This window comes from Microcoleus sp. AT8-B5 (genome assembly GCF_036705565.1).
Lineage (GTDB): Bacteria > Cyanobacteriota > Cyanobacteriia > Cyanobacteriales > Microcoleaceae > Microcoleus.
Genome location: NZ_JAUBUY010000004.1, coordinates 57672 through 115342, shown reverse-complemented (window position 1 = coordinate 115342; position 57671 = coordinate 57672). Strand labels below are relative to the sequence as shown.

Annotated in this window: 39 protein-coding genes (1 of these 39 only partly in view); 20 read left to right on the top strand and 19 right to left on the bottom strand. The window is 46.6% G+C overall.

Annotation, left to right across the window (positions count from 1 at the left end):
* Both QUB39_RS04505 and QUB39_RS04500 read left to right on the top strand, forming a co-directional pair.
* On the top strand, window positions 1-899 hold the 3' portion of the coding sequence (locus tag QUB39_RS04505; RefSeq protein WP_333209225.1) for a serine/threonine-protein kinase. It extends 550 nt beyond the left edge of the window; the window shows 899 of its 1449 coding nt (coding positions 551-1449); its start codon lies beyond the left edge, outside the window; it ends in the stop codon at window positions 897-899.
* A 286-nt stretch (window positions 900-1185) separates the two neighbouring features.
* Window positions 1186-2859 (top strand): asparagine synthase-related protein, encoded by a 1674-nt coding sequence (locus QUB39_RS04500; RefSeq protein WP_333209227.1) that lies wholly within the window; start codon window positions 1186-1188, stop codon window positions 2857-2859.
* 449 nt (window positions 2860-3308) lie between these two features.
* On the opposite strand, the gene QUB39_RS04495 is transcribed toward QUB39_RS04500, so the two are convergent.
* Both QUB39_RS04495 and QUB39_RS30520 read right to left on the bottom strand, forming a co-directional pair.
* Window positions 3309-4325: a zinc-dependent alcohol dehydrogenase family protein gene (locus QUB39_RS04495; RefSeq protein ID WP_333209295.1), complete on the bottom strand. Its 1017-nt coding sequence runs from the start codon at window positions 4323-4325 to the stop codon at window positions 3309-3311.
* Window positions 4326-4462: 137 nt separating this feature from the next.
* Window positions 4463-4594 (bottom strand): ribbon-helix-helix protein, CopG family, encoded by a 132-nt coding sequence (locus tag QUB39_RS30520; RefSeq protein ID WP_445243008.1) that lies wholly within the window; start codon window positions 4592-4594, stop codon window positions 4463-4465.
* Window positions 4595-4631: 37 nt separating this feature from the next.
* On the opposite strand from QUB39_RS30520, the gene QUB39_RS04490 reads away from it, so the two are divergent.
* Both QUB39_RS04490 and QUB39_RS04485 read left to right on the top strand, forming a co-directional pair.
* Entirely contained in the window at window positions 4632-5774 is a 1143-nt protein-coding gene (locus QUB39_RS04490; RefSeq protein WP_333054402.1) for a transposase, read from the top strand.
* Window positions 5775-5897: 123 nt separating this feature from the next.
* Complete coding sequence (locus QUB39_RS04485; protein WP_333337467.1) at window positions 5898-9440, top strand: EAL domain-containing protein; 3543 nt, start codon at window positions 5898-5900, stop codon at window positions 9438-9440.
* A 198-nt stretch (window positions 9441-9638) separates the two neighbouring features.
* On the opposite strand, the gene ilvN is transcribed toward QUB39_RS04485, so the two are convergent.
* The 4 genes from ilvN to QUB39_RS04465 all read right to left on the bottom strand — a co-directional run bounded on the left by ilvN (window position 9639) and on the right by QUB39_RS04465 (window position 12677).
* The gene (gene ilvN, locus QUB39_RS04480) at window positions 9639-10157 is read right to left on the bottom strand and encodes an acetolactate synthase small subunit (RefSeq protein WP_333054405.1); all 519 of its coding nucleotides are present in this window, start codon (window positions 10155-10157) and stop codon (window positions 9639-9641) included.
* Window positions 10158-10875: 718 nt separating this feature from the next.
* Window positions 10876-11688 carry a carbon-nitrogen hydrolase family protein gene (locus QUB39_RS04475; protein ID WP_333054406.1) on the bottom strand — a complete coding sequence of 271 codons (813 nt, stop codon included), beginning with the start codon at window positions 11686-11688 and terminating at the stop codon, window positions 10876-10878.
* Between the two features lie 252 nt (window positions 11689-11940).
* Window positions 11941-12069: a photosystem I reaction center subunit IX gene (gene psaJ, locus QUB39_RS04470; RefSeq protein WP_333037175.1), complete on the bottom strand. Its 129-nt coding sequence runs from the start codon at window positions 12067-12069 to the stop codon at window positions 11941-11943.
* A 119-nt stretch (window positions 12070-12188) separates the two neighbouring features.
* Complete coding sequence (locus tag QUB39_RS04465) at window positions 12189-12677, bottom strand: Photosystem I reaction center subunit III (RefSeq protein ID WP_333037176.1); 489 nt, start codon at window positions 12675-12677, stop codon at window positions 12189-12191.
* 330 nt (window positions 12678-13007) lie between these two features.
* Here QUB39_RS04465 and tsaD point away from each other — a divergent pair, with 330 nt between their 5' ends.
* Together tsaD and QUB39_RS04455 are read left to right on the top strand one after the other, a co-directional pair.
* Window positions 13008-14081: a tRNA (adenosine(37)-N6)-threonylcarbamoyltransferase complex transferase subunit TsaD gene (tsaD, locus tag QUB39_RS04460; RefSeq protein WP_333054408.1), complete on the top strand. Its 1074-nt coding sequence runs from the start codon at window positions 13008-13010 to the stop codon at window positions 14079-14081.
* 232 nt (window positions 14082-14313) lie between these two features.
* The gene (locus QUB39_RS04455) at window positions 14314-14805 is read left to right on the top strand and encodes an N-acetyltransferase family protein (protein ID WP_333054409.1); all 492 of its coding nucleotides are present in this window, start codon (window positions 14314-14316) and stop codon (window positions 14803-14805) included.
* 341 nt (window positions 14806-15146) lie between these two features.
* Here the strand turns inward: QUB39_RS04455 and QUB39_RS04450 are convergent, their stop codons facing one another.
* Window positions 15147-15887 (bottom strand): HAD family hydrolase, encoded by a 741-nt coding sequence (locus tag QUB39_RS04450; protein WP_333054410.1) that lies wholly within the window; start codon window positions 15885-15887, stop codon window positions 15147-15149.
* Window positions 15888-17026: 1139 nt separating this feature from the next.
* Between QUB39_RS04450 and QUB39_RS04445 the strand changes: the two genes are divergently transcribed.
* Entirely contained in the window at window positions 17027-17659 is a 633-nt protein-coding gene (locus tag QUB39_RS04445) for a helix-turn-helix domain-containing protein (protein ID WP_333051457.1), read from the top strand.
* Window positions 17619-18461: a transposase gene (locus QUB39_RS04440; protein ID WP_333051458.1), complete on the top strand. Its 843-nt coding sequence runs from the start codon at window positions 17619-17621 to the stop codon at window positions 18459-18461. Before QUB39_RS04445 ends, QUB39_RS04440 begins: the two co-directional genes overlap by 41 nt.
* 13 nt (window positions 18462-18474) lie before the next feature.
* Here QUB39_RS04440 and QUB39_RS04435 read toward each other — a convergent pair whose 3' ends face one another.
* From QUB39_RS04435 to QUB39_RS04405, 7 genes are all read right to left on the bottom strand, one after another.
* Window positions 18475-22689, bottom strand: a complete 4215-nt coding sequence (locus QUB39_RS04435; RefSeq protein WP_333209231.1) for a chemotaxis protein CheB — start codon at window positions 22687-22689, stop codon at window positions 18475-18477.
* Between the two features lie 233 nt (window positions 22690-22922).
* On the bottom strand, window positions 22923-24332 hold the full coding sequence (locus tag QUB39_RS04430; protein ID WP_333209233.1) for an adenylate/guanylate cyclase domain-containing protein: 1410 nt from the start codon (window positions 24330-24332) through the stop codon (window positions 22923-22925).
* A 715-nt stretch (window positions 24333-25047) separates the two neighbouring features.
* A complete protein-coding gene (locus tag QUB39_RS04425; protein WP_333209235.1) occupies window positions 25048-26163 on the bottom strand; it encodes a 30S ribosomal protein S1 in 1116 nt (371 codons plus the stop codon).
* A gap of 640 nt (window positions 26164-26803) precedes the next feature.
* The gene (nrdR, locus tag QUB39_RS04420; protein ID WP_333051824.1) at window positions 26804-27361 is read right to left on the bottom strand and encodes a transcriptional regulator NrdR; all 558 of its coding nucleotides are present in this window, start codon (window positions 27359-27361) and stop codon (window positions 26804-26806) included.
* 194 nt (window positions 27362-27555) lie between these two features.
* Window positions 27556-27651: a photosystem II reaction center protein T gene (locus QUB39_RS04415; RefSeq protein WP_006635641.1), complete on the bottom strand. Its 96-nt coding sequence runs from the start codon at window positions 27649-27651 to the stop codon at window positions 27556-27558.
* A 418-nt stretch (window positions 27652-28069) separates the two neighbouring features.
* Window positions 28070-29599, bottom strand: a complete 1530-nt coding sequence (gene psbB, locus QUB39_RS04410; RefSeq protein ID WP_333051466.1) for a photosystem II chlorophyll-binding protein CP47 — start codon at window positions 29597-29599, stop codon at window positions 28070-28072.
* A gap of 198 nt (window positions 29600-29797) precedes the next feature.
* Window positions 29798-30127 (bottom strand): hypothetical protein, encoded by a 330-nt coding sequence (locus tag QUB39_RS04405; RefSeq protein WP_039887994.1) that lies wholly within the window; start codon window positions 30125-30127, stop codon window positions 29798-29800.
* 809 nt (window positions 30128-30936) lie between these two features.
* Between QUB39_RS04405 and QUB39_RS04400 the strand changes: the two genes are divergently transcribed.
* From QUB39_RS04400 to mnmG, 3 genes are all read left to right on the top strand, one after another.
* Window positions 30937-31308 carry a type II toxin-antitoxin system RelE/ParE family toxin gene (locus QUB39_RS04400; RefSeq protein WP_333051469.1) on the top strand — a complete coding sequence of 124 codons (372 nt, stop codon included), beginning with the start codon at window positions 30937-30939 and terminating at the stop codon, window positions 31306-31308.
* The gene (locus QUB39_RS04395) at window positions 31298-31651 is read left to right on the top strand and encodes a transcriptional regulator (RefSeq protein ID WP_333051471.1); all 354 of its coding nucleotides are present in this window, start codon (window positions 31298-31300) and stop codon (window positions 31649-31651) included. Before QUB39_RS04400 ends, QUB39_RS04395 begins: the two co-directional genes overlap by 11 nt.
* A gap of 226 nt (window positions 31652-31877) precedes the next feature.
* On the top strand, window positions 31878-33794 hold the full coding sequence (mnmG, locus tag QUB39_RS04390) for a tRNA uridine-5-carboxymethylaminomethyl(34) synthesis enzyme MnmG (protein ID WP_333209238.1): 1917 nt from the start codon (window positions 31878-31880) through the stop codon (window positions 33792-33794).
* A 578-nt stretch (window positions 33795-34372) separates the two neighbouring features.
* Here mnmG and glgP read toward each other — a convergent pair.
* The gene (gene glgP, locus QUB39_RS04385; protein WP_333209297.1) at window positions 34373-36931 is read right to left on the bottom strand and encodes an alpha-glucan family phosphorylase; all 2559 of its coding nucleotides are present in this window, start codon (window positions 36929-36931) and stop codon (window positions 34373-34375) included.
* Between the two features lie 112 nt (window positions 36932-37043).
* A complete protein-coding gene (locus QUB39_RS04380) occupies window positions 37044-37304 on the bottom strand; it encodes a hypothetical protein (protein WP_333209240.1) in 261 nt (86 codons plus the stop codon).
* Window positions 37305-37526: 222 nt separating this feature from the next.
* Here QUB39_RS04380 and QUB39_RS30515 point away from each other — a divergent pair, with 222 nt between their 5' ends.
* Both QUB39_RS30515 and QUB39_RS30510 read left to right on the top strand, forming a co-directional pair.
* Window positions 37527-37721 (top strand): ribbon-helix-helix protein, CopG family, encoded by a 195-nt coding sequence (locus QUB39_RS30515; RefSeq protein WP_445243109.1) that lies wholly within the window; start codon window positions 37527-37529, stop codon window positions 37719-37721.
* A 14-nt stretch (window positions 37722-37735) separates the two neighbouring features.
* A complete protein-coding gene (locus QUB39_RS30510) occupies window positions 37736-37882 on the top strand; it encodes a hypothetical protein (RefSeq protein ID WP_445243110.1) in 147 nt (48 codons plus the stop codon).
* 216 nt (window positions 37883-38098) lie between these two features.
* Here QUB39_RS30510 and QUB39_RS04370 read toward each other — a convergent pair whose 3' ends face one another.
* Window positions 38099-41446: an EAL domain-containing protein gene (locus tag QUB39_RS04370; protein WP_333209243.1), complete on the bottom strand. Its 3348-nt coding sequence runs from the start codon at window positions 41444-41446 to the stop codon at window positions 38099-38101.
* A gap of 341 nt (window positions 41447-41787) precedes the next feature.
* On the opposite strand from QUB39_RS04370, the gene QUB39_RS04365 reads away from it, so the two are divergent.
* From QUB39_RS04365 to QUB39_RS04345, 5 genes are all read left to right on the top strand, one after another.
* A complete protein-coding gene (locus tag QUB39_RS04365) occupies window positions 41788-42366 on the top strand; it encodes a hypothetical protein (RefSeq protein ID WP_333051476.1) in 579 nt (192 codons plus the stop codon).
* 480 nt (window positions 42367-42846) lie between these two features.
* On the top strand, window positions 42847-43884 hold the full coding sequence (locus QUB39_RS04360) for a M28 family peptidase (RefSeq protein ID WP_333209245.1): 1038 nt from the start codon (window positions 42847-42849) through the stop codon (window positions 43882-43884).
* A gap of 275 nt (window positions 43885-44159) precedes the next feature.
* Complete coding sequence (locus QUB39_RS04355; protein WP_333209247.1) at window positions 44160-46040, top strand: ABC-ATPase domain-containing protein; 1881 nt, start codon at window positions 44160-44162, stop codon at window positions 46038-46040.
* Between the two features lie 77 nt (window positions 46041-46117).
* Window positions 46118-48478, top strand: a complete 2361-nt coding sequence (locus QUB39_RS04350; protein WP_333209249.1) for an FHA domain-containing protein — start codon at window positions 46118-46120, stop codon at window positions 48476-48478.
* Window positions 48475-48936 carry an EVE domain-containing protein gene (locus QUB39_RS04345; RefSeq protein WP_333209251.1) on the top strand — a complete coding sequence of 154 codons (462 nt, stop codon included), beginning with the start codon at window positions 48475-48477 and terminating at the stop codon, window positions 48934-48936. The genes QUB39_RS04350 and QUB39_RS04345 overlap by 4 nt, the downstream gene beginning before the upstream one ends.
* A gap of 302 nt (window positions 48937-49238) precedes the next feature.
* Here the strand turns inward: QUB39_RS04345 and QUB39_RS04340 are convergent, their stop codons facing one another.
* Both QUB39_RS04340 and QUB39_RS04335 read right to left on the bottom strand, forming a co-directional pair.
* A complete protein-coding gene (locus QUB39_RS04340; protein WP_333209254.1) occupies window positions 49239-50279 on the bottom strand; it encodes a glucokinase in 1041 nt (346 codons plus the stop codon).
* A 35-nt stretch (window positions 50280-50314) separates the two neighbouring features.
* On the bottom strand, window positions 50315-52375 hold the full coding sequence (locus QUB39_RS04335) for an amylo-alpha-1,6-glucosidase (protein ID WP_333209256.1): 2061 nt from the start codon (window positions 52373-52375) through the stop codon (window positions 50315-50317).
* Window positions 52376-52692: 317 nt separating this feature from the next.
* Here QUB39_RS04335 and treZ point away from each other — a divergent pair, with 317 nt between their 5' ends.
* Window positions 52693-54516: a malto-oligosyltrehalose trehalohydrolase gene (gene treZ, locus QUB39_RS04330; protein WP_333051493.1), complete on the top strand. Its 1824-nt coding sequence runs from the start codon at window positions 52693-52695 to the stop codon at window positions 54514-54516.
* Between the two features lie 233 nt (window positions 54517-54749).
* The gene (treY, locus tag QUB39_RS04325; RefSeq protein ID WP_333209299.1) at window positions 54750-57545 is read left to right on the top strand and encodes a malto-oligosyltrehalose synthase; all 2796 of its coding nucleotides are present in this window, start codon (window positions 54750-54752) and stop codon (window positions 57543-57545) included.
* Window positions 57546-57671 lie beyond the last annotated feature (126 nt).

Genomic DNA, 57671 nt, shown 5'->3' with positions numbered 1-57671 from the left:
CGATTCACCGGGATATTAAACCTGCTAATATTATGCGGGGTAAAAACGGTCGGCTTTATTTATTAGATTTTGGGGCTGTTAAACAAGTAACACAAAGTGTTGGGAGTGCCAAAGCTTCGACTGGTATTTATTCTTTGGGTTACGCTCCCCCAGAACAGATGAGCGGGCAAGAAGTTTATCCGGCAACGGATTTGTATGCTTTGGCTGTGACTTGTATTACTTTGCTGAGTGGTTTGCAGCCGACGGAGCTTTTTGATAGTTATAGAAACGAATGGAATTGGCATTCGCGGGTGCAGGTAAGTTCGCGTTTGGCTCATGTTCTCGATCGAATGTTATTATCAGCTCCCAGCCAGCGGTTTCAATCTGCGAGTGAGGTGGAAGCGGCTCTGATGTCTGGGCCTCAACAACCTTCTCAACCACCTACAGTCGTGGTGGCGCCGCCTCCCATACCTCTTCAACCAACTCTGCCGCCTCATCCTGTACGGGTTCCTGCAACACCTCCCGGAGGGCTGCAACCTTCGCAGAGAGCGACTTTTTCGATTTGGGAGGTTTTGTCGGGGGCGGCGTTTACGGGTTTTGAGGCGGGGGTGCTGGCGATCGCCCTGACGAGTTTGCTGCCCTCTCCTGGCTTGAGTATCGGATTGTTGGGGATGATTGTGGCGGGTTTGATTTACGGCCAGTATCGCAGGGCGATCGAACAAACTGAGATGTTGATTATTGGTGCAGGTACTGTGGCTTTGCTGTGGTTTTTCCCGGTTTTACAGACGGCGGCAGGTGCGATTTATCCGAATTCTCCGATTACTGGCGTGTTGTTTGTGGGATGGTTGGGTGCTTTGGGTGCGATCGCTGGCACAGCTATTTTTAGATTGATTTATAAGCTGCTTTCAAACATTTTTTAATTTAATACCAATTCTCCTTTCCTCTTGCAACTATCATGAGTGTTGAGTTTGTTGACTGTCGCCCTGTATGCACCGGTGCGTCGCTGCGAGATTTTAGCTATGCGAGTAAGGAGTTATATCAAATCCGGTAGCATCGGAATTATTCCTCTCTGTATTCTCTCCCTCTGCGTTCTCTGCGCCCTCTGCGGTTAAATCATTCCGATACAACCGGAAACGATATTAAGGGTGGCGACGCACCCTACCAGCTACTGTTGCATAAAATTTGAGAATTAGTATAACTAAATCGATGCAAAATCAGAAGTTGATTAACCCGAATTGGGTCATTGCTTGGGGCCCAGAAGCCCGATCGCACCCTGCAACTTGGGCAACTTCCGGTTTTGCCATAATCGGAGCTCAACCCACCTTCAGCCCCAATCAGCGATTTGTGCTGGTAGGTGACTGCTGCTTCGATCGCACCCCAATGCTCAAACAACAGATTGATACCGAGGGATTGACCGATTTGGCGATCGTCGCGCGGCTATGGGAACAGTACGGTACTAAAACACTGAGCTTGCTCTCAGGACAATTTGCCCTTGCTGTGTGGGATCGAGACGAGCAAACCTTGTGTCTGGGGCGCGATCGCGTGGGAGCAAAAACCCTCTATTACACCCGTACAGGAACGACTCGCTGGATTGCGCCTCGACTGCGATCGCTCAATCCGTATCACGATCGAGAACTTGATTTAGTTGCTTTGCGCGACTACTTGTGCTGTGCATTTGTACCCGGAGCACAAACGCTGTGGGAAGCCGTGCGAGAGTTGCGGCCCGGTAGCTACCTGTACTTACCGGATATTGAGGCCCAGAGATACTGGCAGCCACAGGAGCAAATTACTAACGCCGATCGCCCTTTGGAATGGCATAGTCAACAAGTGCGATCGCTTTTGGAACAACTGGTGCAGGAAGCGCTACCAGCGGGCGAACCAGTCGCAGCATATCTTTCGGGTGGTATTGATTCAAGTTGCGTCGCGGCGATCGCCACAAGACTGCACGATCGCCCGGTGCACACTTTTTCGATGCACTTTGGCGCTCAATATCCCAGCGAGATTGAATTTGCCAACCTCGTTGCGGCACATTGCGGTACTGAGCACCATATTTTAGAGGTTTCGCCAAAGCAAATTTGGGAGTTGCTACCGGAAACGCTGGCGGCGATGGATGATCCGGTGGGGGAAGGCTTGACGGTTCCCAATTTGCTGTTGGGGCGATCGGCAAAGCAATTTGCAGACGTGGTACTGAATGGCGAAGGTGGCGATCCGTGCTTTGGCGGGCCGAAAAATAAGCCGATGTTACTCAACAGTTTGTATGGTTCGATTCAGGGTAAACCAGATCCGATCGCAGCTTACTTGACTTCGTTTCAAAAATGCTATGTGGATTTGCCGCGTTTGCTGAATCGGGAGGTTTGGGAAAAGGTGAAGAGTGCGCCTTCAGTGTTTGCTGAGGAATTGCAACAGACAGAAACGACGTTTTTGAATCGGCTGATGCGGCTCAACATTGAGTTTAAAGGAGCCGATTACATTTTGACCAAGGTGAATAATCTCACGGCTGCGGCGGGACTAAAAGCTCGATCGCCCCTTTTCGATGCGCGGATGGTGGCACTGAGTTTGCAAATTCCCCCAGAATACAAGCTTTCGGGCGCGCAGGAAAAAGCGGTTCTCAAGGCTGCTGTGGCGGATTTGCTGCCCGATGTGATTGTCAACCGTCCGAAAAGTGGCATGGTGATGTCGATGCAGCAGTGGTTTTTGAGGGATTGGCAGTGGCAAGCGCGATCGTTGTTGCTGAATCGTCATGCGGCGATCGCGCCTTACCTCGATCGAACACTAATCCGCGAGTGGCTAAACTATCGTGGGGAAGTTTTTCCCCGCTATGGGCTGAAGCTGTGGCTGCTGGTGACGCTGGAAATTTGGTTACAAGTTAATCGCCGTTAGTTACCCGAAATTAGGACACGGCGCTGTGCCTTTCGTCGTGTCAACTTCAGCAGTTGACGCCCCAATTTGTCGATCGACAATGGCATTTTCCCTATGCGGTTTTCGCTCTTGTTTATAGAACCGAATTAAACCGCAGAGGGCGCAGAGGATACAGAGAAAAGGAAGAGACAGATGAATCATTCCGATGCCAACGGATTTGATATACAGTGTATTTCATAAACCTGGAATACGCTGTATATAGCCATCCTAAATCATTTGTCAATTTCTTGCTCCCTCCCCTTGGTAAGGGGAGGGTTGGGGTGGGGTAAAAAGTTTACGACTCCTGCAAGAATTGCTTTAGCTCTCCTGCGATGATTATGGGATGTTTGGTTTCAGGCTTTTTAAATTCGCCAACAGTCTATTGAAATCGCCCGCGATTCTTCAACCCACAAATTTAACAATTCGCATTTTTAACCCCCAATTTCAAGCACTATTTTACCGGTTACTGAGCCTGTTTCTAACAGTTCGTGAGCGGCTTGCGCTTCTTCGAGAGGGAAAGTTTTGCTGACGTGAATTTTTAGCAAGTTGCGATCGCACAAACGAGCACACTTCTGCAAAATATGAGCCTGCTGTTCCTGTTCCTCCACCAAACCTTCCAGCATCGGTGTCAACATTAATTCCAGACTAATTCGCAGATTCCGCATTCTCGCTGTTTTCAAATTGCCCAAAGCCGGATCGGGTTCCAAAATTGTTACCAAATCCCCATAAATTTTCACAGTCGGAATAGTTTGGTAAAAAGTTTCTCCCCCGACTGTATCGAAAGCCAAATCAACTCCTTGCCCTTGAGTCCAAGTCAAAACCTCATCGACAACATTGGTATTTTTGTATAAAATAACTGAATCTGCACCTAGGTGCTTGACAAAATTGGCTTTTTCCTCTGAACTAACAGTCGTGCAAACCTCTGCCCCCTGTAACTTCGCCAACTGTATCGCGACGTGGCCGACACCGCCGGCACCAGCTTGAATCAGCACCTTCTTTGATAACACCTGACCGGCTTGCAAGCGCCCTCGATCGTACAGCGATTCCCAAGCTGTAATTAAAACTAACGGTGCCGCCGCCGCCTCGGCAAAACTTAAAGCAGCAGGCTTGAGGGCGAGAAAGCGTTCGTCTACAACGGCAAACTCGGTATAAGTACCGATCGATCCGCCCAAACCGCCATTGCAGAAAAAAACCTCGTCTCCCACTTGGAAACTTTGCACACCAGCACCGACAGCCTCTACGACTCCGGCACCGTCGCACCCCAAAACGTGAGGAGTTTTATCGGGGTAAAAAGTGCCGCGCGATCGCAACTTAGTATCTATCGGATTGATACCCGCCGCTCGCAACCGCACCAAAACTTCAGTTTCTCTTTGTATAGTAGGGGCGGGGATATCTTGCAGTTTCAATACGGACGGGCTTCCGGGCGTTTCAAAAACGATTGCTTTCATCAGGGATATTAACTCTCTTGTCGCTTTCACCTGCAATCCTACCTTGTATGCGTTACTCATTCATGACCAAGAAACTGGGATACAAGCCCCGTCACTTCGGCGGAGTTTATCCGCCGAAGGGCTCAGTACATCGCCTTCTAGGACGGCTTTATCTTTATTTTCCTAATAAGCTCCCTGAATACATCGTTTTGCGTTCTATTCGTAAGCTTGCAATATTCCGCAAGTTTCTCATATTCTTCATCAGAACATCTAATAGTTAACTTTTTCATGCCGTCAATATGCCGTCAGTTATGCTAAGATAATAACATGAAAGCAAGATACCAGTACCGATTCTACCCAACCGACCAACAGCAACAGAGCTTAGCTCAGTTGTTTGGTTGTGTGCGAGTAGTGTGGAACGATGCTCTAGCGCTGTGCAAGCAATCAGAGAAAAAGCCCAAATCCGCAGAGCTTCAGAAAATAGTAATTACTCAGGCAAAGCAGACAATCGAAAGAGCTTGGTTGGGGGAAGTGTCAAACATTCCACTACAGCAGTCTGTAGCAGATTTAGAGACAGCATTTAAGAACTTTTTCGACTCCTGTAAGGGCAAGAGAAAGGGACGCAAGGTTGGTTATCCTAAGTTCAAAAAAAGGACTAGCAGCCAGTCGGCAAGACTTACTCGCGGTGGTTTTTCTTTTAAAGGCAATGGTGTCTATTTAGCCAAAATAGGAATCGTCAACCCTATATGGTCTAGGAAATTGCCGTCTAAACCTAGCTCTGTCACAGTAATCAAAGACTGTGCAAACCGCTATTTTTTGAGTTTTGTTGTAGAGCTTGGGCCAATTCAAATTGAGGCTAAGAGTCCAAGTATCGGAATTGACTTAGGGATTAAAACTTTTGCAGTAATGAGTAAGGGTGAAAAAGCTAAAAGTCCCAGTTATAAAAAGTTAGACCGAAAAGTTCGCCAACTCCAGCGCAAAGAGGCCCGTCAGCCCAAAGATTCTAAAAGAAGAAATGTAACTCGAATTAAAATTGCTAAACTACATAATCGCATTGCCGATACCCGTAAAGATTTCCTACACAAACTGTCAACCAAAATAGTCAACGAAAACCAAGTGATTATTCTGGAAGATTTGAACGTGTCAGGAATGCTAAAGAATCGGAAACTTTCAAGGGCAATTAGTCAGCAAGGATGGAGGGAGTTTAGAACTCTCTGTGAAGCCAAATCCGAAAAGTTTGGCAGAGAGTTTCAAGTAATTAGCAGGTGGGAACCTACCAGTCAAGTTTGTGCGGACTGTGGCTTTAAATGGGGTAAAATCGATTTGTCTATTCGTTCAGTGCTTTGCCTGAGTTGTGGTACTGAGCAAGACAGAGATAAAAACGCTTCTAGGAATATAGAACAAGTCGGGATGGGGAATCGCCACGACTCTAAACGGACGCAGAGGGATTGTCAGACTAGCAACGGTTAGCAGAACCCTGTGAAGCGTCAAGAATCACCGCACCTGATAGTCGGTGAGTATTTCAAGATACTTAGTTATTTTTAAATAGATTGGCTTCAGATAACTACAACAATTTTCGAGCGGTGTTAATCGATGTTCGATCTAAATTTATTTTTTTACTTTGAGATTTTTGCATATCTTCTGGGATTATCGGCGATTTTAGCCTTGGCGTCCGCGATTTATCTTAAGTGGCAGCCAATGCCCCCCCGTCTGCCGCCGGCCGAAGAGCAACGGCAGTTGCCACAATTAAACGATGATTTATCTGCCGGATTGAAAATTCGGAAAAACTTTGTGATTTTTCCCAACTCAAATCGGTTGCCGGCAACTGACAGCTTCTTGGGTAAAGTTTTAGGTATGGGTCGCGCTGTATTCTTGGCTAAGCAACAGCGCCTAAGTGTGAATTATTCGCCTATTCTGGGGCCTGGAAATAGCAAAACGCTAAGTCTGAGCATTGCGGGTTCGATGGGGCAAAATCCCGATCGCCCGAATGCCGAGAATCCTCCCAAAGTTACTGCTTCCGCGCAATTAGAGGAAGATTTACTGGGCGAAATCCTAGCAGGTACTGATTCGCCGGGGGGAGCAGAATTCTTTGATGCCTTAGTTTGCCACTTAGCCTCAGCACTCGGAGTTCGCACCGCCGTCGCTGCCAAATCGATTAAGTCGAAGGCACGCACCGATACTGCTGCCGATAGATTGCAACTTATCAGTTTTTGGAGCGACGGACAGCAGCAGCCAAATTTTGAGTGCGACACTGCCAATACTCCCGAAGCGCGGGTGCTGGAGGAGGGAATGTATTCCTGTCCAGACTACCTCGGGGAAACCTTTCCAGAAGACCGCAGACCGGTAGTTACGGGTGCGCGCAGTTTCCTGGGAGTCTTGCTGAAAAACTCTTACGGCGAACCTTTAGGGATTATTTGTATTTTTCACGATCGACCCCTGGTGGAAGCACATCTTGCCAAATTCCGATTAATTCTCAGTATCTTTGCTGGACGGGCGGCCGCTGAATTAGAGCGGCAGCGCCTAGAAGCAGCACTGTCTACTGTAGAAGCGAAATACTGTGCCCTGGTAGAACAAATGCCCGCTGTCACCTACATTTCTCCCCTCAACCGCAAGGCTGCCAAACTTTACATCAGCCCGCAAATTGAGACTTTTCTAGGTTATTCTGTAGCTGAATGGAGAGCAGATCCCGACCTGTGGCTGAAACTCGTTCACCCAGAAGACCGCGATCGCGTGTTAGTGGAAAACGCCACACAGAAATTCAGCGAGGGAGAAGATATCTTCTGCGAGGGGTCGCTGGTTTCAGAATACCGCGCGATCGCCCGCAACGGTCGAGTCGTCTGGTTCCGCGATCAAGCTACCGCAGTTCGCGATGAAGCAAGCAAGTCTGTCATCCTTCAAGGCGCAATGTTTGACATCACAGAGACTAAAGTAGCTGCCAGCGCGTTGCTAGAAAGCGAATATCGCTATTACACCTTGGCAAAAATACTGCCGGTCGGGATTTTCCGCGCCGATGCTGCTGGAGATTGCTTGTACGTCAATGAGCGATTTTTGGAGATGGCGGGACTGACTGCGCCAAAGGCACTCGGCGAAGGTTGGGCGCAAAGTTTGCATCCCGAAGACCGCGAGCGTGTTTTGAGCCAGTGGTATCGCGCTGTCATAGACAAGTTGCCATGTAAGTTAGAGTACCGCTTTTGCAACGGTGAGTTGACAACCTGGGTATTTTGGCAAGCAGTGCCAGAAATTACCAAAAGCGGGGAAGTTCTAGGCTATCTCGGCACGTTGACCGATATCACCGATCGCAAGCAGGCAGAATTCGCGCTGCAACAGGCCGAAGAGAAATACCGCAGTATTTTTGAAAATGCGATCGAAGGCATTTTCCAGACAACGCCCGACGGACGCTACCTCAGCGCTAACCCTGCTTTGGCGAGAATTTACGGCTATTCCTCGGCCGCCGACTTGATCGCGAACATACGCAACATCGACAGCCAACTCTACCTCGATCCCAACCGCCGTGTCGAGTTTTTGCGCGCGATCGAAAAACACGGTTTTGTGTCTGAGTTCGAGTCCCAAGTTTACCGCGCTGACGGCACTACTATCTGGGTTTCCGAGAACGGCCGGGCAGTTCGCGATCCTGACGGAAATTTACTTTACTACGAAGGCACTGTCGAAGATATTACCCTCCGCAAAATAGCAGAAGATAAGTTGGTACACGATGCTTTGCACGATATGCTAACCGGTTTGCCCAACCGAGCTTTATTTATGGATCGCTTGGGGCACGCGATCGATCTTTCCAAACGCCGCCCCGAAATTTTGTTTGCGGTGCTGTTTATCGATCTCGATCGCTTTAAGGTTGTTAACGACAGTTTGGGGCATTTAGTGGGCGATCGGTTGCTCATCGCGATCGCGCAGCGCCTGGGAATCTGTTTGCGCGCTGGAGATACCGTTGCGCGTCTTGGTGGCGACGAATTCGCTATTTTGCTGGAAAATATCAAAAGCACCGAGGATGCGATCCAGATTGCCGAACGAGTGCAAGCGGAACTGGCAGAGCCTTTTTACCTTAACGAATATCAAGTTTTTACCAGTGCTAGCATTGGGATTGTTTGTTCTGGTTTGCCTCGATATCCAAGGGAAACTAGCAAACTGTCGAGTCCCGAAAATTTGGGAAATATCGATCGGGAAACTTCTTTGTCTGGCTTATCTTCCGACTCTCCTGTTCCCAATGTCCCGTTCCCAATGTTGTACGATCGGCCTGAAGAACTGCTCCGAGATGCAGATGCGGCCATGTATCATGCTAAGGGATTGGGCAAAGCTCGCCACGAAGTTTTTGACTTAAGTATGCACACTCGCGCCGTCGCCCTTTTGCAACTGGAAAACGACCTGCGACGCGCTTTAGACTCCCAGGAATTTCAGCTTTACTATCAGCCTATCGTCTCTCTTGTTACTGGTAGAATCAGCGGTTTTGAAGCGCTGCTGCGGTGGTATCACCCGCAGCGGGGTGTCGTAGCTCCTGGCGAGTTTATTTTAGTAGCTGAAGAAACTAGATTGATTATACCTATTGGCTGGTGGATGATGCGATCGGCTTGCCATCAGATCCACGAGTGGCACCAAAAATTCCCCGAAAATCCGCCGTTGACTGTCAGCGTCAACCTTTCTAACCAACAATTTAAACAACCGGATTTAATCGATCGCATTCGCGACATTTTACAAGAAACTCAGCTTGACCCCCGCACTTTAAAGGTAGAAATTACTGAAGGCGTCATCATGGAGAATGCCGAATCAGCAGTGGCTATCCTCGCGGAATTGAAAAATTTACAAATTCAATTATATATTGACGATTTCGGCACTGGCTATTCTTCTTTGAGCCGCCTGCACACTTTTCCAACTGATGCTTTAAAAATCGATCGAGCTTTTGTCAGCCGCATGACTGAAGATGAAGGCAACGAAGCGATTGTACAGACTATTTTAATTTTAGCCAGTCATTTAGGCATGGATGTAATTGCTGAAGGCATCGAAACCAGCGAACAGCTTAATTTACTTAGAGCGCTGCAATGCGAATACGGACAAGGATACTTTTTCTCAAAGCCGATAGACAGCATCGCAGCCACACTTTTAATAGAAAGTCAACCCCAATGGTAAGGATCGCGAATTAAATAACTTACAATTTTAATTGTTATTGTGGAAGTTATTTAATTCTCATTCCTAATTAGTCAGGAGTCGTTAGTCATTGGTCATCAGCCATTGGTAATTGGTAGTTGGTAATAAGAAGTCGAAAGTTAAAAGTTAAAACATTCCTTCTGACTAATGACTAATGACTAATGACTAATGACTAATGACTTAAACTTTCGCTTCCAAGGACTTGAGAAACTCAGTATTTACCCCCGACTCGCGCGTCAGGGCAATTTTCCCAGTACGAGCAATTTCCTTAATCCCAAATCTATTCAGCACCTGGACGATCGCCACCATTTTACCGGGATCTCCGACAACTTCCAATGTCAGCGTATCATCACCAATATCCACCACTCGCGCTCTAAAAATTTGAGCTAACTCAATGATCTCCGATCGCGTCCCGCTAGCAGCATTAACTTTCAGCAACATCAACTCCCGTTCCACACAGGGAATTTCCGTTATATCCTGAACTTTAAGCACGTTAATCAACTTGTACAGTTGCTTTGTCAACTGCTCAATAACTTGGTCATCTCCGGGTACAACCATCGTAATCCGAGACACTCCCCCTTGTTCCGCCGGGCCAACGGCCAGACTTTCAATATTAAAACCCCGACGGGCAAACAAACCAGCAATTCGAGTGAGGACACCCGCTTCATCTTCAACTAAAACCGAAAGAGTGTGTTTCATCAGAAAATTGGGTAGAAACCTCGTCCTTTTAGGACGGCTTTATATTACAATATAATTGGTCAACGACCCACCCGAGACGATGGATCAAACAGCCTATACGAGCGAAGTTCAGCCCGAGGTGCTGGCGGCGAAGCAAAATCGGTAGACCGGTTCAAGAGGATAGGGCAATGGTAAACATCCCTAGAATCAAAACGAAGAAGAATTCCGTTTGGTATTCGACACATAAAAACCGCTTTCTCTTGCGGGGTTAGTCTGTGGAGCGAACATAAGACCAAATCTCTTTTAGGGTGGAGGCAGTTGCGAAGAAGCAGAAATTCAAATCGTGAGGTTTGGGAATCCCCGTCCGCGACGGTCGGGGTGGATGTCAATTCTCCAAAAAGACGCATTTCGTGCAATTCTACTTTCGCCCATTCGCCTGAGACCAGAAATGCACGCCCATTCAACCTGCCTTAGACATTTTATCGCGAGTTACTGGCCGTTCCTTTCCAGGAAAAAACAATATATTAAGCTGTCGGGGCGCCTAGTAACGCCCGATCGACAATATCACTCATAGATCGGCGTAAATCCGCCCCCACCCGCTTATTTTTGTCGATCGCACGCACATGATCTAAGTTTTTTTGTGTACGAACCTACACAATTACTTGAGCGAATAAAAACTTGAAAGGTCGGGCGGCCCACTGGGACTGAAATTTTGAGACCAATTGGTCTCAAAATTCCTTCAGAGAAAAACCCGGTGTTGCAGAGATGGCATCTGGCGGCGGACTTGTTCTAGTCGATCGGGATTAATTTCTGCAATTGCCACACCCGGTTCGTCTCCAGCATCCGCCAAAACGGCACCCCAAGGGTCTACAATCATCGCGTGACCGTGTGTTTGACGGCGGCCGTAGTGGTGTCCAGTCTGTGCAGGTGCGATCGTATAACAAGTATTCTCGATCGCCCTAGCTTGCAACAAAACCTTCCAGTGATCCTTGCCAGTGTAAGCAGTAAACGCCGCCGGCACGAACAAAATATCAGCCCCCTTGTACGACAAATGCCTGTACACCTCCGGGAACCGCACGTCGTAGCACACCGAAAGTCCTAGGGTGCCCAAATCCGGCGACACATAAACAGGGGGCAAATCTTCACCAGCTTTCACAGTGTTCGATTCCCTGTAAGTAATGCCGTCTGGCACATTCACATCAAACAAATGTACTTTTCTGTACCTTGCCACTTCAGTGCCGTTTGGGTCTACCAGCAAACAAGTATTGTATACCTTCCCCCCGGTCGTCGGCACTGGAAATCCGCCGCCCAGAATCGTTACCTGGAACCGCTGGGCCATCGTTTTGAGGAATTTTTCGCTTTGGATGCCGATCGCCTCTGCTGAAGCAATCTTTTCCTCCTCTTCGCCCATAAACGAGAAATTTTCTGGTAAGGAAACTAACTCCGCACCCCGACGCACTGCCAGGTCGATTAATTCCTCTGCCTGAACCAAATTTTTTTGCAGGTCAGGCAAGCTAGTCATTTGAATTGCTGCGGCGAGATAAGACTTCATCGATTCAAAATATTAGTCAATAGTCAATAGTCAATAGTCATTAGTCATTAGTCATTAGCCATTGGGAACTAATTTGATAACTAAATAGTTTAGATCCTTGGGTTTTACCCATCTCGGCGCTGGTTTTGCCCGAACTGGTATGGTTTGAGAGTTTTGATATTTGAGTTTTAAATTAGCCTGTAACTCATCACTCAAAACTCAAAACTCTCAACTTTTTACTCCTAGGTTTTGTAACCTAATTTCCTTCAAATCTTACGGCATCGGATGGAAAAGCAGGTCGGGGAAAAAGCGGTTAAATTCAATTAAAGCCGCAGCTTGAATAGATATCCAAAGGATAGCCAATACTGGTGCTGTCGAAAGAAACTTGACAAAGTATTGCATGAATTCTGCTCCTGAAAATTCCAGACAGTTGGTAATTGCCGATCGGTCTAGCGCGCTAATTGCTATTTTCTAGTTAACTACTTAACTGTTAGCTATTAGCTCTTCTCCATTTCCCAATTTTAGCGGGGGGAAACAGTAATTTCGTCGTCCTTCGCAAACATTTCACCGCTGGTGATTGATGTGAGAGCTGCCAGAGGCCATAAAACGCCGCTCAGCATACATTTGATTGCCAAAGGAACGTCGATAATAATCTCTTTTTCCTCTGGGGTTGCTGATTTCTTGGTAACTTGCAGATAAGAACGGCCCACCCAACCAATCCAACCTGCGATATACAAGAACAGTATGCTAGGAATCAAAAAGTCCCCTGCTTTGCTCAAGTTGCCGTCTACGATTAAGTGCGGGTATCCTTCCGGGCCGCACATAGCTTGAGAATAGCGATCGAATCTTGCTTTCGCAGATGCGGGGTCGCCATTGGTTGAACGTGCATTTTTAGCCAGTTCCTTGAATTCGGGAGAGTCCTTGCACGGCACTAAATTGTAAGCCGAAGCAACTGGAGCAAAACTGATCCAGACACTCAACACTAAAATTGCAGCAAACAATCGTCGCATGGAATTGTTTCCTTTTGTTACAAAACAATAAGTTTTTGTACAAGCATTTCAACTTGCCGATCTGGAATCCAGATTACCGTGTTTGTTGACAGTGTAAAGTATCCATCATTGATGTGGCAAAGTCCAATAGAATGAGGGATTCCCGTTCTCATAGGTCAATGCTGAGCTAGCAATACCGCGAGGATATTCCTTCATTGCATCCGATGATGGTCTTACCTGTCGATCGGGCAAAAATCCCTTAACAATAACCTGAGTACAGGTAGAGCGGGGGACTTGCGCCGAATTAGTTAAGCTAGCAATAACTAACCTATCAAATAAAATTAGCAGTTAATGGCAACCATTTTCGCAATCGAAACAAGTTGTGACGAAACAGCAGCAGCAATTGTTAAGAATCGTCAAGTTTGCAGCAATGTTGTAGCATCGCAAATTAAAATCCACCAGCAGTTTGGCGGGGTAGTACCGGAAGTCGCTTCGCGGAGTCACCTAGAAATGCTCAATCAGGTAATTGCCCAGTGTCTCGGTGAAGCAAACCTGAGTTGGTCAGAAATTGACGGCATTGCAGCGACTTGTGCCCCCGGTTTAGTAGGTGCATTGTTAGTCGGGCTGACAGCGGCGAAAAGCTTGGCAATAGTCCATCAAAAACCTTTTTTAGGCGTCCATCACCTCGAAGGACACATCTACGCTTCTTACCTTACCGAACCCGACTTGCAGCCACCGTTTTTGTGTTTGTTAGTTTCCGGGGGCCACACTAGCTTTATTTACGTCAAAGATTGCGGCGTTTATGAAACAGTAGGACACACACGCGACGACGCCGCAGGCGAAGCTTTTGATAAAGTCGCGAGACTGTTGCAGCTAGGATATCCCGGCGGGCCGCTGATTGACAAATTGGCCGCCCTTGGCAATCCCCAAGCATACCCTCTACCAGAAGGCAGAATTTCCTTGCCCGGTGGTGGCTACCATCCTTACGACAGTAGTTTTAGCGGGTTGAAAACTGCTGTTTTGCAATTAGTGCAGAAACTCAAGAAACAAAATAACAATGTGGGTGAGGAAGGCATCTTGACTGCCTCTACAATTAATGATATTGCGGCCAGCTTTCAGGAAACTGTAGCTAAGGGTTTAACAAAAAGAGCGATCGACTGTGCCGTAAATTTCGGGCTTACCACTATTGTAGTCGGCGGCGGAGTTGCAGCAAACAGCGGACTGCGAAAACACTTACAAGCAGCAGCAGCCAAACACAACTTGCGGGTATTGTTTCCGCCATTAAAATATTGTACAGACAACGCAGCAATGATCGGCTGTGCGGCGGCAGAACACTTGCAGCGAGGACACACATCACCACTCACTTTGGGAGCAAATTCAAGAATGGCTGTCAGCGATATTATGGAACTGTACAAGAGTCATTAGTCATTAGTTGTTAGTCATTAGTTATTAGTCATTAGTTATTAGTCATTAGTTAACAGTCATATCATATCCGATCGAGTGACCGCGATTAAAAGGGCGGGTTTTTGAGATTGTCAATTATTGGCAGATGTTTTTCGTGAACCCGCCCCTACCGTATTAAGGGTAATCGACAGGACATAATATCATTAGTTAACAGTTAACAGTCAACAGTCAACAGTCAACAGTCAACCCAACGATGAAAATCCGATCCGCAAAAGAAAGCGATTTGCCAGCAATTGTCCAAATATATAACGCAGCAATACCGGGCAGAATGGCCACAGCCGATTTAAAACCAGTCTCAGTCGAAAGCCGCCTCCCGTGGTACAGAGAACACTCCCCAAATTCCTGGCCGATTTGGGTAATGGAATCAGAACAAAATATTGTTGGTTGGCTGAGTTTGCAGATTTTCTACGGACGCGCTGCCTATCAGCATACAGCAGAAGTTAGCATCTACGTCGCACCCGATCGCCAACGCTGCGGAATCGGACAAAAATTATTGCAATCGGCAATTGTGCGGAGTCCAGAATTGAAGCTAAAAACTCTCATAGGAATAATTTTTGCTCACAATCAGCCGAGTGTAAGATTGTTTGAGAAATTTGGCTTTCAGCGGTGGGGATATCTGCCGCAAGTTGCCGAACTTGACGGCGTTGAAAGAGATGTCGTAATTCTGGGTTTGCGTTGTCTTTAGGGAAACGGCAATGCCCATTGGTGTCAGCTTAAACTGTCAGTCCGCCCAATCATTCCGTCCGCCCGTCAGTCCGCCAGGGAATGAATTCCCTGTCTAATAGCGAAAGTCCTCTTAAGAGGACTAATGAATCTTAAATTTTTCTTCTCAGTCCTCTTAAGAGGACTTTCGCTTTGAGGCAGGGGTTGAAACCCCTGCCGGAGTATCGGTTGTACGTTAAGTTGTCACCAATGGGCATTGCCGTGTCCTAATTTGGAGGAAACGGCAACACCTTGTCTTGATTTGTAGGGAAACGGCAATGCCGTGTCCTAATTTGGAGGAAACGGCATTGCCGTTTCCCTGGCTCAATCTGGTAAAATTGTAATTTCATCCAAAGATGCGATCGCCACATCAGCATTTTCCAAATGACTAACCTGGGCCTTTCCCCAACAAATCCCGATACAGCCAGCCGCGCCCGCATTTTTACCCATCTGAATATCGCCCGCTGAATCTCCCACCATCAAAGTTGCTGCGGGATTTACTCCGAGTTTCTCACAAGCTTGCAAAAACAATTTCGGGTCTGGTTTATGAAGCGTTGAATCAACTCCCATTTCTAACTGAATGTAGTCAGCTAATGCGTGGTGTTTCACAAACTTCTGCACCGATTCTGTTGTAGCAGCCGAAAGAATTCCCAGTTTTAAACCCGCTTCCGAAAGATATTTCAGCACTTCCAAACTGCCGACAAATAAAGGAGAAACTGCACTATTTTTAAACATTTCGTCAGCTTCATCAAAAGCGCGACGCGCAATAGTTAAAGATTCTAGCCATCCCCTGCCGGTTTCGGCGATGTATCCCGCCGCCACAATCTCATTTTCCCTACGACTACCGACGGCCAGCAAGCCTGTGGGGTCGATGCTGCCACCTTCGATGCCGAAAGCCATTTGTAAAGGCTCTCCAACGCCCGGAATTTGAGCGTCTGCGAGGCGCGATCGCTTAATCCCCAACAATCTCAAAAATTCTTGAGAATCCTCTAGAGTGCCGTCTTTGTCAAAGATTACGGCTTGGATATTCGAGAAGGTAATGCCCCGACATTTAATAGTTACCAAGAATCTGAACTCCGTAATATTTATATCAGGACACAACAATGTTGTGTCCCTACAATATCATGTGCGATCGATTAACCATAATACAATACGCTTGGGTTAGTTTGATACTCCCCACCGATGAATCGGGGGGATTCTTGACGTATTCCATAAAAGAACTTTCAAAGGCGTTATCAAGGCACCTCTACCCACTCAGCTTGAACGAGTCCAAACCTTGCGTATACTTTTAGCTTTTTATACTTTCAGAGTCCATCGCAACGCCAGATAGGTACGCTCAATAATTCACTGTTACTTGTTTGGTCAGGCTACGGTCAAGCCGAGACGAACCAACTCAGGAGTTTCACCTTATTAAATTATTTCAACACGTAGATGGTTATTCTTAATCGATGTAATTAGTGTATCATTTCAATTAAATTTGTGCAATTATTTTAAGGCGACTAAATAAGTCGCAGCCACGTTCCTCCCCATGTCTAAAGCCAGGGGCTTCCCGCTCGTTTTTCGGTGAAAAAAACCGATCGTGCGTAGGTTGGGCCCGTGAAACGGAGGGTGCGCTACGCTCGGAGCCCACCTACAGAAGAGTATTGAACCATAACATGGCGGCCGGGGCGGGTTTTTGAGATTGTCAATTATTGGCAGGTATTGTTGGTGAACCCGCCCCTACGAAAATCGCGCTCGATGACCGGAGATCATATCAGTGGCCGAGGCGGGTTTTTGAGATTGTCAATTATTGGCAGGTATTGTTGGTGAACCCTTCGACTACACTCAGGGCATCGCCCGCCCCTCCAAGAATCACGCTCAATTGACATGATTTCTGTAGGGGCGGGTTCACCCTGATCTTCAACACAAATCCCAAATTCAATAAACCCGCCCCGGCCGGATATTACGATCGATCGACCGGACATGATATCATACAAAATATTTAACTACCAGCCGGGAAGTCCCTCGGTATATTTAGAGGGGATTAATCTGAGCGCTGCGCGAAGTACCCCGAATAAATTACGCCCGCGTGATGAAAGGCTCGTCGGGTGTAGGTACGGAAACCGACAATTAGACATTGCGAGTACCTTTAACTATGATGTACTTCCTAGATATTAAAACAAAAGAAATGGTATATTAAGGTAGGTCGAAAAAAGAAGCTAAAAATGCAACTCACTTACAAATACCGCCTCAAACCAACCAAGCCCCAACTATCAACTATTGTGGCTCATTTAGAACTCTGCCGTCGGCAGTACAACTACCGAATCGGCGAAAGATTTAGGTGGTGGGAAACCACGAGAACACCTATCAACGCCTGCCCATTGATTGTTTCGATAGTCCCTGTTGAGGAGATTTATCGAAATATTCCCTTGACTAGATTGCAAACTAGGGATGGCAGAAAAAAGGATGAGTCAGGCAATCCTCTAACCAGGAAAGGTGATGTTTTCTCAAACATTGAAGGCGGATATGTACAGTGGCAGACGATACAATTAGCTGACCTGAAAAACACTAAAAAACTATTTCCTGACTACAAAGCGTTGGATTCTCAGGTTTTGCAAGATGTCGTCAACAGAGTTGAAACTTCCTTTTCAAATTTCACCACGCCCGATAAAAACGGCAATCGTAGAGGTCAGCCCAGATTCAAAGGGCTTCACTACTACAAATCCTTCACTTATCCTCAACTAGATAACTTAGATATTGTCAAGGACGAGCAAGATAGGATTTGTATTAGTCTCGCCAAAATAGGTAAGCGTGCCTATGGTTTTCCACCGTCCAATACCAACAAAGTTCAAAGTTAAGACGGGTACAGTTATCAGAGAAGCGGATGGGTGGTATATTTCCCTGACGCTAGAAGATAAAACGGTTCCCGTAACGGTTGCAGAAATTCAGCCGACGGTCGAAAATACTGTTGGCATTGATTTGGGAGTCACTAATTACGTCTATCTTTCCAATGGCGAAAGAGTTGAGAATCCTAGATTTTTGAGGAAATCGGCTCAGAAATTAGCAAGGCTTCAAGCGAAGTTAGCTAATAGAGTCAAGGGTTCTCAACCTTGGAAAATAATCAAGGACAAGGTTTCCCAACTCCATCAGTTCGTAGCTAGAGCTAGATTAGATTTTCAATTTAAAACTGCACATGAGCTACTTAGCAAGTGTGAGGTTTTAGTTGTTGAAGATTTGAGCGTCAAAAATCTAACTAGACGTGCCAAGCCCAAGACTGATATTGAGAATGGTAATTTGGTTTATTTGCCTAACGGTCAGTCAGCTAAGAGTGGTTTGAATAAATCCATGCTTGATGCTGCTCACGGGCAATTCGCCAACGTTCTGAAATATGTCGCCTGGAAACTAGGTAAAAGTGTTTTATTTGTTGATCCAAAGGGAACTTCCCAGCACTGTTGGAACTGCCTCAACAAAGTCCCGAAAGAATTATCGGAACGGTGGCATTCTTGTCAATGTGGAGAATCTTTGGATCGAGATGAAAATTCAGCCAAACTCATAAGAAAAATTGGTCTGAGTTACAAAAGTGGCGGGGGAACTCCGTCACTCAAAAAAGCCTTTGAAAAAAAGGAAAAAGAAGCCTGCGGTCTAACTGTACTCAGTTGACCGTCAGGTTCGTTCACAATCGTCCTACTAAATTAGCCACCATTAATCCTAGTACAACCGGCTGAATCGGCTTAACCATATGCCTTTGAAAACCAGCTTCGATCGCCATTTCGCGTTCTTTATCGCTCGCATAGGCAGTCAGCGCCGCGGCTGGGATTTCTCCTCCGGCTTCCGCAGCAAGAGATCGCACTTCTCGAATTAAGAAATACCCATCTTCCTCTGGCATTCCGATATCGGAGATGAGCACATCATATCTGCCCGGATTTTCAGTCAAAGCAGCGATCGCACTTCTGGCAGATGCAACAGCCAAAACCTCCGCCCCGTAGCCTTCAAGCACAAATTGTAAGAAGTCGCGCGTATCTATCTGATCATCTACGGCTAAGATGTGCAAGCCTTCTAGAGAGGGGACGCGATCGCTAGAGGCGTTTAAAGGCCCTACCAAAGCAGTTGACTTTAAATCGATCGCCGATGTCAACTCTTGAGGTAGCGATCGCAACGGCAATCTCACAGTCATTGTAGTTCCTTGTCCCTCACCCGGACTTTCGGCTTGCACCGTTCCCCCGTGCAATTCAACCAGGTGACGCACGATCGATAAACCCAATCCCAGCCCTTGATTGGTCTTAGTGCTGCTGGCATCACCTTGATGGAAACGATCGAAAATATACGGCAAAAATTGTGCCTCAATCCCTTTTCCCGTATCGCTGACTCGAAGTTCAGCATGATTCTCAATCGCCGATAGCATGATTTCCACTCGTCCCCCCGCCGGAGTAAACTTAATCGCATTAGACAGAAGATTCCACACAACTTGCTGCAAGCGATTAATATCTCCTAAAACACTCGTAGAAATCAACTCCGAAACAATTTGAATGTTTTTTGCCTCGGCTGATAATTGAACCCCCTCCAGCGCTGCTTGCACCACTAACCGCAGATCGATCGGACAAATGCACAGTTGAAGCTTGCCGCTGGTAATCCGGGAAATATCCAGGATATCTTCGATTAACTGAGATTGCGCCCTCGCGCTGCGCTCGATCACCTCTAAAGCCTTAGTAACGGCTGGTTCCTTCAGTTCCCCCGAACGCAGAATTTGTGCCCAGCCCAGGATCGGAGTCAAAGGATTGCGTAATTCATGGGAGAGATTCGCCAGAAATTCATCTTTACTACGGTTGGCTGTTTCTGCCTGTTGGCGGGCCAACTGTTCATGCAGTAATAACTGCGATCGTACAGTCTCAAACTGCTTGCGCTGCGTGATATCCTCGATCGACAACAGAATCATTAAAGCTTGGTCTTCTCTTTCAAGTTTACAAGCATTCAGCAGCATGGTTTTGGGCCCGATCTGCTCAAACAGGTGATCCAACTCAAAGTTTTCAAGCTGAACATCACTAACCAGAATATCTTCCAGAATCCATCGCACTTGGGGGATATTCCACTGCCCGTTGCCTAGCTCAAACAGCGAAGATTTTGCTACTTCTGACGGTGAAACCTGAAACATTTCATAGAACGATCGATTTGCTTTATTCACTCGGAAATCAGCATCTAGGACGACTAAAGGCGTTTGCACAGTTTCCACAATGGTTTCAGCATAATTTCGGGCCTCCTCCAAGGTTCTGGCACTGCGTTTAAGAGCATCAATATCGAGCAAAACCATCACCACACCGTCAATCTGGTTTTCCGTTGTCCGGTAAGGACGAATGCGGAGGTTGTACCAATATCCCGATAAAGTTTGAACTTCTTGTTCTTTCGTCTGGAGAGTATCAATCACCTCCAAAATCATCTGTTCCAAGTCAGGAACGTTCAGAGTTGAGCGGATGTCGCTAAAAGGCCGTCCAACATCTGTGGGAATCACACTAAAAATTTGCTGTGCCGTTGGCGTAAAGCGTCGAATCTGTAAATCGTTTGTCAGCATTAAAATAGGGATATTGATACTGGAAAGCAAATTTATCAGATCGTTATTCACCAGGCTTTGTTCAGTATTGCGGCTGCGAAGTTCATCGTTAGTGGTAGTGAGTTCCTCGTTAGTGGCTTGAATCTCTTCTTTGGCAGTCTCTAACTCCTCATTCGTGCTTTGCAACTCCTCGTTGCTGGATAGGATTTCTTCGTTGGCAATTTTGAGGTCTTGGTTGAGACTTTCCTGATCCTGGATCACCGCTTGCAGTTGAGATTGAGCCGCAGTTTTTTCTTGGTTAGCCGCTGCAACTTGCTGGCTCAGCAGCTCAATTTCGCGCACTAAATCAGCTTGCTCGAAGCTTTCAGAAGGGAGAGTGCTGAAGTTAAGCACGGGGGGTGCAGCCTCTTCAAATACCACCAAAAAGTAGCGTCCTTCGACCGCCGGTGGCCCGAAGGGAATCACCTCAAAATTGACGATACTCGATCGTCCGCCCGATTCAAGCAATACCCTTTCTTTCCTAATGGTTACGTTCTGCGTTTGTGCCTGATAAATCGCGGTGCGAAGCTCAACCAGCAAGCCTGCCCTTGCCATTGCCAGCAAGTTTAAGTCGGGCGTTCCGGCTACCACTCTCAAGTAAGGATCGATGTCTCCCCGCACTTGCAGGATTTTCATCTGCTCGTTGACAACCACACTGGCTGGGGCATATCGATTTAAAATCAGTTGGTCAGTTTCTTGTTGTAAATCCAAGCTATTCGTAAAATTGTTTTTCACTTCCTCCCGTTCACGTGCTTTAGCGACGGGATAGGAACTCGGCGTAAACGAAAAATGGGGACGAGTCGCAGTCAACTTTTTGGCATAAATTTTAGACTTTTTATCCACTGAAGTAAACAAGTAGGAAAATTCTCCGGTACTCTCAGAAGTGCCTAACAGGAGAAAGCCCGTTGGCTTAAGACTGTAATGGAAAATCGGCATCACTTTTTTTTGCAATGACTCTCCCAAGTAGATCAGCACATTGCGACAGCTAACTAAATCGATATTGGAAAAAGGCGGGTCACTGCCTAAGTCTTGTCGGGCAAATACACAAAGTTCGCGGACTGCCTTGCTGATTCTATAGCTACCTCTTGCTTCGGCAATAAAGAAGCGAGTACGTCGTTCTGGTGAAACATCTACCATCTGGTTTTCTGAGTAGACGCCACACCTCGCTTTGTTGATAGCGTGTTCGCCAATGTCCGTGGCAAAAATCTGGATCGGTGGCTGAATGGCTCGATCGCCCAAAAACTCTAACAAGCAAATGGCGATCGAATAAACTTCTTCACCTGTCGAACATCCCGCCACCCAAATCCGAATCGGAGTTTCGGCCGATTTATTTTTGGTAATCGTGGGGAAAACCAGTTCTTTTAACTTTTCAAAGGCTTCGGGATCGCGGAAAAAACTGGTAACGTGGATCAGGATTTCTTCATACAGGGCTGTGACTTCAGCCGAATTGTATCGAAGATGTTGGGCGTAATCATCCAAGATTTCCAGCTTGTACAACACCATCCGTCGCTGGATGCGTCGAGCGATCGTCCTGGGTTTGTACTGGCTAAAATCAACGCCTGTGGTGGATTTCAGCAGCGCAAAAATAGTAGCCAGGGCATCTCCCTGTTCGGGCGATTCCTCAACTTTTGTCATGGCAAGCGGGCCAGTGAGAAGGGGATTGTGACTATAGTTTGCCAGTTCCTCGGCAATTTTTTCCGGTGGCAGAACGAAATCGACATTGCCTGTCGCAACAGCGGTATTCGGCATACTATCGAATTTTGCTGTGTCTTGACATTGAGCAAAAGTCATGCCTCCGGCTGCTTTGATTGCCTTGAGCCCGAGTGAACCGTCTCCGTCTCCCCCGGATAATACTACGGCGATCGCTTTGTGCCCGCGATCGATCGCCAATGAGGTAAAAAACGCATCTCCCGGCATATATTTGCCATAAACCTTCTCGCGCGGTGATAGTTGCAGGACGCCTTTAGATAGCACCATCTTGGTGTTAGGCGGAATAACGTAGACTTGATTGGGTTCTACAGCTACGCCGTCTTTTACCTCATTCACAGGCATTTGGGTGGTTCTCGCAAGAATCTCGCTAAGCAGACTTTTGTGATTGGGATCTAAATGCTGAATCAGCACAAACGCCATACCCGTATCGGCCGGTAAATGGCTGAGTAACTGCGTGAATGCTTCCAAACCTCCTGCTGAGGCGGCAATCCCAACAATGGGAAAGGGGGCATCGGTTTCGGTTAATTGTTCGGTATCGAGGGCGGCTGGTGCGATGGCTTCGGGTGTATTTTCTGGAGATAATTGAGGAGAAGTCATGCTATGAAGTCGAGGACTTCAGCTATTCAGCAACCTACAGTTCTCGCAAGATGCTGCTGAAGAACCCGTACTATACTTAAGTATACCTTAAGTTATGGGTATTATGCAACTCATTTAATGAGTAAGTATACTGTTGGAGCCATGATCTGAGCGCTCTCGAACAACTCTATCTGCTGTTGGGGCGATCGTAACGAGAGGCTGGCAATAACCAAGTAGTATATCTGCTTGCCTACTTAGCTTTTTTCACCGACAAGTGTAGCAGACAGCGGGATTACTGATTCCGTATTAATTCTAGCAGTATAAGCGACTTGTGCGCCTTGTATTCCTTTTAAATCTTCTACTCGTTTTTGAATTTCGGAGACTCCAGCAGCTTTTAATGCTGTTAAAAATGCTTCGTCGCTGTAAACATCTTCGGAAAATGAAACTTCGTCACTTTTAGAAAGATTTTGAATGCGGGCGGCTTTGTTGACTGTAGAGCCAAAATAGTCGATCGAATTATTAAGATTTACCAGCAAAGCCGTACCTCGGTGAATGCCAATTCTGACTTGAATCCACTCTTGTGGTTGGCGAGTTGAGTTATACTCTCTCAAACAGGCTACAGCACCAGCGGCAGCCATAATTGCTTGTTCGTTGCTGATAAAGGAAGCCATGACAGCATCGCCGATGGTTTTAATGACTTTACCGCCAAATTTCTCGATCGACTCAAAGAAAATTTCAAAATGATCGCGCACAATATTGTAAGCTTTGGTATCTCCCAGTGTTTCGTACATTCTGGTAGAACCGGTAATATCAGTAAACATAATAGTAATCGCCCGAATCTTGACTCGCTCTCTTTCCGAGATTACTCGATCGCCGAACAAACGCTTATAATCCGGGTGATGAAGCAGTTGCATTCCTGACAGCCGCAGGGGCAGTTGTTCTACTGTCAATTCATCGGGCAATTCATCTGAATGCAAAATCAGCCCCGACAAATTGTGTTCGCTATTAGTTAATTCTATCTTGAGTTTTCCCGGACGCACGGCAAGCTCTTTTTTATCGAAATCTGGGCCGGCCAACTGCTGGAGTTGAATTTCTTGTATCTCTTCTGTTTCTTCGCCTTCCACCTTTAAAATCCCTTTAGCTAAAGTCAGGGGACAGCAGTAGCGATATCGACCTTTTTCTAAGCTAACTATCTCGGATTCGGTGCAGTATAAAGGTGTTACCAGTTGCAGTTTGCTCTGGAGTACGGGAGGGGGAGCGCAGACGGGCCGCAGTTGCGGGTCTTCGATTTCTTTGTTCAGGGAAAAAGTGACTTCCACGCGATCGAGCAAATCAATGTTGAACTCGCGCTCGCACATCGGGCAAAAAGACATTTCTGATGTGTCTGCCAAATCCTTAAATTCTTCTGTAATCATGTTGCAGTGCGGGCAGTGAATATCCCAGTGCAAGTCGAAGACACCGGCTTTTACTCCGTGCAGAAATTCGGAAGTAATTTTTTTAACATTCTTGACTGTATCGCCTGCTACGTAGTAAGGATTAATTCTCAATCTCTGCAAAATGTGGGAACCGATTAACCAGTTTTCGATTTGGTCGATCGTTCCTTTGCTCGAATTGGGACGTTTTTTGAGCTGTTCTAATTTTTCTTTTAATAGTCCGATTTTCATGATTCACTTGCCTTTGAGCCTCATGGCAAGAAATTTCTAAGTATTCTTTTGTGTAATTTGCTTGTCTAGTGTGTTTTTGCCTGAGAATGCTGATGAGTTGGGGAGCATCTCATATTTGTAAAAACACTTCTTCTGGCTCCTTCCTTCTTCCTCTTCTCTCTTCTCTCCTGCCTCCTGCCTCAAAACTCCTGCCTCAAAACTCCAATTTCTAGCGGAGGCCTGCTTTCATTGAGATGCTCCCGATGAGTTGGCACTTGTGCGGATGTCCCTGATGTTTGTAAATCTTAACAAATTAGCAGCGTAAAGGCTAGGTTTATTTAGGCAGATCGATCGCGCTGTCACTTGTTTTAATTCCAAGTGCGATCGCTGCATCTGCCTGCAGGAACATATTAAATTGTTGGTAATTGGTAATTGCTAATTGGTAATTGCTAATTGTCAACCACTAAGTAGGGAGACAGCAATGCCCATAGGTGTCAACTTAAGCTGTTAGCTCGCCAAGTTCGTTAGTCATCCCGTCAGTCCGCCAGGGGTTTCAACCCTTGCCGGACTATGGGTTTAACGTTAAGTTGACACCTATGGGCAATTCCGTTTCCCTACAAATGCCCGCGTACTTTTCAGAATTGATATTAATTGGTAATTAATGATTGGTAATTGGGACGTTTAAGGCAAAAAAAAAGAGGGAATTTTCCCTCTTTTAATCACACTAACTGTGATCTTATTCTTCCGTCGCAGGAGGGATTTCTTCCTCTACATCTAATACTGCTTCGGGTGCTGCTTCGGGTGCTGCTTCGGGTGCTGCTTCGGGTGCTACTTCGGGTGCTACTTCCGGCAGATCCTCTTCCATTGCTGAGGGTACATCTTCGAGTATTTCGTCGGAGAGGTCATCAGCATCGATCGAGTCTACAGGAATGTCTATGCCTGCTTTAGCTTGCTTTTGAGCGAGCATTTTCTCCCGGAACTTAGCTGCCATTTCCTCAGCTTTTTCGTATACCAATTCGCGATTTTTGACCATCGCGCCCGGTTCCGGTTCCAACTGCTTGGTGGAGAGAGAAATCCGGCCCCTCTCGGCATCCAAGTCAATGATCATCACTTTCACTTCGTCGTTGACATTGAAAACGCTATGAGGCGTATCGATGTGATCGTGTGAAATTTCCGAGATGTGCAGCAAGCCGCTGACGCCGCCGATGTCGATAAAGGCACCGTAAGGCTTGATACCGCGTACTGTACCGATGACGACTTCCCCGACTTCGAGGCGGTTCATCTTGCGCTCAACTAAGGCGCGACGATGACTCAACACTAGGCGGTTGCGGTCTTCGTCTACCTCTAAGAATTTTAATGGTAATTCTTCAGCGACTAATTCTTCCTTCGGTTTGCGGGTACTTATATGAGAACCGGGAATAAAGCCTCGCAAGCCTTCTATTCTCACGAGTGCGCCGCCGCGGTTCGTGGCAAATACTTGCGATCGTACTGTGGCATCTTCTGCTTGCAGTTGTCGCACTCTTTCCCACGCCCGCATATATTCGATGCGCCGGATGGACAGGGTTAATTGTCCGTCTTCATTTTCATCGGTTAGAATGAAAAATTCTCTGGTTTCGTTTGATTGCAATACCTCTTCAGGGCTTTCGACTCGATTGATCGACATTTCCTGAATGGGAATGTAAGCTGCTGTTTTAGCACCGATATCAATCAGAGCGCCCCTGGGTTCTATACTAAAAACTGTACCCGCTACTACATCGCCCGGGCTAAAGTGATAGTCATATTTATCAAGTAGGGCTGCAAAATCTTCGTGAGTAAAGCCGATGTCTTTGACTGTGGTTTTGAGATTGACCATGCGAATAGTTTCCTAGGATTTCTCTCCTTCATGTTTTTCGTTTGTGCCGGCAGATATTCGAGATTTTGGTGAAAAAGCGATTAACTTTTTTCAAAATCTTTTACTAAAGTCAGTTTTCGCTAACTTTTGCCGGGTGCAACTGCACACCAGCGCTTGCCATTACTGTTACTCCATACTCTGTGTTAAAACGTTGAATCTTAACATTCCGAGTCAAGTAGACTATTTTGACACTCTCAGGTATAAATAAACTGAGATTCTTCGTTCAACGAGCCGACTTGCTGGCGACAGGATTACTCCAGTCTAAGTAGAGGTCGGTTTCTCCAGAAGCGTAAATTTCGGTATGTCCTACCGTATTTAATTAGTCACCGAGCTTTAGTTAGGTTTTGTTCAAATGCGAGCTTTCCTAAACTGCAACACCGTTAGGTGTGACTACGCACTCAACTAATCCAGTTAAGTTTTTACGTTGTCTAGTTATACTCTATTTTAGACCGATGACGATCATATCACACCCAGCACTGTTACTGAGAAAAAAGAACACTCGCTCGAATGAGAGTCCCTTGAGTCGCTATTCCTCCGGGCCTTCATCGGGACACGGTTTTCAATCTCAAGCGAATATTTCTCTAAATTAATTTAAGCGAGCTTAGCTGGGAGTTGCACAGGATGCTGGGCTTTCTCGATCGACTGCTTCGGAATCCGGCAAATCTGCGTCAAAATTTGTCCCTGTTTCTGTATCTTCAGCTTCGTTGAGGGGATTCTGAAGGTGATTTAGGGTATCTACAAAATCTCGGATGCCTCGAAATTGCCGATATACCGAGGCAAAACGGACATAAGCGACTTCGCTGAGGGGTCGCAGGTGCAACAGCACCAGTTCCCCTATTTCTGAACTGGCGATTTCTCGGAGCGATCGACCTTGAAGTTGTGCCTCGATTTCTTCTGCCAGAGTTTCGAGATGCCCGGAAGACAAACCGGTTTTTTCGCAGGCCCGAATCAATCCCCGAACTAATTTTGACCTGTCAAAAGATTCGCGCTTGCCGTCCCGCTTGATCACCGTAATCGGCACAAATTCTATGCGTTCGTAGGTTGTGAAGCGGTGCTGGCAGTTCAAACACTCACGCCGCCGACGGATGCTTTGACCTGATTCGGCTGAACGCGATTCTAGAACGCGGCTATTTGTGTGTTGGCAGGAGGAACAGCGCATGATTGCTGATTTTAACAGGCATTGCCAGCAAATTGCCATTCATCTAACCGCTTGGGGTCTGATGAATGGCTGGACTAGAAAAATCACTTAGCACACAGCGGTGAAAGAGTCCCGCACCAAATTAGATCGCTATGATGCGGGCTAACCGCAGTCCGGTTCAGGATATTTTGGACTTACCGCAGGCGTATAGCTAATTATTTGCCAATCCGGGGAGGTTCCCGAAATGCGATCGCAAAAAATAGTACGCCTATGGCTAAAGCCAGAATCAAAATGTAAGCAACACTTTCCATGTTAAATTTTCCCTATCTTCCCTTGCCGTATTATTTTATCGTGAACAAACCTGACGGTCAACTGAGTACAGTTAGACCGCAGGCTTCTTTTTCCTTTTTTTCAAAGGCTTTTTATAGTGAGGTAGTTCCACCCCCACTTGCTAATATAGTATCAGAGTATTTCCCGATCATCTTGGGGTTTAAAAGAATAATTGTCGGTTTCGGTACCAAAACCCAACAAACCTTTCATCCCAAGGAGTAATTCCCAACGAGGTACGGGGCCGAGCGCTCAGATTAATCCCCTCTAAATATACGTTCGGGACTTCCCGGCTGGTAGTTAATTGCTGGTTTTATTATTAACTAAAAAAACCCGGTTTCTTGAAGAAACCGGGTTTTTTACACCGGGGATGTTTCCCGGCTAGCCAGAGGCTGGCAAAATTTAGAGAGGTTCTTGTCTTCTGGTGGTCACGTCGCCCAGTTTTTGGAACAGGCCCCACTCGACTTGTTCTTCCAAGTCAGCCTCAACTCCAGCAAACACGTCGCGGAAAATAGTCCGAGAACCGTGCCAGATATGGCCGAAGAAGAATAGCAAAGCAAAGCAAACGTGTCCGAAAGTGAACCAACCGCGAGTCGAAGTGCGGAAAACGCCGTCAGAATTCAAGGTTTCGCGATCGAATTCAAACACTTCACCCTTTTGAGCAGCGCGAGCAAACTTCTTAACATCTAGAGGATTATTAAAGGTTTGACCGTTAAGTTCACCACCGTAGAAGCTGACGGTAACTCCGCTTTGTTCAAAGCTGTATTTTGATTCAGCACGGCGGAAGGGGATGTCAGCGCGAACGACCCCATCTTTGTCCGTCAAAATTACTGGGAAAGTTTCAAAGAAGTTGGGGAGGCGGCGAACCGACAATACCCGACCTTCGCTGTCAGTAAATACTGGATGGCCCAGCCAAGATTTAGCAATACCGTCGCCATTGACCATCGCGCCGGCCCGGAACAAACCGCCTTTAGCAGGAGAGTTGCCCACGTAGTCGTAGAAAGCCAATTTTTCGGGAATTTGTTCGTAAGCGGATTGGAAGCTAGCGCCACCGGCCAAGCTAGCTTGAGCTCTGCGATCGATTTCTTGTTGGAAATAGCCGCTGTCCCACTGATAGCGAGTCGGGCCAAAAAGTTCGATCGGAGTTGCAGCAGAACCGTACCACATCGTACCCGCAACCACAAAGGCTGCGAAGAACACGGCAGCGATACTGCTAGAAAGTACAGTTTCGATATTCCCCATCCGCAGGGCTTTGTAAAGACGTTCCGGCGGCCGCACTGTCAAGTGGAACAAACCGGCAATTACGCCGACTACGCCCGCTGCAATGTGGTGAGCCACGATGCCGCCCGGATTGAACGGATCGAAGCCTTCAGGGCCCCAAGCAGGCGCCACTGGCTGGACGTGACCGGTCAGGCCGTAGGGGTCGGACACCCACATTCCGGGGCCAAAAAGTCCCGAAAGGTGAAATGCGCCGAAGCCGAAGCAGAGCAAGCCGGAGAGGAACAGGTGAATGCCAAACATTTTTGGCAAGTCGAGGGCTGGTTCACCGGTGCGAGGGTCTCTGAAAAGTTCTAAGTCCCAAAATACCCAGTGCCAAACTGCTGCTAAGAACAGCAGGCCAGAGAGGACGATGTGAGCGATTGCGACGCCTTCAAAGGACCAGAAGCCCGGATCGACGTTACCTTCGCCAGTGATGCTCCAACCGCCCCAAGAACCCGTAACTCCCAAGCGAGTCATGAAGGGCAACACGAACATCCCTTGACGCCACATTGGGTTCAGAACTGGGTCTGTGGGGTCAAAAACTGCTAGTTCATAAAGGGCCATTGAGCCGGCCCAACCTGCCACGAGGGCTGTGTGCATTAAGTGTACAGAAATCAATCGGCCTGGGTCATTTAAGACGACTGTGTGTACGCGATACCAGGGTAGTCCCATTGACTGCGGTTCTCCAAGGTGTAAGTGATGATGTCTATTTTTACGGAAAAATCAGATTCTCAATCCCCAGCAGTTACCTGCAGGGTTTAAACTCTGCCTTTTGCCGACTGCCATCTACCTTCAAAGGTGGAGGCATAAAAATGAAAGTTATTTAAAGAAGTGTATCGAGTGTTAGAACCGATTGCAATATGTTGAGCATTACATTAGTTGCGGGTTGCCCATTTCGCAGCGGGCGGCGATCGTCCCGAGGCGTTCGAGGACTTGCTCGGCATCGATCAGTCTGGTGAGGGTGACGTTGCCGATATTTTTGGCGGGATCGGCGGGATCGGGACGGACTGCGGGTTGGACTTCTACCATGAGTACGGCGTCTTCTACGCGGTAGAGCCACATTTTTTCGTTGCGATCGGAAAGACAGAGGTTGAGCTGTTGGATGTCCGGCGCCCGCCTCCAGGCGGCGTGACTCCACTCGCCGCCGACGCCCCAAACGCGCCCAACTTTCCAGCCGTCGGATAAGAAGAAGTATTTCACTTGTGTACGCTTGTTGAGATTTTTTTGTCTAACATAACGCAAAACTGGAAAAGTACGGAATTGTTGAACCGCGAAGACGCCAAGGACGCGAAGGAAGAGGAGAGAAGATGTAGGTAATCTGCAAGCTGTTGGGTAAATCTACAGAATTGTCCGATAAGTTTCGGTCTGGTCGATCGGTAAAATATCCAATCTTAGATTTTTCAAGTCGAGTGCAGTTCCCAGCATTTCGAGGAGGAATACTCGTCACAGCGGCTCGCTTGGGTCAGAAAGTTCTAAACATTCAAATGTGCCTTCGGGCCCTAACAAGGTTGTGGTAATTTTGCTGTTTTGGTCGCTGGCTGTCGATCGCATCATCTTAATCTCGGTTAATATGCGCCAATTATGAGCGTTCGATATTTGACCAAACCTTTTAATATACTATATAATGGTATTAAATGACAGGTGCCCTGAACTGCACGGGGAGGTATGGTACGGTTGAGATACCGTGCGCCTGTCAGAGACCAGGTGCCCCGAACTGCACGGGGAGGTATGGTACGGTTGAGATACCGTGCGCCTGTCAGAGACCAGGTGCCCCGAACTGCACGGGGAGGTATGGTACGGTTGAGATACCGTGCGCCTGTCTAAAATCTTATTCAATAAAGGAACCCAGGACTCTCGCAGTCGTGGGTTTCTGATTAAATATCTTTCTTCGCTTAGGGAAGGAGTTCGCGATCGATCGAGCCTTCAAAGTTGTTTTCAGCGTGCATATAAATATTGTTATTCGATCGACTATTGTCTATAATATGCTATGTAAGGCATAATCGATCCAAATGACATGGAACATTCAGTTTCACTTTGATTTTTACTCTGAGTTTAGCGAATTCCCCACTGATGTCAGATTAGAGCTTTTAGCAAAACTCACACTGTTACAAGAATTTGGCCCAAACCTCAAGCGTCCTCACGTCGATACTCTCAATGGTTCTACCTACACCAATATGAAAGAACTTAGGTTTCAGGCGGCTGATGGAGTTTGGCGAGTCGCTTTTGCATTTGACCCCCGCAGAGAAGCGATTTTGTTGGTAGCTGGGGACAAATCGGGTAGTAGTGAGAAGCGATTTTACAAGCAAATAATTAAGATAGCAGATAGTAGATTTACCGACCATTTGAATAAGTTAATGGAGCCAGAAACCGATGACAATTAGCCTGAAGACTATTATGGATAATTTGCCTCCCGAACAACGAGCAATAGTCGAAAAGCGATCGGTTGAATTAATGGCTGAAGAAATGACATTGCAAGACTTACGAAAAGCCAGAAAATTTACTCAGATTCGCATGGCAGAATTATTAAATATGCGTCAAGAAAATGTCTCGCGACTAGAACGCCGTGCGGATTTGTTGGTATCTACTTTGCAAAGTTATATCGCGGCAATGGGTGGGGAGTTGTCATTTGTCGTAGAATTCAAAGATCGACCCCCCGTAAAAATTACTGGATTAACATCGATGTTTGAAGAAAGCAGCTACACTAATGGAGAGGAAGAGTTTTAATTGAGGAACACCTGTTGTTAAAGTGAGAGCGATCGAACCTTTTCGCATCTAGAGACCGACGATCAAAAACATCGTATCCGATAAGTACGCATCCGCATTAAACTCTGAAGTCAATTAGACATCTTCTAAAAAGATTTTGTCAGCCTTTCCCTACCTGGACTAAAACCTAATTTTGCCAGATGTCTATTATTCAATCTAAAATCTAAAATCTAAAATCTAAAATCGAATGACTGCACAAACACCAGTACAATTCCAAGACAGTTTCGACATCATCGTAGTAGGTGGCGGACACTCCGGCTGCGAAGCCGCCCTCGCCACTTCTCGCCTCGGCTGTCGCACCCTTCTCCTCACCCTCAACCTCGACAAAATTGCGTGGCAACCTTGCAATCCGGCTGTCGGCGGCCCGGCTAAAACCCAACTTACTAACGAAGTTGATGCGTTAGGCGGGGAAATTGGCAAAATGGCCGATCGCACTTACTTACAAAAGCGCGTCCTCAACGCTTCGAGAGGCCCCGCAGTGTGGGCGCTGAGAGCACAAACAGACAAGCGGGAATACGCCGCTGTGATGAATAATATTGTTGAAAACCAACCCAATTTGACCATCCGCGAAGCGATGGTGACAGACTTAGTTTTGGGCAAAAACGAAGAAGTTATCGGAGTCGAAACATACTTCGGCGTCGCTTTTGAATGCAAAGCAGTAATTCTGACAACAGGTACTTTTTTAGGTGGCACGATTTGGGTGGGCAATAAGTCGATGCCCGCCGGACGGGCGGGAGAATTTGCCGCCGTTGGTTTGACGGAAACTCTCAATCGTTTGGGCTTTGAAACTGGCAGGTTAAAAACAGGAACTCCGGCAAGAGTTGACAAACGTACTCTCGATTACACCAACCTGGAACCGCAGCCGGGAGATGCAGAGGTTCGCTGGTTTAGTTTCGATCCAGAAGTTTGGATCGAACGGGAACAAATGCCTTGTTACTTAACTAGAACTACGCCTGAAACTCACCAGTTAATTAGAGACAATTTGCACCTTTCTCCAGTCTACGGCGGCTGGGTTGATGCGAAGGGGCCGCGCTATTGTCCGAGTATTGAAGATAAGATTGTGCGGTTTGCGGATAAGGAAAGTCACCAGATTTTTATTGAACCGGAAGGTAGAGATATTCCTGAACTTTATATTCAAGGATTTTCTACTGGTTTACCGGAAAATTTGCAATTGCAAATGCTGCGGACTCTTCCGGGTTTGGAAAAGTGCGAGATGATGCGCCCTGCTTATGCTGTGGAGTACGATTATTTGCCCGCTACTCAGTGCTTTCCGACGCTGATGACGAAGAAGATCGAAGGGCTGTTTTGCGCGGGTCAGGTGAACGGTACAACTGGATATGAGGAGGCGGCTGCACAGGGGATTGTGGCGGGGATTAATGCGGCTCGGTTTGCGAAAAATCAGGAGATGATTGTGTTTCCTCGCGAGCAAAGTTATATCGGGACTTTGATTGATGATTTGTGTACGAAGGATTTGCGGGAACCTTACCGGATGTTGACTTCGCGATCGGAATACCGGCTATTATTGCGATCGGACAATGCAGATCAACGCTTGACGCCGCTGGGACGGGAAATTGGTTTGATTGACGATCGCCGCTGGGAGTTGTTCGATCGCAAACAAGCTAATATTGTGGCAGAGAAGGAACGGTTGTACTCGACGCGGGTGAAAGAGCACGAGGAAGTAGGGAAGGCAATTTTTGCTGACACTCAACAAGCAATTAAAGGTTCAATTACTCTGGCTGATTTGTTGCGTCGTCCTGGTTTTCATTATGTGGATTTGGAACGCTACAATTTAGGCAATTCTAGTCTGAAGTTGGCTGAGAAAGATGGTGCAGAAATTGACATCAAATATTCCGGCTACCTGCAAAGACAGCAAAATCAAATCGATGACATTGCCAAACACGAACGCCGACAATTGCCTGCGGATTTGGATTACATGGCAATTACAACTCTATCCAAAGAATCGCGGGAAAAATTGGCTAAGGTGAAACCGCTGACGATTGGCCAAGCGGCGAGAATTGGCGGAGTAAATCCGGCTGATGTTAATGCTTTGTTGATTTTTCTGGAAGTGCGAAACCGTCAGCAGCCAGCGGGTGTAGGAAAATAACCTCAACTAGAGGTGTTTCAAAGCTGCCTTCAATTTTATGCAATATACCAATCCTTGCAGGAGTCGTAAACTTTTTACCCCACCCCAACCCTCCCCTTATCAAGGGGAGGGAGTAAGAAATTCACAAATGATGCGAGGATTGCTATAGTAGTATGAAAAAGTTTGGCTATTGTGGCACCACTTTTTTGTTTGGCGGCTTTCATATTGATGGATATAGATTCTGGGCTTTGCTGAGTCACGGTATGAATCAACTTTTATCGGAATTTACAAAACTCACCAGACTTGGCTTATAAAAACTCCGAAATCGGGAATTGATACCTGTATTCAGCAACGCCACAAAAACGGAAAACTGGCAGAATGTCAACTATAATTGATGAAACTCTGCCAGTCTATTGTAGATATTTATCAATCCTCGAACCCCAACTTCCATAAAGAGTGCGAGAGAGAGGGGGAGACAGCGAGAGGGAGAGGGGGAGAGGGGGAGAAGTGGGAAACACAGTTAAATTCATCCGTGTATCCGTGTCCGAATCCGTGTCGTGCCTTCCTTCTTCCCTCTTCCTTCTTCCTTCTTCCTTCCTTTAATGTGCCCAGAGAATCACGCCAGCTTCATAAGGACTGCTGAGATTATCGTGCTTCGGCAAAACCCGCAAGGACAAGCCTTGCAAACCGCTAGAAGTATAAGTAATGTCAGCCGTATAAAGGCTAGCATTCTGAGAATCTTCACCCAAATACTCCATCACCACCGGCACGCCACCAATGATATCGCCGTTAGCATCAACCGAGCCTTGATAAAGTTCAACTTGCACGTCTGCAGGCGTCAATCCCATCAGATTAATCCGAGATTTAACAGAGATAGACTGATTGACCTTAACTTCCTTATCCTGGGAAATATCAACAGCCTCAATCTTAATATCGTGCCATTTCGCGAGAACGTGCTTCTTCCAGTGAGACAACTCCTTGGCCGGAGTGCAATTATCCGAAGTCATGGTGTGGTAGCGATCGCTCACGGGGAAATAGGCCCGCCGCGCGTAATCCTTCACCATCCGAGCTGTATTGAACAAAGGACAATTCAAGCGAATAGAATCCTTCATTTTCGCCGTCCAACCGCGGGGAATTCCATCATCATCCCGGTTGTAAAATAGGGGTACAACTTCTTTTTCCATCAAGTCGTACAAAGCATTAGCCTCGACATCATCCTGATACTTAGTATCTTCGTAAAATTCCCCATGTCCGATCGGCCAACCGGTACGAACATAATCAGCCTCATCCCACCATCCGTCAAGAATGCTCAGATTCGGCAAACCATTCATCGAAGCTTTCATCCCGGATGTACCCGAAGCCTCACGCGGGCGGCGCGGCGTATTCAGCCACACATCGCAGCCAGACACCATCATCCGAGCCACGTTAATGTCGTAGTTCGGTAAAAACACCATCGAGCTCATCGTCTCGTGCTCGCGGATGAAGTGAACGATATCCCGAATCAATTCCTTACCCGGAATATCCATCGGGTGAGCCTTCCCAGCAATCACAAACTGCACCGGGCGATTTTGATCCCGCATGATCCGCATAATTCGATCGACATCGCGCAAAAACAGCGTCGCCCGCTTGTAAGTAGCAAAGCGGCGGGCAAACCCGATCGTCAGCACCTTCGGATTGAGAGCCTCCCGCGCGTGTTCGATTTCCGTTTGGGCCGCACCGCGCTCGCGCAAAGTCTTTTGCAGCCACTCCCGCGCGAACACCACCAACTCTGATCGACAGCGTTCGTGATTGCGCCATAGTTCCTCATCAGGAATCGACGAAAGCCTGTCCCATAGACGATCGTCCTTACCGGTCATTTCCCAGTCCGGGCCAAGGTATCGATCGTACAACTCCTGAGTAGACTTCGCCACACAACTGCGAGCGTGCACCCCGTTGGTAATCGAAGTAATCGGTACTTCTTCCTGGGGCAAACCCGGCCACAAACCCTGAAACATCGGGCGCGACACCACACCGTGCAAAGCCGCCACCCCGTTGACAAAACTCGACATTTTAATTGCCAAAATTGCCATATTCAGAGGTGCGGACAAATCGCCAGTATTCTCCCGGCCCAATCCCAGAAACTCATCTTGCGACAAGCCAAACATCTTGGGATAGTGACTCAGATAGTGCATCACCATATCCGGCTCGAACAAGTCAAACCCAGCAGGCACAGGAGTGTGAGTCGTAAACATACTGCTCGAAACCACCACCTGTTCCGCTTCTACGAAACTCAGGTGATATTCCTCCATCAGCATCCGAATGCGTTCCAAAGCCATGAAAGCCGCGTGGCCTTCATTCATGTGATAAGCCGTAACTGTCAGCCCCAATGCCTTGAGCATTTTCACGCCACCGATGCCCAGCATGATTTCTTGGTGCATCCGCAGAGTTTTATCACCGCCATACAGTTGGTCGGTAATATCTTGGTCGTAGCGGCTGTTAGGTTCAATATTTGTATCCATTAGGTACAAAGGAACCGTTCCCACTTGTACTCGCCAAATCCGGGCATACACCTTGCGGCCGGGATAGTCTACCTCAATCCGCAATTCCGAACCGTCGGGATTGCGTTCTGGGTGCAGCGGCATATTGTAGAAATCATTGAGCGGATAGCGTTCTTGCTGCCAGCCGTCGGCGTTGAGATACTGCGAAAAATAGCCTTCTTGGTAAAGCAGGCCGACACCGACTAAGGGCAAGCCCAAATCGCTAGCTGATTTGAGGTGGTCGCCTGCGAGCACGCCCAAACCGCCGGAATAGATGGGTAGGGCTTTAACTAAGCCGAATTCCATCGAAAAGTAAGCGTAGCATTCTTGCTGCTCGGTGCCGCGCTGTTTCCGGTACCAGGCGCGATTTTTGAGATAATCGTCTAACTGCTGGGCTGCTCGGTTCATTTGGGCAATGAAGCCTTCGTCTTCTGCCATTTCTTGCAGTCGCTCTTGAGATATGGTTCCGAGCATCAGCACCGGGTTTTGGTTGCTGGAGTCCCACAGGTCTCGATCGAGGCGGCGGAAGAGGTCTTTGGTATCGACGTTCCAGTCCCAGTGCAAGTTGTAGGCAAGCTTGCGTAGGGGTTCGAGAATTGTCGGTAGCGAGGGGGAAACGTTAAATGTGCGAATTGGCTGCATAGACAAAGCATTTATGTTGGGGTAGCGATATTTTCCTCTGTCTTTGGGTACAAGTCCGTTATTCTGCACACTATTTTAAGTTTTAAGCGGCGGGGGGCGATCGGCTGTTACCTTAACTGCGGTGGGCCGAGCAAATGCCGATCGCCCGCAAAACAGCTTTTCGCACTTCTGGATGAGATTGCTCAATACCGTTAGACCGAAAAATCCAGTGTCCGCCGCCCGCGTGTTCCAGCAAAATTCTCTTTCCATCGGGCAAAACTATTTGCCACAAGTTTAAAACGGAGGTTTTAACTAGCTTGCACTGAATTTCGCGCAAGTTGGTTTCCATGAGCTTGAGTTGATGCAGTACCTGATTTTGTGCCGCTGATTTCATGGGATTTTCACTCCTGATTTAACGCTTGTGAGAGAAAGGGGCATGGTTCTGCAAGTCCAAACCCCAGCAGGTTAAGGGGTATGCAGGTGTTTCATGTCAAAACACTTGCACGCCGATCGCACTGCACGTGCAATCTGCCATTAAATTATTGCACGTGCAACGCTCTGAGTCAATAGTCGCACGTGCAATAATTGTGGGGAAGTCCCGTTATGTTTCAAGCCTATGGAAAATCGGAAAAAGAAAACGATCAACGCTACTCTACGTCTAGAGGAAGAAGATTGGGAAGCACTGGACGAGAAAGCGAAAGCATTGGGGATGTCTTCCCGGACGCAACTTCTCAGGGAAATAGCACGAGGTTTTATAGAAACAAAGCAAGTTCTGTCTACTCAGGACAAAGAAGTATTGGGAAAATTTTAAGCCAGTTGAAAGAATTGCAGCGCTCTCACCTGGCCTATCTAGAATCTCACGAACAAATACTTAAAGTTAGATTGCAAGCGGCTCAAGAACATCACAATCAAGTTCTTGAACAAATGAAGCTGCTAGAACAAGAAATTATTGTCCTTATGAAAAAGGAGTAGTAGAAACCAGCGATTGTTGAAATCGCTGGCTTTTGCAAGGCGATCGGCCTCTAAGTACAGTCCTCGACCCGCAAACTCTATTTGTAGGGTGCTGAGGTTGCACCTTACACTATTGTCAGCAATAGATAAATCTTGAACCGCGCCTCACCCACACTACAAATGACTGATGACTAATAACTAATGACTAATGACTAATAACTAATGACTAATGACTAATTAAGCAATTTTCACTGGTTGCAACTGAGAATTTACCAATAGCTTCTTAGCATCATTGGCTGATAGTGCAGGGCTGAAATAATAACCCTGAATTTCTTGACAGTGGAGTTCGCGCAAACACTCCAACTGCTCTTTAGTTTCTACTCCTTCGGCTACCACGCTCAAGTTCAAATCTCGCCCCAGGGTCGCTACAGCCTTGGCGATCGCCCGTTCGCAGGGATCAGTCGTCAATCCGCTGACAAAGGATTTATCTATTTTTAAGATATTCAAGGGAAACTTTTTGAGATAATTTAGAGAACAATAACCCGTGCCGAAATCGTCCAGCGCAATTTGCACTCCCATATTCTGCAACTCCCTGAGAACTTTTGTGGTATAATCCACATCTTGCATGGCTGTAGTTTCGGTAATTTCTAACTCTAAATATTTGGGTGCTAAACCAGTTTTTTCCAAGCAGTTCGCTACCATTTCTAATAAATTAAATTGCTGGAACTGCCGAGCCGAAACGTTGACTGCTACCCGCAAATCTGGCTGCAAAGCATCCTGCCAAGCTTTATTTTGAGTGCAGGCTGTTTGCAGCACCCATTCCCCAATAGGTACAATGAGTCCGTTCTCTTCGGCGATGGGAATAAATGTAGCGGGAGTAACTAAACCTAATTGTGGATGTTGCCAGCGCAGCAGAGCTTCCATGCCCTGAATTTGCCAAGTAGTAATGTTGACTTTTGGCTGATAGAAAACCTCAAATTCTCCTTGTTCTAAAGCCTCGTGCAGTCTGTGTTCTATAGTTAGTAAATGGCTGCAGTGGGGATTAAGTGTTGAAGTATATAACTGATAGTTATTTCTTCCCATTTCTTTAGCGTAGTACAAGGCAGCATCGGCATTTTTGACTAAAGTTTCGGCCTCTTCACCATCATCGGGATAAAGGGCAATGCCGATGCTGCTGCTAACATGAAACGGTTGTCCTTCTAGTTTAAATGGTGGCTTTAAATTGTTGAGTATTCTTTGAGCTGTTTTAACGGCATCTTCTAAGCAATTGATGTCGGGAAGCAGTATGGTAAATTCGTCGCCTCCCCAGCGGGCTACCGTGTCAGTCGATCGCAAAGTGTCGCTGATGCGTCCGGCAAAACCTTCTAACAGGCGATCGCCCGCAGCGTGACCTAGTGTATCATTAATCTTTTTGAACCTGTCCAAGTCTAAAAACATCACAGCAAGCATTTTTTTTGTTTGTTTAGCTTGTTTTAAGGACGCCAGCAGCCTCTCGTTAAACAGTATCCGGTTCGGTAAACCGGTGAGTTGGTCATAAACAGCTTGATAGCGAATAATTTCTTCAGCTTGCTTGCGCTGAGTAATGTCCATCATCGTGCCGATCGCCCTGACTGCTTGGCCACTTTCATTGCGGATGATATAGCCGCGATCGAGCACAAAAACATATCCCCCGTCTGCACGGTGAAAGCTGTATTCTTCCGACCAACATTGAGCGTCTGAGTTCATTGTTTGGTTGAAGCTAAACATCACTCTTTCCCGTTCTTCGGGATGAATATTTAACCACCAAGATTCTAATTCTATCGTCTGAGTTTCGTTGAGTTTGTATCCAAATACTTTTTCAAATTCTTCGCTCAACCAATACTCATTTTTTAACAAATCAAAATCCCATACGGCATCATTTGTCGCCCGCGTCAGCAGGTGAAAGCGTTCTTCGCTTTTGCGTAGTTTTTCTTCGGATTGCACCCGTTCCGTTACATCCCGAAAGCTGAATACTCGGCCAGTAATTTTGCCTCCCGTGCGCTGAGGCAACGAGTAGCGCTCGAAGATTCTGCCATCTGTTAACTCAATGATATCGTAACTTTCTTCGGTAGGGCGATCGGACAATTCTTTAGCACGGTTGAGAAATATTTCCGGATATTTTAACTGGTTGATTCCAAAGGCCAAAATTTGGTTGTTATCTCTCGAATCCAGCAGGAAATCCGGCAACTGCCACATTTCGGCAAACTTGCGGTTAAAGGTGAGCACTGTGCCTCCACTGTCAACCGCCAGAATACCGTCAGCAGTAGATTCAATGGTTGCTTGAAGCAAGGAAAGAGATGTTTCTCGTTCTAACTCTGCTAATTTGCGATCGCTGATGTCAAATGCTGTGATTAATATTGAGGCTTTTTTTTCAAATTTTATAATATCTACAGTTGCTTCAATCCAGCGCATTTCTCCAGTTTTCGTGACTATTACTAATTCATATTTAGAGCCTGCTGTTGAGCGCGCATGACTGGATTTACCCCATTTTTTAACTATTTCTATAAAATCTAGATGAATTAAGTCGTATAAATCCAATGCTAGTAATTCTTCGCGAGTATATCCTGTCAGAGCTTCTGTCTCAGCATTGACATAGCGGAACTGTCTGCGGTGATAGATAAATGCAACAGCATTAACAGTTTCTATCAGTTGGCGAAACTTTTTTTCACTGCGTCGCAAATTTCTTTCAACCTGCTTGCTTTCGGTAATATTTTGTGCTATGTATAACTTACCGCTGACCTTGCCTTGACTGTCGCAAATAATTGAAATAGAAAGCAGTACAATTATTTTTTTTCGCTGTTTAGAAAGGTAGACTTTTTCCACGTTGTGGACAGAACCTTCGGCTGTTAAACTTCCTAAATCTAACACCGGGGCTGGTGATTCACTTTTCTTAAAAAGTCCGGCTATTGGTTTGCCTAACAACTCTTTTTTAGAGTATCCCAAAAGTTGACAGGTAGCTTGGTTTAACGATAGGATATGACCGCCTGGAGTCGTCGCGATTATCGAGACGTTCATTTCCTCACAAATATCGAGAGCATATTCGGCAGTTTGCTGCAAATCTTGGGTCATCTGGGCAATAGTATGCCAGATATCCTGTTCTTTTTTTGGATATAACACTTTTTCTCCTTTTGGTAGCTTGTCATTCTCTGTTTCAGACTTCGGCTTGATTAACCTCATCGTCTTGGATAAGCTATTTACTGTCTTCTCCCGGATCAATAATGAAATTACTAAACAAAGACAAACCAGAAAATAGCCGATGATTTTTAACCTAACATTAGGTTCTTCTTTATTGGTATTTTGAGAGTTAATCTGATTGTAATTTGGTAATATTCGTGGTTCAATTTGGGATAAATGATTCAAAAATAATGCGGCGCTTCCAGAGGTAAGGGGACGAGATGCCGATCGCAAATAGCTATGTTTTTGAGACAGCACCAAAACCCTTTCTACAGGGTGAGTGCCAGATTCACCCCATACACTTATCGGTAATATTTTTGCACTCATGCTAGATTCCACACCAAAAATAGCAACCGCGAAATATCCCCAAATTAATTGAAAAATTATTTTCATTTGCTCTATTTCCTAAGATAAAATACTTTTTTAGTAACCAAAAATTGTAAAAATCTTAGCAGAAGTTTCTCTGCCATAGGAAAACCCAGCCACCATTAATTCATGTGGATTTGTAAATTAAATTTTAGCCAGGTAATAACTTAGCTTTATAACTAATTACAATTTTAATCTTAATTTAAAATGTGTCATCAGCCATTGTGCCACAAATTATCCGCCATTCTGCCTAGACACCGGGTGGAAGCGCGCTAAAATTAGATAATTCCCGCAAGGAGGCGATCGGGATTTGTTAGAAAAATAAACAATTAGCTTAAAATCTATGCAGAGGTCCACTAATTGAACCCATGAGTCAGACCATCCCAGAACTCCAAAAAGAAGTCCGCGCGCTAGAAGCAGAACTTACCGCCCTGCAAGAGTCGCGGGAAAAACTTGGCGTAGAGCGCTCAGAGTGCCGAGTGGCAGTCAGTTTTCCCAAAAATAATACTCCTGAAGCCATTGCCGAGTTCCACCAGCAAACTGCTGCTTTTGGGGAGCAGTGGTTGCAGCAAATCCAGGAAATTGACCGAGAGACTAAAAATATTGAAAAGCAACTGCAACAAAAACAGGCTTTACTCAATTACAAGCAAGGTGAACTAGAAAAGTTGGTGGCCGGAGAGCACTGGCAAGAACTAGAAAACAAAGTTCAAACCGGGGAAAAGCGCTTGCAAACACAAGCTCGCAGAATCAATCAAGCAGCAGCGCAGCTACAGGCAGAAATCCAAGCTTTGAAAGCACTGTACGACCAACTCAATCCGAGTTATTCCGAGTGGTTTCAACAACCAACTCAAATAGTCAAATTTTCAGCCACAACTATTCCTTACGCTGTTCCCAGCAGCAGCGGGTTGATATTGGAGAATAAGGAGATTGAGTGGGAAAAGAAGTAGTTTTGGATTGTAAATTTAAAAGGTAAATTAGTGATTTGAATGTCGCCGTCGAACCATCTAATAAGGAATGAGAATTAAATAACTTCCACAAGTTTGTGGGATGGGCTCTTATAGCCCGTCATGAGTGGACGGGCGGGACGCCCATCCCACAATAACAATTAAAATTGTAAGTTATTTAATTCGCGATCCTAAGCAATACAGATTCGACGGCAACATCGCAAGGCTTTTTCCTGCAGTTTTATATAAAAAATATAAAACTGCCTCTGGCGCAGCTAATTTTAAGATTTTTGAGTTTCTTTTTTGGAAACAGGTTTATTTTTAACTCTGGTGTGAACCTAAAATCTAAAATATAACTGTTATGAACGCATCAACCGGGTTTTACGAAAAGACTTTGTGGCTGCCCTCGCTTCCGCTAAAAAACCCGGTTTATGGGAGTGAGGAGTGCGTAAGCTCTGTCTAAAATTTCAAATAGACTTACTAATGAAACAATTGATTTGGATAGCGCTATTTATTGTGGTTGCGGTGACGGCTGCGGGTTGGGGTTCTGACTCGTGGCAGCGGTTGTCGGCTGTACCCGAAGTTGGGATCGATCGCAATATCCACACTTCCCAAAAACCGTCTCCCTTACCGCTTCCTGCTGAAAAAAATAGTTTTTTTCAGCCCCAAATTGACCCGTCTCGGTTGTGGAAACACGTCGATAGTTTAGCAGGAGAACGCGATGGAGAACGAGATCGCTCTTTTACTAGAGACTACATTTCCCAACAACTAAAAACATTAGGATTTTCCGCAGAGTTGCAGCCGTTCGATCGCGGAATTAACGTCTTTGCTGAGAGAAAAGGCACTGACTCAAACGCCGGTGCAATTTTAGTGGCAGCACACTACGATACTGTACCAAACTCCCCCGGCGCTGACGACAATGCGACGGGAGTTGCAGTAGTTTTAGAAGTAGCAAGATTGCTGGGTTCTCGCCCCACGCCTCGGACATTGCAAGTAGCATTTTTCGACAGGGAAGAACTCGGACTTTTAGGCAGTTTAGCATTTACAGGTAGCGACGCGCGGTTAAAAAATTTGCAGGGTGCGATCGTCCTAGATATGCTAGGTTATGCGTGCCGCACGCCCGGATGCCAGCAATATCCCGAAGGATTGACAGCGCAACCTTTTCTAGAAGCTGCGGGGGTGACATCTCCCGACAAAGGCGAGTTTATCGCTGTGGTTGGGGATGCGGAACATCCGCAGCTATTGAAAAGTTTTGCGGAGTCGCGAAAAGCCGATTTGCCTCCGGTGGTGGCGCTGCCGGTTCCCCTGAAAGGGTTGCTGACTCCCGATGTTTTACGCAGTGACCACGCGCCTTTCTGGTATAAAGGAATTGGTGCTGTGTTGGTGACGGATACTGCAAATTTGCGATCGCCTCACTATCACCAATCTAGCGATACATTAGCAACTATCGATCGACCTTTTTTCGCCGGTTCTGCTCAAATTGTTGTTAATGCCACCGCTAAATTATTGGAAATTCGGTAATCTACTCGTTATTAGGCTCTGCCTGGTAACGCATATCTGGAGGCTCTGCCTCCTATTTTCCCACGCCAAGCAAGCGAGGCAGAGCAAGAGTGAAATCGGTTCATAAAGAATGAGAATTAAATAACTTCCACAAGTTTGTGGGATGGGCGTCCCGCCCGTCCTTTTTGGATGGGTGGGACGCCCATCCCACAATAACAATTAAAATTGCAAGTTATTTAATTCGCGATCCTAGGCAGAGCCTAGGAACTAGGTAAATAAAAAATAAGTAATAAAAAATGACTAACAAAGAAAGCCTGCAACGGCATTTACTGCAACTAGACAATCGAGGCTACAAAGCATACAAAGACATTCAAGGTAGTTACGAATTTTCAGAATTCACATTAATAATTGATTACGTGCAGGGAGATCCCTTTGCTTCTCCCAGTAAATTTAGAGTCATAGTTCCCCCCAACATTGCTCAAATTCCCCGCGAACTTTTCAACTCTCGCAGTCGAGAAATAGCCTTGCGAGATTACCTAACTCGCCAGTTTGACAAAGCAGCACACAGCATCAGCAGCAAACGCGGCACTGGCAAAAGCGGTATGATTGCAGTGACTCGGTTCGGACAAGAAGTTTTAGAGCGAACTTCCGCATTTATTACCCCCCCAACCCCCCCTTATCAAGGGGGGGCAAAAATCTCTATATCCCCCCCTTATCAAGGGGGGGCAAAAATCTCTATATCCCCCCCTTACCAAGGGGGGGAATTAGGGGGGGTAGAACTGCGATTTGCCGTCGGACTTCCAGCGGGCGGGCGGAGTATTTTAGGGCGACAAGCTGCTGAAATGCTCTGCGAAGATATTCCTCAAATAGTCAGTAAATCTCTGAAGTATGCTAATTTAAATCCTGCGGAATGTCGCCGTCACGTTGAAACTGTAGAAGATGCTGACTGGCTGCGGGAACAGTTAGCTGAAAAAAGATTAGTTGCGTTTGTTGCTGACGGTTCTATTTTACCCCGCCGCAGCGGTGTTGACAACAGTCCTTTGTTAAATAATGCTGTGGCTTTTCAGTCGCCGCCGTCGTTAAAAGTTGAGTTTAATTGTCCGAATCGCGGTTTGATTTCCGGTATGGGTATTCCCGCTGGCATTACTTTGATTGTTGGGGGCGGCTATCACGGCAAATCAACTTTACTCAGGGCGATCGAGTTGGGGGTTTACAACCGAATTCCCGGAGATGGTAGGGAATTTGTGGTGACTAATCCGGCGGCGGTTAAAATTAGAGCGGAAGATGGGAGAAGTGTTGCGGGAGTTGATATTTCGCCTTTTATTAACCACTTGCCACAAGGTAGAGATACTGCACAATTTTATACTGAGAATGCGAGCGGTAGCACGTCGCAAGCTGCTAATATTATTGAGGCTTTGGAAGTGGGGAGAAGGAAGAAGGAAGGCACGACACGGATTTTGACACGGATACACGGATTAATTTATGAAGAGGATTTAGTGCCTGTTTTATTGGTGGATGAGGATACGGCGGCGACTAATTTTATGATTCGCGATCGCAGAATGCAGGAACTCATCGCTAAGGATAAGGAACCGATTACGCCGTTTATTGATAAAGTTAAACAGTTGTACGCAGATGGCGGCGTATCGACTATTTTAGTAATGGGGGGAAGCGGCGATTATTTTGATGTGGCAGATACTGTGATTGCACTAGATAATTTTCAAGCATATAATGTGACGGGAAAAGCTAAAGATATTGCTAAAAAATACTCGATTAGCCGTGCTGCTGAAGGGGGAGAAAATTTTGGTAAGATTACTCAAAGAGTGCCGATTCCTGCTAGTTTAGATCCGAGTCGGGGACGGCGAGATGTGCGGGTGAAGGTGCGAGATGTTGATGAATTGGCTTTCGGAACTGAGGAGATTGATTTGGGTGCTGTTGAGCAAATTGTGGACAGCGGACAGTTAAGGGCGATCGCTGCGGCAATGGTTTATGCTAAGCAGCAATACATGGACGGAAAACGCACTTTGTCGGAAATTATCGATTTGGTGATGGCAGATATTGACGCGCGCGGGATGGATATTTTATCGCCTTTTCCTGAAGGGGATTTTGCCATGTTTCGACGCTTTGAATTGGCGGCGGCAATTAATCGGCTTCGTAGTTTGTCGGTTGTTGCTAAGTAGATTTTCTTAATATAAGTGTATTGTTGTCCTACTTTTGATATGCTGACCAAAGTGAGTGCAAAAACCGCGATTGAAGTATGACAGGCAATATAGGACAACTGACTGCTTTAAGCGATCGACCTTATTTAGTATTAAGCAATCAAGGGGAGGTTTTACAGTTAGAGTTAAAACAGCAGCAGCACGTATTGGGGCGCGATCGCACTCGTGCTGATTTAGCCATTCCCGAAGCTTGGCGCGCAGTTTCCGGCGTTCACGCTGTTTTGCGCCAAATTGGGGATAATTACTGGATTTACGACGGTGACGGCCAGCGGCCGAGCACTAATGGCTTATTTGTCGATCGCACTCGCATCACTCCCAATGACGGCTATTGTCTGAAAAACGGCACAGAACTTAAAATCGGTCTCGATCCTCAAAATCAAGTTTTGCTGAGTTATTTTAATCCGCTGGCGAATCAGGTTGCTGTCCCTAGCAAGCAGTCAATTCCTCTTAAGAATCGGTCGGTTTTGTTGGGTCGCGATCCAAACGCTTCGCTGCAATTAGATGCGCCGCTGGTTTCTCGACGCCACGCCACAATCGACCAAGACAGTCGCGGTAATTATATTTTGCGAGACCACAGCGTTAACGGGGTTTTTGTTAATGGTCAGCGAGTGACAAATTCTGTACAGTTGTCCGAGGGAGATGCAATTCGGATCGGCCCGTTTACTCTAACTTACCGCAGCGGTGAGTTGGAGATGCAAGACTCGGGCCATCAAATTCGTTTGGATGCTGACAGTCTGGTGATTCCGAAGCGTTTGGATAACATCACTTTGGCGATCGAACCGGGGCAGTTTGTGGCTTTAGTCGGCGGTAGCGGTGCGGGTAAATCTACTTTAATGCGGACGCTTTTAGGCATCGAAAAAACTACTAACGGCGCTGTGTTTCTCAACGGTGACAACCTGCGCCAAAACTTCAATATTTACCGCAATCAAATCGGTTATGTGCCTCAAGATGATATTGTACACGCAGATTTGACAGTAGAAGAAGTCTTGAGTTATGCAGCTAAATTGCGCTTACCTCCGGATACAGATGTCAATCAGGTAGTCGCAAAAACTTTAGAAGATATTGAAATGACTCACCGCCGCAAGGCTTTGGTAAAACAGCTTAGCGGCGGACAGCGAAAGCGAGTCAGTATCGGAGTTGAACTGTTAGCAGACCCGAAACTTTTCTTTTTAGACGAACCGACTTCAGGACTCGATCCGGGTTTGGATAAGAAGATGATGCAACTGCTGCGAAAGTTGGCAAATCAAGGCCGGACGGTGATTCTGGTGACTCACGCGACGGCAAATATCACGATGTGCGATCGGATTGTGTTTTTGGGTCGCGGCGGTCGCCTTTGTTACTTCGGCCCGCCTAGGGAAGCGCTCGATTTTTTCGATATCAAAACAAGCGATTTTGCCGACATTTACAACGAATTAGAAACAGGAGAAATCAACGTTCAAAGCTGGGCAGAAAAGTTTAATAAATCTCCCTACTATCAGCGCTATATTGTCAATCACTTCAGCACAGGCAAGGCTAATGCAAAAATACCTTCTGCACCTTCTGTACCAAAATCTCAATCTTTTGTAAAACAACTCGTTTTGCTTTCCCAGCGCTATTTTCAACTCGTTTCCCGCGACTTAGTTAACTTGAGTTTAGCTCTTTTAACGGCTCCGATCGGCATTAGTTTGCTGCGGCTAGCCGTCAGAGATAAAGACCCATTAATTGGCGCACCGGAGGCAACTTTAGCACCTTTAGCGCTCAGAGTTCTATTTGTATTTACCTGCGCGGCGATTTGGGTAGGGCTGGCAACTTCTCTGCAAGAAATTGTTAAAGAATCTGCTATTTATCTGCGCGAACGTTTGGTCAATTTAGGATTGTTTGCTTATTTAGGTTCAAAAATTTTTATACTTTCTGGTTTAGCCGTATTGCAAACACTGTTAATGGTAGGAGTTATTCTGATTGCTTTTAAATCCCCCGAACCGAGTTTTATTTCCTGGCCGGTGGGGGCAAGTATTACCACATTCCTAACTTTAATGAGCTGCATAAGCCTTGGATTAGTCGTTTCCGCGATTGTTAAAAATAGCTCTCAAGCTAATAGCGCTTTGCCTCTATTATTGCTGCCTCAGATTATTTTTTCGGGAGTTTTGTTTAAGATGGAAGGTGCGGCGAGCAAGTTTTCTTGGCTGATGTTAAGCCGCTGGTCTGTGGGTGCTTACGGCTCTTTAGTTAATGTGAATGGGATGGTTCCCGCACCTACTACATTACCGGATGGGAGTACGCTTCCTCAGCCGTTTGAGCCTACTCCTGTTTACGATCCAACTTGGGAAAATTTGGGTTTGAACTGGGCTATTTTGTGCGTGCATATTTGCGTTTATTTGATGTTGACTCTGTGGTTGCAGAAGCGGAAGGATATTTTATGAATTATTGGCTGATGAAGTCGGAACCGGATGTTTACAGTATTGCGGACTTGAAGGGCGATCGCACTTCCATTTGGGATGGCGTTCGCAACTATCAAGCGCGCAATTTTATGCGAGAAATGAGTCGGGGAGACTTAGTATTTTTTTACCATTCTAATACTAAATTTCCCGGTATTGTCGGGTTAGTGCGCGTCGTTGAAACTGGGATTGCTGACCCTACTCAGTTCGATATGAAGAGCGAATATTATGATGCTAAATCGCAGTTAAGTGCTCCTCGCTGGCAAACTGTGAAAGTGGAGTTTGTTGAGGAGTTTGCTAAGTTAATATCTTTGGATGAACTGAAACAAAAGTTTAGCGCTGATGAGATTTTGGTGGTGAGAAAAGGCAATCGGTTATCGGTGATGCCGGTATCTGAAAGTGCGGCACAGAAGATTTTGAAGATGAGAGAATCTAATGATTAAACCGCAGAGAACGCAGAGAACACAGAGTCAGAAAAAAGAGAGATGAATAATTCTGATGCCAACAGATTTGATATTACCCACAGTCAGGACACGGCAGTGCCGTATCCCTACAATTAATCTGGCGATGGTTACATCTCTCAGGTCGTGCTCGTGATTATTTTGGGGTAGGGAAACGGCATTGCCGTGTCCGTCTTGCCTATCATGTCTGAGTGCAACCGGAATTAATACTACAGGCAAGATGCCTGTGCCACAAATTGCTTGTGGGGTGGGCCGAAGAGCCCGCCCCAAATATTTGAAATCCCCTAAAGACCGGCAGCACAAACTGCGGCTCCAATTAACCCTACATTGGGATTCAAAACCAATCGAACCGGTATCATTTCTAATAGCGAATCCATCCGCCCTTTGTGGGTAAAAGCCCGCATAAAACCGCCTTCTTGAATCAGTGGCAAAATTTTAGCAGCAATGCCACCTGCTATGTACAAACCGCCGTAAGGTAAAAGTGATACAGCCATATTTCCCGCCACCGCACCGTAGGCTTCTACAAACATTTGCATTGTTTGTTCCGAAAGCCGATCGCACTTTTTGAGGGCCGCCTGTGCAATTGTCGCCCCCGGATCGACAGTCTTTTCAGTTTTCCCGATTTCTGACTCCCATTTTTTGATAACTTCCCCTACCTCCGGCGATTCAGGAGCAAACTTTCTGTCCCGCAAAAACTGGTAAATTGAAACAATCCCTTGTCCCGAAACCACACGCTCGATCGATATTCTTTGAATGTCGTGTTTTGCTAACAAATATTTCAGCAATTCAAACTCCAACTCCGAACGAGGAGCAAAGTCACCGTGCCCCCCTTCCGAAGAAAATACCCGGATGCCATTTGCCTCTGGAATTCCAAAACAATTTCCCAAACCAGTACCCGCACCAATCACAGCAATTGGATCGTATTGGCGGGGTTTTCCGACTTGCAAAATGTGCAAATCTTTAGCATCCAAACCCCACACGCCGTAGCCAACCGCAACAAAATCATTAATTAAACTGACGCGGGATATTCCTAATTCTTGTTCCAGACGCTTCGCATCCAGCCTCCAAGGCAAATTAGTCAGTTTTGCAGTATTGTTAACCACCGGGCCTGCGATCGCAAAACAAGCTTTTTCAGGCAATGGCGCAAAATCCAATTTCGTAGCAGCTTCCGTCAAAAACTGCTGCACCATTGGTACTAAATCGGGAAACTCCCCGCTCGGATAGCGAAACTCGTAAAGAGCGTTCATTTCACCGTTAACAGTCCTTTCCACTAAGCGCAAAATTGTCTTAGTTCCGCCAATATCGCCCGCTAATAATAATGCCATAAATCTCTTTTTTCACCAAAGATAACATTCCCCATTTAAACACCCACAGTATTAATTGCCAACCAAGCCCGCAGCACCTCAGCCACAGTCCAAGCTTGAGCCGTGCAGCCCCGCGGCGAGTGGGGGGCGTCGCCCTCAAAAATTTCGCTCAGACTGCCAACTCCGCCGCCCCTTATATGATGTGCCATTGATTCGAGAAAATCGCGAGCTTGTGCTGGGTCTTTGTATACGTGCAAGTGCGCCAAGACAAACGGGCCAATCAGCCAGCCCCAAACTGTGCCTTGGTGGTAGGCGCTGTCGCGCTGCAATTGGTCGCCTTCGTATGCGCCGCGATACTGGGGGTGCTGTGGCGAGAGGCTGCGGAGGCCGACAGAAGTGAGCAACTGTTGAGCGCAGCCGTCCACCACGCCGCGCTGCTGGATGGGCGTCAGTAACGGTGTATACCGCGTTTCCTGGCGCATCCCCGCTGACAAGGAGTTGGCGGAGTGAGGAGGAATCGAGTCTAGGGGCAGGGAAACGGCGAATATTTGGTTGGGCCGCAGCGAGGCATCGTGTCCGTCTGGGCCGTCGAGAACGTCGTAACAGTAACCGGTTGAGGCGTTCCAGAAGCGAGGGAATCCGGCGGCCGTTCGATCGCCCAATTGCTGGTATTCATTGTGAGGCTTGCCCAATTTTCGAGCAAAACTTGCCATAGCTTGTATAGCATTGTACCAAAGCGCGCTGAGTTCGATCGGCTTACCAATCCGGGGCGTCACCACCCAATCGCCGATTTTCGCGTCCATCCAAGTCAGTTGCACACCCTTTTCGCCCGCGTAGATTAAACCGTCATCGGGATCGACGCGGATATTATACCGAGTTCCCTGTATGTGCCAATCAACAATCTCACATAAAGTAGGCCAGAGTTCGCTCAAAAGTTCGTCGTCCCCCGTGGCATCGATATAAGCGCGAATTGCCTCAAAGTACCACAGAGTGGCGTCTGCGGTGTTGTATTCCGGTGCGCCGCCCGCATCCGGGAAGCGGTTCGGCAGCATCCCCCGATCGACATACCGCGCAAATGTCCGCAAAATCGATCGCGCAATTTCCCATCGCCCGGTACAGATTGTGAGACCGGGCAGGGCGATCGTCGTGTCGCGCCCCCAGTCGCTGAACCAGGGATATCCGGCGATGATCGTTTTGCCTTCGGTTTCCTCCGCTAGCGGGCGGTTGACGATAAATTGGTCGGCGGCTAGCACTAAGTGATTGATCCAGTCGGGAGATTCGCTCACTTTTGACCAGTTTTGCAGGAGTTGTTGGTCATAAGTGCGGCGCACTTCTAAAGCTGTACCGCCGTTGAGTTCGGTATTTTTCTCGGTGCTGGCTATCAATGTGAGAGAACTTCCCGGTGCGATCGTCATGTGAAAAGTCGCCGCCTGCAAGTGATCCTCGCAGCAATCCAATCCGCGGCGCTTTTCGGCTGCTAGATCCAATCCGTAATGCCAATTGTATAAGGGCGCAGAGACTCGAAATGTGGCCTCTGCTGTGGCATCTGTCAGCAGGTACAGGGGTGCAGCCTTGGGAAATGCCGTCACGCAAACGCCGCGTTCCAAGGTTTCTAGGCTCATCTGCCAGTCGCCGGCGCTCGTTGTGTGGTGGTAGTCGCGATAGTTGACTAGGGCTTTGACAGCGAGGGCGATCGGTTGTGAGGCGCGGTGCAGGCGGTATTGAATATATGTTGTGTTAGCACCTTGCTGCATCCAAATCCGCTTTTCCAGGATAGCGTCGCCGAGAGCAAACCTCCAAACAGGCGTCGTGCCTTCGAGGTGAAAGCTTTCGATGTAGTTGTAGCCGTGGGGTTCGATCGTCGCGTCGGCCCAGCGGTTTGTATAAAGCGGATAGGCGCGATCGTGATACACCGCCGTCTCGTCCAGCTTGGCGAGCATCAAAGTGCGTCCCAGCGGGGGTTTGAGGGCTGCTACCAGCAAGCCGTGATAGCGGCGGGTGAGGAGATTTGCGATCGTCCCGCTAGCGTAACCGCCGATCCCGTTTGTGACCAACCACTCCCGAGACTCCGCCGAGTCAAGATTGCAGCAGATTTCCCGTCCAAAAGCCATAACCATAAAATCCACACTCGCGCTGATTTTTTACCTACCTTTAGGTAGATTTTCGACATAATATCAACCACAAATATTAACGATTTCAGACCGTTAATTTGGCGATCGCCCCCGTGCGGATTCATGCTCTAATTTAGACATAACTAACCGCTACTTTTGCCCCATATACAATTTTAGCCTTTGATGCCTCTGTCTAAAGTTAGTTGTTTGTTATATTAAGTAATATTACCGTCTAAACAGGCGCTCAACGTTAAGGGCAAAGCATTTGATAGCGCGTCGGGCGATCGAACTACCAACCTATTTTATAAGGAGAACGGCTCAAAGTGAAGATAGGAGCAAATTACCTCGGCAATAACCAATGTGAATTTACCGTTTGGGCGCCCACCCTCAAACAAATCGCAGTCCAAATTGTTTCCCCAAAAAAACGCCTGATACCCCTGCAACAATCAGCAGAAGGTTATTGGCAAACCACAGCTACAGACATCGAACCAGGAACCCTTTACACTTACCAAATCGAAGGAAAAACCGACCGACCAGACCCAGCCTCAAAATATCAACCCCAAGGCGTACACGCTCCGTCGCAAGTAATAGATCAAAATATTTTTACTTGGACTGACACAAATTGGCAAGGCGTGCCGCTAGCCGAAATGATTATTTACGAACTGCACGTCGGCACATTCACCCAAGCCGGAACATTTGAAGCAATAATTCCCCATCTAAAACAACTTAAAGACTTGGGAATCAACGCCATCGAAATCATGCCAGTAGCCCAATTTCCCGGCGAGCGAAACTGGGGATATGACGGCGTATATCCCTACGCAGTTCAAAACTCCTACGGCGGCCCCGAAGGCTTCAAAACACTCGTCAACGCCTGCCACGAACACGGCATTTCAGTAATTCTCGATGTAGTTTACAACCACCTCGGCCCCGAAGGCAACTACCTCAGTCAATTCGGCCCCTACTTTACATCCAAATACGGCTCAATTTGGGGAGATCCCCTCAACTTCGACGACGCCTACAGCGACGGCGTGCGTAACTACTTTATTGAAAACGCCCTCTACTGGTTTCGAGACTATCACATCGATGCCCTGAGATTAGATGCAATTCAAGCAATATTTGAAGTAGGTGCAAGACCTTTTTTACAAGAACTATCCGATGCCACAGCAGATATTTCCAACGAACTAGGACGGCAACTTTACTTAATAGCCGAAAGTGACTTAAATGATGTCCGCACTATACGTCCCAAAGAACTCGGTGGCTTCGGACTAGACGCCCAATGGTGCGATGATTTCCACCACGCACTGCACGCCTTGCTCACCGGAGAAGACGACCGCTACTACCAAGATTTCGGCAAATGCGAACACTTAGAAAAAGCCTTCAAAGAAAGCTTTGTTTACTCCGGCCAGTACGCCCCCCACAGAAAGCGGAGACACGGCAATTCTGTCAAGGATGAACCGGGTCATAAATTTCTGGTGTTTGCCCAAACCCACGACCAAATCGGCAACCGCATTTTGGGAGACCGACTCTCAAAAATAGTTAACTTTGAAGCATTGAAACTCGCAGCAGGCACTGTCTTAATTTCTCCTTACATTCCCTTCTTTTTTATGGGAGAAGAATACGGAGAAGAAGCACCGTTTTTTTACTTCGTTTCCCACTCGGACGAAAACTTAATTGAAGCTATCCGCAAAGACAAACAACAAGAATTTAAAATCTTTGAAGGCCGAGGCGAGTTTCAAGACCCCCAGAGTCCAGAGACTTTCGATAAGTGTAAGTTAAACTGGGAAAAACAAACCGAAGGCAAACACAAAATCCTTTGGGAATGGCACCAACATCTGATTCAACTGCGGCGGACAATACCAGCCCTTAAAAAACTCGACAAAAACAGTCTAGAAGTGTCCAGCATTGAAGCGGAAAAAATCTTATTTCTACGTCGCTGGACAGATGACAGCCAGATATTCTGCATTCTAAACTTCAACACGCAAGATGTCACTTTTACGGCTACACTGCCCCAAGGCAACGGTCACAAAATTTTAGACTCTGCTGATGAAAAATGGATGGGTTCAGGTTCTAGCTTGCCTGAAAAGATAACTTCAGAGCAAAAATTGACCGTTAAACCGCAGAGTTTCGCACTCTATGAATTAGAGTAATTAAAACGGGAGGCAGAGCCTCCAATACAGGCGTTCCCAGGCAGAGCCTAGGAACAAGCAATAGGAGGCAGAACCTATGTAGTTCTCAGCCTCTGTCGCGGAATCTAGTCCCACAAGAAACGGGAGGCAGAGCCTCTCTCATTCCCAGCCTCGGGCCGGGAATGCAGTAGAGGAGGCTCTGCCTCCTACATTAAAAGAGAAAACCCTAAAAAAACCGGAGTAAAATTAACATGATGAGAATTCCCACAACAACTTATCGGATTCAATTTCATGGAGGTTTTAACTTTGAAGCCGCCAAACAAATCCTTAGCTATCTGGAAGATTTAGGAATTACCGACCTTTACGCTTCACCAATATTTAAAGCCAGAAAAGGCAGCTCTCACGGATACGATGTCGTTGACTCAAATCAGCTCAATCCCGATTTGGGAACATCAGAAAATTTTGAAGCCCTCACATACGAAATCAAGAAACGGAACATGGGATGGCTGCAAGATATTGTTCCGAACCACATGGCTTATGACACTCAAAATTTGCTGCTGTTAGACGTATTGGAACACGGGCCAGATTCCGACTATTTCGATTACTTCGATATTGAATGGAATCACGCTTACGAACATCTCAGGGGTCGAGTGCTGGCTCCGCTGCTGGGGAATTTTTATGGAGAGTGTCTGGAAAATGGCGAGATTCAACTCAAATACAGCGAAATTGGGCTAACCATCAATTATTATAGCTTACAATTGCCAGTAAGAATTGAATCTTATGCTAAATTCATCAGTCATAACTTGGGGCATTTAGCTAGAGAATTAGGCAGACGCCATCCAGATTTTATCAAGTTTTTAGGAATTCTTTATTTAATTAAAAATACACCTTCAGAAACTAAAGGTAAAACCCGATACGATCAGATAGCTTTTGTCAAAGGACTGCTGTGGGAACTCTACAATCAAAATCCCCTTGTACAGGAATTTATCGATGAAAATATCAAAGTTTTTAACGGAGAAAAGGGAAATTCCGAAAGCTTTAATTTGCTAGACGAATTGCTTTCCGAGCAGTTTTACCGTCTGTCTTTCTGGAAAGTGGGGGCAGAGGAAATTAATTACCGAAGGTTTTTTACAGTAAACGAACTTATTTCGGTAAAAGTTGAAGAGATTAAAGTTTTTCATAAAAACCACGCTCTGATATTCGACATGGTTGATGAGGGAAAGTTTACTGGATTGAGAATCGACCACATCGATGGACTGTACGACCCCACAGAATATTTGAAACGCCTCCGAGAGAAAGTCGGAGACACTTATATTACTGTTGAAAAGATTCTGGAACACGAAGAAGATTTGCCGTCATATTGGCCGATTGAGGGAACTAGCGGCTACGACTTTTTGAATTACGTAAACGGCGTTTTTTGTCGGTGCGATCGCGAGCAGCAATTTACCGAAATATATCAGAGATTTACTCGCTTGACCGTTCCCTACGAACAGTTGTTTTTAGATAAAAAAGGACTGATTGTTGAGAAAAATTTGGCGGGAGATGTAGACAATCTAGCTCAACTTTTGAAGAATATTTCCGGTCAATCGAGACAGGGAAATGACTTTACTCGTCCCGGTTTGGAAAAAGCATTGGCGGCTGTTTTGACAATTTTTCCAGTCTACCGAACTTACATCAATCAAGACGGTTTGAGAGAGTCCGATCGCACTTACGTAAAATATGCGATCGCCCATGCCAAAGAACAAGCACCCAGACTCCTCAAGGAACTTAAATTTATCGAAACGGTGCTGTTGCTGGAAGAAGAAGAAACCCTAACACCCGAACAAAAAGAGCAGCGTCGGCACTTTGTAATGAAACTCCAGCAGTTGACAGGTCCATTAATGGCAAAAGGCGTGGAAGACACGCTTTTATACGTCTACTATCGGCTTTTATCCCTCAACGAAGTGGGAGGAAATCCCAGTCAGTTCGGCGTGTCGCTGGGAGATTTTCACGAGTTCAACCAACAGCAGCAAGCAGCTTGGCCACACAAAATGAATGCGACAGCTACCCACGATACCAAACGTGGCGAAGATGTGCGAGCCAGACTTAACGTTTTGTCAGAAATTCCCGATGAATGGGAACAGCAAGTCAGGTCTTGGAGAGAGGTAAACTCTTCTAAGAAAGTCAACTTTGTGAATCGAATGGTTCCAGATACTAATGACGAATACTTCCTGTACCAAACTCTGCTCGGCAGTTTTCCCTTTGAGGGAATTGAAAACACTGATTATGTCGATCGCCTGAAAGATTATGTGATTAAAGCTGTCCGCGAAGCCAAAGTTTATACGGCTTGGCTGAGACCGGATAACGACTACGAAGCTGGTTTTATGACCTTTGTCGATAGCGTTCTCGAAACTTCGGAACAAAATCAGTTTCTCAACAAATTTACACCTTTCTGGAAAAAAGTAGCTAATTACGGAATTTTCAATTCTTTATCTCAAACGCTGCTGAAAATCACGGCTCCGGGCGTTCCCGACATTTATCAAGGGACGGAATTCTGGGATTTAAGCCACGTCGATCCCGATAACCGCCGTCCCGTAGATTTTGAGCGCAGAATCGAGGTTTTGCGGGAAATTAAAGAGCAAGCTCAGACGGATATTTTGCAACTAATTGAAGATTTGATTGCGACGCGAGAAGACGCGAGAATTAAGTTGTTTTTGACGGCAAGAGCCCTAGAAGCGAGAAAAAAATACTTGCAAGTTTTTCAATCAGGCGATTATCTGCCCATGGAAGCAGTTGGCACGTTTAAAGATAATGTTGTTGCCTTTGCCAGAAGCTTTGGAGAGACTACCGTTATTGTCATTGCTCCCCGGTTTTTGACGGGAATTGTCAAACCGGAAGAAATGCCGATCGGCAAACAAGTCTGGAAAGATACTAATTTGAAATTATCCGAGGAAATGCCGTCGGTTTGGAAAGATGCAATTACAAATCAGGCGGTAGAAAGTAACGGTACTTTGGCAATTGGTGACGCTCTGAGTTACTTTCCGGCAGCTCTGCTGATCGGTAAAAAATAGAAACTAAAGTTGTAGGGTGCGTCAGGAATTGATTATTGGGAGTTCACAATGTTTTTTGGCTCTGACGCACCATACCATGTGCTGGGCTTCTTGAGTTAAAATAGTAGCAGGAAAGCAATCTTAGTA

What these genes read in the sequence shown, in the direction of transcription:
- QUB39_RS04380 (WP_333209240.1), bottom strand. Translation starts at nt 37,304, where the DNA reads ATGAAATCAGCGGCACAAAATCAGGTACTGCATCAACTCAAGCTCATG.
- psaJ (WP_333037175.1), bottom strand. Translation starts at nt 12,069, where the DNA reads ATGCAATACTTTGTCAAGTTTCTTTCGACAGCACCAGTATTGGCTATC.
- QUB39_RS04430 (WP_333209233.1), bottom strand. Translation starts at nt 24,332, where the DNA reads ATGAAAATCGGACTATTAAAAGAAAAATTAGAACAGCTCAAAAAACGT.
- nrdR (WP_333051824.1), bottom strand. Translation starts at nt 27,361, where the DNA reads ATGCGCTGTTCCTCCTGCCAACACACAAATAGCCGCGTTCTAGAATCG.
- QUB39_RS04355 (WP_333209247.1), top strand. Translation starts at nt 44,160, where the DNA reads ATGACTAACAAAGAAAGCCTGCAACGGCATTTACTGCAACTAGACAAT.
- glgP (WP_333209297.1), bottom strand. Translation starts at nt 36,931, where the DNA reads ATGCAGCCAATTCGCACATTTAACGTTTCCCCCTCGCTACCGACAATT.
- QUB39_RS04345 (WP_333209251.1), top strand. Translation starts at nt 48,475, where the DNA reads ATGAATTATTGGCTGATGAAGTCGGAACCGGATGTTTACAGTATTGCG.
- ilvN (WP_333054405.1), bottom strand. Translation starts at nt 10,157, where the DNA reads ATGAAACACACTCTTTCGGTTTTAGTTGAAGATGAAGCGGGTGTCCTC.
- QUB39_RS04435 (WP_333209231.1), bottom strand. Translation starts at nt 22,689, where the DNA reads ATGACTTCTCCTCAATTATCTCCAGAAAATACACCCGAAGCCATCGCA.
- QUB39_RS04455 (WP_333054409.1), top strand. Translation starts at nt 14,314, where the DNA reads ATGAAAATCCGATCCGCAAAAGAAAGCGATTTGCCAGCAATTGTCCAA.
- QUB39_RS04400 (WP_333051469.1), top strand. Translation starts at nt 30,937, where the DNA reads ATGACATGGAACATTCAGTTTCACTTTGATTTTTACTCTGAGTTTAGC.
- QUB39_RS04495 (WP_333209295.1), bottom strand. Translation starts at nt 4,325, where the DNA reads ATGAAAGCAATCGTTTTTGAAACGCCCGGAAGCCCGTCCGTATTGAAA.
- QUB39_RS30515 (WP_445243109.1), top strand. Translation starts at nt 37,527, where the DNA reads ATGGAAAATCGGAAAAAGAAAACGATCAACGCTACTCTACGTCTAGAG.
- QUB39_RS04425 (WP_333209235.1), bottom strand. Translation starts at nt 26,163, where the DNA reads ATGGTCAATCTCAAAACCACAGTCAAAGACATCGGCTTTACTCACGAA.
- QUB39_RS04490 (WP_333054402.1), top strand. Translation starts at nt 4,632, where the DNA reads ATGAAAGCAAGATACCAGTACCGATTCTACCCAACCGACCAACAGCAA.
- QUB39_RS04350 (WP_333209249.1), top strand. Translation starts at nt 46,118, where the DNA reads ATGACAGGCAATATAGGACAACTGACTGCTTTAAGCGATCGACCTTAT.
- QUB39_RS04395 (WP_333051471.1), top strand. Translation starts at nt 31,298, where the DNA reads ATGACAATTAGCCTGAAGACTATTATGGATAATTTGCCTCCCGAACAA.
- QUB39_RS04335 (WP_333209256.1), bottom strand. Translation starts at nt 52,375, where the DNA reads ATGGTTATGGCTTTTGGACGGGAAATCTGCTGCAATCTTGACTCGGCG.
- QUB39_RS04360 (WP_333209245.1), top strand. Translation starts at nt 42,847, where the DNA reads ATGAAACAATTGATTTGGATAGCGCTATTTATTGTGGTTGCGGTGACG.
- tsaD (WP_333054408.1), top strand. Translation starts at nt 13,008, where the DNA reads ATGGCAACCATTTTCGCAATCGAAACAAGTTGTGACGAAACAGCAGCA.
- QUB39_RS04340 (WP_333209254.1), bottom strand. Translation starts at nt 50,279, where the DNA reads ATGGCATTATTATTAGCGGGCGATATTGGCGGAACTAAGACAATTTTG.
- QUB39_RS04365 (WP_333051476.1), top strand. Translation starts at nt 41,788, where the DNA reads ATGAGTCAGACCATCCCAGAACTCCAAAAAGAAGTCCGCGCGCTAGAA.
- psbB (WP_333051466.1), bottom strand. Translation starts at nt 29,599, where the DNA reads ATGGGACTACCCTGGTATCGCGTACACACAGTCGTCTTAAATGACCCA.
- QUB39_RS04475 (WP_333054406.1), bottom strand. Translation starts at nt 11,688, where the DNA reads ATGAAGTCTTATCTCGCCGCAGCAATTCAAATGACTAGCTTGCCTGAC.
- QUB39_RS30520 (WP_445243008.1), bottom strand. Translation starts at nt 4,594, where the DNA reads ATGAAAAAGTTAACTATTAGATGTTCTGATGAAGAATATGAGAAACTT.
- QUB39_RS04500 (WP_333209227.1), top strand. Translation starts at nt 1,186, where the DNA reads ATGCAAAATCAGAAGTTGATTAACCCGAATTGGGTCATTGCTTGGGGC.
- QUB39_RS04465 (WP_333037176.1), bottom strand. Translation starts at nt 12,677, where the DNA reads ATGCGACGATTGTTTGCTGCAATTTTAGTGTTGAGTGTCTGGATCAGT.
- mnmG (WP_333209238.1), top strand. Translation starts at nt 31,878, where the DNA reads ATGACTGCACAAACACCAGTACAATTCCAAGACAGTTTCGACATCATC.
- QUB39_RS04485 (WP_333337467.1), top strand. Translation starts at nt 5,898, where the DNA reads ATGTTCGATCTAAATTTATTTTTTTACTTTGAGATTTTTGCATATCTT.
- QUB39_RS04415 (WP_006635641.1), bottom strand. Translation starts at nt 27,651, where the DNA reads ATGGAAAGTGTTGCTTACATTTTGATTCTGGCTTTAGCCATAGGCGTA.
- QUB39_RS04370 (WP_333209243.1), bottom strand. Translation starts at nt 41,446, where the DNA reads ATGAAAATAATTTTTCAATTAATTTGGGGATATTTCGCGGTTGCTATT.
- treY (WP_333209299.1), top strand. Translation starts at nt 54,750, where the DNA reads ATGAGAATTCCCACAACAACTTATCGGATTCAATTTCATGGAGGTTTT.
- QUB39_RS04445 (WP_333051457.1), top strand. Translation starts at nt 17,027, where the DNA reads ATGCAACTCACTTACAAATACCGCCTCAAACCAACCAAGCCCCAACTA.
- QUB39_RS04440 (WP_333051458.1), top strand. Translation starts at nt 17,619, where the DNA reads ATGGTTTTCCACCGTCCAATACCAACAAAGTTCAAAGTTAAGACGGGT.